Genomic DNA, 54,356 nt, shown 5'->3' with positions numbered 1-54,356 from the left:
CGGTGCCGGGGCGTTTGCGTGTCTGGGCGTTGCTGGAACGCGACTAGGGTAATTATTTCTCAGCCTGTTTTTTATACCGTTGTTTAGACGGGAAGAAGCGTTTTATCCAAGATTGCCAGGTGTCGATCCAATGTGTACACAATGGGCTGGGCATTGGCGACCTCGACCTGGTTGATCCCGGCGTCCGAGATGCGTTCGAGATACTTGGTCAGGGCCCGGAGCGATGAGCCGTGAGCCACGATCAACTGGTTATCGCCGGCCACCAGCCGCGGCGCGATTTCATCCGCCCAGTATGGGATCAGGCGGGCCTCCGCGTCCTTGAGGCTTTCGCCGCGGGGGATGATCGCCGCCGGATAGCGCTGATACGCCCGACTGCGGCGCGCCTGGGCTAACAGGGGCGGGCGGTCCGTAAAGCCGCGCCGCCACTGCGCCACTTGCGCCTGGCCAAATAGCTCGCGCGTCTTATCCTTGTTGAGTCCGCGCAGCGCCCCGTAATGCCGTTCGTTGAGGCGCCAAGACTTGGTGATCGGCACCCACGACTGGCCAATTGCTTCCTGCACCAGGTAGGCAGTCTGAATGGCCCGTTTCAGCACCGAGGTGTGCACGTGGCCAAACGGCAGCCCCAGCGCCGCCAGTGCCGCGCCCGCCGCCTGCGCCTGCGCGACGCCGCGGGCGGTCAGTGGCACATCAGACCACCCCGTGTAGGTATTCGAGAAGTTTGCAACACTTTCACCGTGCCGCAGTAAGACTAATTTAACCATGGCCGCCTCCATATTTTTTGAGTATACCATTTTGAGAAAATCACTCAAAACGCTGGTATATGAGAATCCAATTAGATATACTTATTTGTATCTAATTATCGGAGGGGATAGTATGGCAATTTGGGTCCCGGGGACGATCACCTCGCGTATTCAGCCTGACTTGGCGTTGGCCATCGACCGCGGCGTCGCGCTCGAAATTGGCCAAGAAAGCTTTGAATGGCAGGTCACCAGCAACGATCCGACGCTGCCCACCGATCAGACCAACCTGATCGTCAGCGTCGCCGAAACCGTCGATCCCCTGCTGGTGCCGCACGAGCTCACGCTGACCACGACGGTTCGCACCGGGATGGGCCTTGGCGCCTCGCTGGCGGCGACGATGCTGGGCATCGAACTGGCGGCGGCGCTGGGCGACGAGCCGGTGCCGCTGAGCAAGAAGCTGGCGGTCGCCAACTTTTTTGAGCCCAACCGCGCGGCCATCGAAGCCACCCTTTACGGCGGCTGCCTGGTCTACAACGGGCCGAAAAACGTGTTGAATTTTGGCACCGAGCGCGTTCAAGGGGCCATTTACCTTCCAGACAAGGTCGTCGAGACCCCAGTGCCGCCAGAGCCGGTTAAAAGCAGCAGCTCCGCCCAGGCCGTGATGAACGCCATGATGAGTGCGGATGGCGCCTGGCTAGCCACCCACTTTCCGCTCAAAGAGCAAGTGACCGCGGATTATTTTCCCCACGCGGAAATGGTCTCGCGCGCAGTCCGGGCGGCCGGCGGCTTCACGACCTTCGTGTCGGCAAACGGACCAGCGTTAGTCTGCCTCGCCGAAACTCGCGTCACCGACTTCTTCCCCAAGCTGAAACGGCAGCTCACCGCCGGCAGTGTGGCGCCCTTCCACCTTTCGCGCAAGGGCGTGGCGCAAATCTAACGGCACTTTTCACCCCATTCAAAAAGCCGGGCAGTGCCCGGCTAGCTCGTGCTAGTGGTGGTCGCGGTGGTCATCCACCGCATCGTTGAACTTGTCCGCCACCCCTTCGGTGAAGTCGTCAGTTTTCTTTTCGGCCTTGTGCTTGGCGTCATCGAACTTTTCTTTGGCCTCGCCTTTAAGGCTCTGCGCCTTGCCCTTCGCCTCAAGTTTCTCGTTATCGGTGACCTTGCCGGCAGTTTCCTTGACCTTACCAACGACCTTGTCCTTCATTGCGTCAAAATCAGTCATAGAATCCCTCCTTCTCTTGGTTACTTTAAGCATACCAAGATTGGGTTGCACACGGCCAATCAGACGACTCGCGAAACGGGCCAGGGTCCGCCCCTGCCACTTCCGCGCGCGTAGCAAAAAAAATAGGCCTCAGCCTACTTTTTCTTCGCCGAGCGGTTCGGCTTGCTGTCCAGCTCTTCAGGAGCTGGCGGCTCAACGGCCTGGCCGTCTTTTTTGATGTCTTTATAGTTGACGATGGTGCGCTGTTTCAGATCGTCAACCACTTCTTTGTCCGCCTTGCTGAACGAATCGATCGTCAGCAACGCCGAATTGGCATATAACTTTTCCACGGTGCCCGTGAAACTTAATGGCACCTGCTTACTCTTTTTAACGTCGACCGTTTCGCCGACTGTGATGACTTGGGCCAAAAAAGTTCCCCCTTCTGCCGTGCAACGTTAGCAACGTTACTTATTATAGCATAGTTGGCCCAAGCACGGGGATCAGCTGACTGCCTCTTCCTCGGGTGCGCGCTCTGGTTCACCCGCCTTCAGGATCGTCATGCGTTTCAGGGCGATCACGGTTTGAAAAAGCAGATCGCGTGCGTTCATCCGGTCCTTTGGGCTGAACTCATCGATTGTGACCAAAGCAGCGTTCTCATAGCGCTTGACGACCGTCCCAATAAATTCATGTTCCATATTACCATTTGGCTGACAGCGCACCACTGCCCCTTTTGACACGGTTGTTTTCAATGTAACCGCCTCCATTTCTCTTTGTTAAGGCGAGTATATACTATTTAAAAACTTATCGTCAACATAAACGTAATATTATTTTGTGGTAAAAGTCGTTATGGTTCACTTGGCCGCTCCAAGTACCAAAAAGACTACCCGCGGCGGGTGCCTGCCGGGGTAGTCCTGCACTCATTTCTGCCCGTAAACGATCCGCTGGCCGCTTGCCGTAATGGTTTTGATTGCGGAGAAATCCTGATAGCGGCCGTTGGCGGTCAGCTTGGCCCTTAGCGCCTGCGGAAGCGCTGGACTGGGCGTTGCCGGCTTGGCCTGGACTGGCCCCGGGTGCGACTTTGAGTGCGCCCGACGGACAGGCGCGCCGCTCACGGCATCGGCGGCGTCCGCCCCTGGCCCTTCAAGTACGTTCTTGCAACCGATTCCACTTGGCGGCATACTGAGGCCATAGCATTTTAGGAGGCCCGACATGACTCAAGATAACTGGCTCTGGCTGCTCGCTTTTGGTGGCATCCTTGCCGCCGTGGTAATCATTTCGACCGTCAAGGCCCGCGTCAGCTTGCGTAATCGACTACTGACGTCTTGGGGGCGGCTGCCGGAGCCGACCAGCCGCGACGCTGAGAGCAGCCTCAAGGAGGCGTTCCGCGCTTCGGCGCAGCTGCGGCCCACGACCAGCACGGTGGACGATCTCACCTGGCACGACCTGGACATGATGCAGGTGTTTCGGCTGCTCAATCAGACCGAGTCCAGCGTCGGGGCAGAAGCGCTGTATGCCAAAATGCGCAGCTTCGACCTGGGTCAGCCCAACGTCGACGAGGACCTGATCGCCTTTTTCACCGCCAACCAGGTGGCCCGCATGCAGGTGCGCACCGCCTTTGCGCACTTGGGTAAGGTCGATCACAACCAGTCGCAGCATTACCTGCTGACTACGACAAAGGGGGCGCTGCCGAACGCTTGGCAGTACCGCGTGTTCGGCCTCCTGCCGCTGGCGGGCGTACTCTTGGCCCTAATTGCGCCGCTGGCCGGGGTGCTACTGGCCATCGGCAGCCTGCTGTTCAATGTCATCTACTACGAGGTCAAAAAAGAAGCCCTGACGCTTGAGCTTAACGCCATGCGCTACCTGGTGCAGACCATTACCACTGCCCGGAGCCTAGTCAAAATCGCCACCCCGCGCCAGGCTGCCCTGAAGCAGGCCTACGCCCCGCTAGCCGGCATTGGCCGCCGCGCCTTCACCTTCCGCGCCAAAAGCGGCTCCACCGGCGATGTGATCGCCGACTACATCAGCTTCATGTTCATGCTGCCCTTCATCGCTTACAATGACGTGCTGCGCCGGTTACGCCTGCACAAGCAGGCAGCCATCGCGCTGTGGACGGTGATGGGCGACTTGGAGGTGGCCATTGCCATCGCCAACTTCCGCCTGGCGGTGCCCACCACTTGCTCACCAACGGTTGCCAAAGCCGGGGTCCACGCTGCGGGCTTGATCCATCCCCTGCTGAAACACCCGGTGCCAAACGATTTGGACTGGCCGCAAACCGCCTTGATCACCGGCTCCAACGCGTCGGGTAAATCGACTTACGTCAAAAGCGTGGCCATCAATCTGCTGCTGGCACAAACCGTGGCCACGGCAACTGCCACGCGCTTCGCCTACCAGCCGGGGCACGTCGTCACGGCAATGGCGATCCAAGACGACATCGCCGCCGGAGACTCCTACTTTATCGCCGAGATCAAGGCGATCAAGCGGCTCCTTGACCTCGTGGCCCAGGGCCAGCGCGTCTACGGTTTCATTGACGAGATCCTCAAAGGGACGAACACCGTCGAGCGGATCGCCGCCTCGGCCGCCGTGGTCCACTGGCTGACCGAAACCAACGCCTTGACAATGGTCGCCACCCACGACAGTGAGCTGACCGCAATGCTTGCGGGCCAAGTCATCAACTGGCACTTTCAAGAAACCGTCGATGCCGCCGGTGTCCATTTCGACTACCTGCTGCGGCAGGGGCCAGCGACCTCCCACAACGCGATTGCCCTGCTCAAAGCGATGCAGTACCCGCGCAGCATCACGGCGCAGGCCCAGGCCCTAGCGCGCGACTTTGAAGGCTTGCGGCAGTGGCCTCACGTCTGACCACCAAAAAGCGCCAGGCCCCGGTAACTGCTAACTACCGAGGCGTGACGCCTTTTTGAATCATTGGCGGACCTGCCCGTTGCCGCGGATCTGGTACTTGATCGTCGTCAGGGCGGAAAGGCCCATGGGCCCGCGCGCGTGCAGCTTCTGGGTACTGATCCCGATCTCAGCACCAAAGCCAAACGCCTGCCCATCGGTGAACCGCGTGGACGCATTGACATAGACGCACGCGGCGTCGACTGCGGTTAAGAACTGCTCCCCGGCGGCGTAGTCACCTGTCACGATGGTCTCAGAATGCTTGGTGTTGTGGGCGTTGATGTGGGCGATGGCAGCCGCTTCCGACGCCACGAGCTTGACGGCCATGACCAGGTCGTTGTACTCGGTATCCCAATCTGCGGAGGTGGCGGCCGCCATGCTCGGCACGATCGCCCGGGCCGCCTCATCGCCGCGCAGGGCCACACCGTGTGCGGTCAGGGCCGCGGCCAGCGCCGGCAGGTACGCAGCCGCCACCGCTTGATGGATCAAAAGCTTCTCCGCTGCATTGCAAACGCTTGGCCGCTGGACCTTGGCATTGACGACAATGTCAATGGCCATCTGCAGGTCCGCCGCCTGGTCCACGTAGACATGGCAGTTGCCCGCGCCGGTTTCGATGACCGGCACCGTCGCGGTTCTCACCACCGTTTGGATCAGGCCGGCCCCGCCGCGGGGGATCAACACGTCGATGTAGTCGGTCAGGCGCATCATCTGGTTAGCCAGCGCTCGGCTGGGATCAGCGATCAGCTGCACGGCATCCTGTGGCAAGCCAGCCGCAGCCAGCGCTTCCCGCAGCACGGCCGCCAGGGCCACGTTGGAAGCTCGGGCCTCCTTGCCCCCGCGCAGGATCACGGCGTTGCCACTTTTCAGTGTTAACCCGGCGGCGTCCACGGTGACATTGGGCCGCGCCTCGTAGATCATGCCGACGACGCCTAAGGGCACGCGCTGCTGGACGATGAACAGCCCCGCCTCATTGCGCCATCCCCGATCGGCGGTCGCGGTCGGATCAGGCAGTGCCGCCACCGCCCGCAGCCCAGCTGCCATGTCAGCAATGCGCGCCGCTGAAAGACGCAGGCGATCCGTGAACTTAGTCGGCAGCTGCGCCGCGTTCGCCATGTCTTCGGCGTTGGCGGCCAAAAGGGCTGGCGTGGCCGCCTCCAAGGCCGAAGCCATCTGCTGCAGGGCAGCGTTTTTCTGCTTCGTGGTCAACTGCGCCAGCGTGCGCGCCGCTGCCTGCGCCGCTTGCCCCATTGCGATCAAGTCTGTCATTGCGCTTCCTCCTTGCCAAACCACGTGCCGACATCAGCGCCGGCCACCACCTTCAAAACGATCCGCGGGTCCGCACCAGAACACAGCACCATCTGCTTGCCCGCGGCCATCATCGCGCTCGCGGCTTTAAGCTTGGTCACCATTCCGCCAGTGCCGAAGCGAGACCCCGCACCGGTCGCCCGCGCCTGCGCGAGTTCTGCAGGGGCCGCGACCGTGGGGATCAGCGCGGCGTTTGGGTGCTGCTTGGGGTTGCGATCAAACAGCCCCTCAATATCGGAAAGCACGATGAGCAGGTCTGCTTCGATCGAGGTGGCGACCAATGCAGAAAGCTGGTCGTTGTCGCCAAAGGTCGTCTTGTGGTCCAGCTCATCGGTGGCCACCGAGTCGTTCTCATTGATAATTGGGATCACGCGGCGGGCCAGCAGCGCATCGATCGTGTCGAGCACGTGCCGCCGCGACGCAGGGTAATCAAAGACGTCATGCGTGAGCAGCAGCTGGGCGATGCTCGCCCCGTAATCGGTAAACCGTTCCCCGTAAAGCCGCATCAGACTACTTTGGCCGATCGCTGCCAGCGCCTGCTGCTCGGCGATCGCGGCCGGCCGGCTCGTCAGGTGCTGGGCAGCCAGACCCACCCCGATCGCCCCTGAGGTCACCAACACGACCTCGCTGCCCGCGTTACTCATTGCGGCTAATGCGTAGGCCAGCCGGTCGATGGCCTGCAGGTTGACCCGCCCGCTCTCGTGAATAAGACTACTGGTGCCAATTTTGACCACCACCCGGCGGCAATTCGTTAGCGCGTTGCGCATGTTTCCCCTCCTGAACCAAAAAGCGCCACTTCGCCGAGGCACCCATCTCTGGGCGGTACCATCCTCGTTCGAAGCAGCGCTTCACACTTTGACTAGTTTAGATTTAAAAATCACCGGCTGCGAGTCGGCTTCGCGGGCTTGGTCAGCCTTTCAGTCAAGGGCCAACTTCCTGTGCGCCGCTACTTGCATCGCAGGTATGGCGTCATTATAGCCGGGGGCTCACCGAAAGTCAATCGCCTCATTGCCTGGCTTCACCGCCCGCCGGGAGGTTTAGCTCGTACGCCCAGCATTCAACTACTGGCACCTCGAACGTCCAGCGCACCAGGCCGCGCCGCCCAAATCCCAGCTGGGTCAAAATATGCTGCATGACGAGATTCTCCGTCTGGGTGTCGACCCGCACGGCAGGGTGCGCCCTCGCCGCCTCGGCAATCAAACCGCGCATGAACGGTAGGCTGAGGTGCTGGCCTTGAAAGGTCGCGCCCATCGCCACCCGGTGGATCGTGCTGTAGGGGCCTGAGTCTTGCCAGTGGCCGCCGCTCAGCTGGTCGTACACGGGCTCCGGCGCATCTTCCAAGCTGGCGTAAGCTGCCACCTGATCGCCAACCAGCAGGACGCGCCCAGTGCCCGCGGCGAGATCGGCGCTGATATCACCGCGGGCCGGGTACGCCGCTTGCCACTGCGGAATGCCTTGGCGCTTGAGCCTTGCCTTGGCCGCCCCAATGATCCCCATGATTTTCGCTAGATCGGTCGCCGTCGCCGGCCTCACCCGGATTTTTGCCATGCATAAGTCCCCTTCACAATCGAATTGAACTTATCCTAACATTTTTCCGGCCCAGTTGGGGCAATCTTCTCGGCCTCGGCGATGGGATTGAGCGGCGGCTCCCCAGCCATCCTGGGCTTGACCTCGTGGCTTGCGATCAGCCGCTCGGCGCGGCCTGACATGGCCCAGAGGCTCACTAACCACACCCCCGCCGCTGGCAACATGCTTACGACTACCATCATCGCGCTCACCCGCTTTCAAGTTCGTGTCTTGTCACTTAGCGCACCTTGAGTATCCCGCGTGAACGTATCAAAGCGATGAGCTTTAGGCATCGATTGCGTAAAAGAAAAAGCCTGCAACGTTGCCAGTGTAAAGGCAACGTAACAGGTCTTAGTCAAGCAGTTACTTGGCGCGCACTAGGCTCAGACTCTTCCGCAGCGCCTTGAAGATCCCACCCTCGCTGTATGTCAGCACGTTAGCGGCGTAGATCCGCTCCGCCAGGGCGGTGAAGCCGCCCAGGAACACGATGCTGATGGCGAGGCTGACCAGTGCCAGTGGTAGGCTCGCCTGCCCGATCCCAAAGCGGGCGGGCATGACCATCGGGCTGAGGAAGGGCAGGTAGCTGATGATGCCGATCACCGGACCATTCGCGTTCGCGGTCATCAGCGAGGCGAAATAGCCGATCATGGCAAGCAGCAGCACCGGCTGCAGGGCCTGGCCCGCCTGTTCCTGATTGGCAACCAGCGAGCCGCACATGGCGGCTAAGATCGTGTAGCTCAGGATCCCGACGATGAAAAAGAGCACCGAAAGCGCCACGAACCCCCACCCGATCTGAGAGAAATCAACACTGGCCAGGAGGTCTTTAACCACCGGCAGCGCCCCGCGCAGCAGCCACGCTGCCGCGGCCATGACTGCGTAAAGCGCGACCTGGATGCCCAGCAGCGCGGCAACTCCCATGATCTTACCGTAAAATTGGGTCCGTGGGCGGATCGCCACCAGGATCGATTCTTCGATCCGCGAGCCTTTTTCCGTGGCGATCTCGGCGGCAATGATGCTGCCGTAGCTCATCAAGAACAGGTACATCAAGAAGCCCACCACGGTGGACAGCCCCTGCTTGAGCGCGTCGCTCTTGCCGGCCGTTGCGGTCATTTTGCCGCTGTCCGTGAAGGCCACCGCCTTGGTCGTCACCCGCGGCGTCGCCAGCAGCTGGCCAAGCTGCTTCGCGGATAACCCCAATGACTGCGCGACCGCCATGGTGTTAAGCCCCGCAAGCGATTGGGTAAGCGCGGCGGTGGAAATACTTTGGCCGTCATCGCGCCGGTACAATTTCGCCTGCGCCGTGGTTTTCAGGACCAGCATTCCATCTGCTGTGGCCGCGGCCAGCTGCTTTTGCCCCTTGGCCTCACTGCTGATCGGCACGTACTTTTGCTCGCTGCTGCTTTGCTTTTGCAGCGCCGCCGCCACCGGCTGCGGCGCCACCACCACGACCCGGGCCGGCGCCTGGGTCGACGTCATGTACCAGACGATCCCCCCGATGACCACTCCAGCAAGCAGCGGCATCAGGACCATCAGCCACCAAGAGTAGCCGCGCAGGTTCTTTTTCAGGACTTGGCCCGCGATCAAATTCAGCTTACGCATCAGCTTCACCCACTTTCAGCCGAAAAATTTCGTCCAGATCCGGCGCCTGCTGCGAAAATTCCGGGATGTAGCCCCCTTGGCTGACGGCCTGAAAAATCGCCCGGCCGGCCGCCGGATCACTGAGCCGAAGCGTGTAGTGCTCGCCGCGCCGCACGACGGCGACCACGCCTGGCAGGGCGCGCAGCGCGGCTTCGTCCAAACCGGGCTGCTCGAGGGTAATGCGCGTGCGCCCGTACGCCTCGCGAATAGCGGCAACTGTGCCGGACAGCACGGTGTGCCCATTTTTCAACATCACCAGGTGATCGGACAACGCCTCCACGTTGCTCATGTCATGACTAGAGAAAATAATGGCCGCCCCGCTTTGCTGCAGCGCGTGGATCCCGTCCTCGAGCAAACTGGCATTGACCGGATCCAGGCCGGAAAACGGCTCGTCCAAGATCAACAACCGCGGCTGAAAAATCAGCGTGCAAATCAGCTGCACCTTTTGCTGATTGCCCTTGGACAGATCCTTGACCTTGTCGGTCGGCTTGCCTTTGACCTCAAAGCGGGCCATCCACTCCGGCAGGGCGGCGGCGACTTGCGCCTTGCTCATGCCGTGCAACTGGCCAAAGAATTGAACCTGATCCGCTACCGTCATCTTCGGGTACAGGCCGCGCTCTTCCGGCAGATAGCCAATAATGTCGCGGTCGATCTGGGCGATCGGCTTACCGGCCCACCGCACTTCACCTTGGTCCGGGCGGATAAACCCCAGCACCATGCGGAACGTGGTGGTTTTGCCCGCCCCATTTTGACCGATCAGCCCCATGATCTCCCCGGGTGCGACCGTGAACGATTCATCCGCCACGGCGATCTGGCCGCCGAAGCTTTTCGTAATGCCTGCTAATTCGAGCATCTACGCCCTCCTGACAATCAATTTAAAATCGCTGCGGACAACAAATGCGCAGCCCAAGCCGCGCATTGATTGGCCCCTTAACTGATGGCAATGGCCAGCTTTAGCACGGTCATCGCCTTGTGCCCACTGATCTTGTAATACGCGCTGGCTTCGCGCCAGCTGACGAGATTGGTCCGCCCCTGCTGGGATTCGACGGTCAGTACGACCGCCCCGTGCGTTTCCGTCTTGGGCAAGGGATTTTGGGCCAGCAGTGCCTCGACCTGGGTGGCTAGGGCCTTAGCCGCGGCGAGATCATGGGCGGTCGAGCGCACCGTGACCGAGTACTTGCCATGAAGCCACATCACTGCCGTGGCCCGCTTATCCCTTCGGACGACGGCCTTGATCGCCCCTGCCAGCGTCTGCGGCTGGCTTCCAGCAAGGGATTGATAGCCCATCTTCGCATAGGCCTCATTGGCCGCTGCCGTACTTGTCGGGGTCGCCTTGTGCAGTGCCAGTGGTGCTTCATGCGGCGTTAGCTCCTGCGCACTGGTACTCAGATAAAGGGTGTAGTCGCCGGGATCGCCGGTGATCGCCGTGTTGAGCCCGGCACTGGCACTGAAGGGACTAAACTCGGGAAACTTCGCCCCCGGAACCTGGTCTTCCGTGTAGTCTTTCAAAACGTCCAACCGGCGGCTGATCTGCGCGTCATCATCAGCGCCGAGTGGTTTCACCGCGGCTTCCTTGGTCGTGGCCGCCGTGGCGAACTTGGTCGTGCTCGTTTGGGCGGCTGAAGACTGCCGTTGTCCCTGCCCACAGGCCGCCAGCACAAGGAGCGCCAACGGTAAAATCAGCATTCTCATCCTCATCTTCCCACCCCTCTCTAATCCTAGAATACGCGAAAATGAAAACGATGTCATTAACTATTTTACCCTTTTCGTGATCGTTTCCACGCCGCGTCGGGGCGGCCGAGCAGGGCTTGGCTGGCGCCGCGCCGAGTTGAAGCGGGCAGTGAGTTATGCTACCATGCAGGGCAATGAAGCTCACGAAGCGGAGGATGCACGATGCTCACAGAGGAAATCAAACGAACCGCCGCCCTCGCCCCTGCAGAACTGATCGAGATCATGGCGGCCAGGGTGCGCGTGTTTGTGGTTGAGCAGCACTGCCCCTACCAAGAGATCGACGCCAAAGACGGGGCGGCGCAACACGTCATCCTGCGGCAAGGCGGCAAGCTCGCTGCCTACGCCCGGATCGTGCCCCACGACGACGGCGTTTCGGTAAGTTTTGGCCGCGTGCTGGTGCCCGCGGAGTACCGCGGCCACGGCTACGGCCGGCAGCTGATCCAAGCGGTGCTGGCGCAGCTGGCAACGATCGCACCGCACCAACAGATCAAGATCCAGGCGCAAAACTACCTGCGCGCTTTCTACGCCCAGTTTGGCTTCAGCCCGGTTTCTGCGGTGTACCTTGAAGACGGCATCCCCCACGTCGACATGGTCAAGACGCCAAAAAGGTGAGCAAGACAAATTACCCCTAGTCGCGTTCCACAAAGCAACGCCCAGACACGCAAACGCCCCAGCACCGCGATTCGAAGTACGAATCGTGATGCTGGGACGCTTGCGTTTTGGGCTAAAACCGCTTTGTGTCTCAGCCTCTTTATAGTCCAATCTATTCACAAAAACGTGACCCCGCTGGTCTCATGGTGCCCATCCTGGTATGCAAACACCGCGCCGAGGTGCGCCGGGTCATCCAGCCAGCCGGCCGGCACGCCGCCATGGAAGAACAGACGCTTGGCTTCAAGCTCGCCCTGCAGCGACGTCTGCGTGAAGACGGTCACCCCGGCCAGCTTAGTTTGCAAGGGATAGCCGGTCCGCGGGTCGAGCAAGTGGTGGTACTGCTGTCCGTTTTTGATCAAAAACCGTTCATAGATCCCCGAGGTGACCGCCGCACACGCCGGCACCGCCGTCGTGCCGAGGTCCTCATCGCGCCGCTTGGCCGGATCCTGGACCCCGATCAGCCACTGCCCATCAGCGCGCCGCGGCGACTCCCCGACCAGCAGCAAGTTGCCGCCGAGGTCGATGATGCCGGCAGTGACGCCGTATGCCTGCCACAGGGTCTTGATCTGATCGGCGATGAACCCCTTGGCGATGCCGCCAAGGTCCAGCTCCATCCCTGGGCGCATCAACGCCACGCTGTGGGCCGCTGGGGTCAGCGCCACGGCCGCAGGATCACACAGCGCAAGGCGGGCTTGAATGGCCGCTTCCGCCGGGACGTTGGCCCCAGGAAACCCGATCCGCCACAGCTTGACCAGCGGGCCGATCAGCGCGTTAAACCCATAATGCTCACGGCTGGCCGCGACCGCCGCCGCGATCAGCTGATAAGTCGCCGTTGACACCGGCACGGCCGCGCTGCCCGCGGCGTGGTTGACCGCCATCACTTCGGATACCGGCCGGTTGACCGTCAAGCGGTCTTCTTCGCGCTGGATCAGGGTCGCCGCGGCCTGCAACGGGGCATCGTCCAGCTCGCCGAACACCGTGAGCCGAATGCGGGTCCCCAGCGCGTGGAACGTTCTGACTAGCTTCTTCATCTTAAAGGTCGTAGGTGAACGGGCCGGCCTGCGGATCCGTGCCCGCCGGCTGACTTTCGGAAGCGCCGGTCGAGGCATCGGGCTTCGCTGGGGCGGCTTCTTCCTCAGACGCGCCCGTCGTCGCATCAACCGCCGGCGCTGCGGTTTCTTCCGACGCCCCAGTTGAGGCATCAGGGGCAGCGGCGGGGGCTTCGGTTGCCGACGCGCCAGTGGACGCGTCGGGCTGACCGGTCTGGCCATCCGCCTTGGAGGCACCGGTCGCCGCATCGGACCAGCCGCCCTTTTCGTAGGCCTGCAGGATGGGTTCAACGCTCCCGGTGAACTCGATTGTTCCTAGGTAGTTTCCGTCCTCATCGCGCAGCGCATAGTACTGAATGTAGACGCGGTGCCCGTGCATGGTCAGCGGCCGGGCGACAGAATCGCGCGAGCCGTCCTTAAAGCTGTCGATGATGCCCTTCACGATGGGCCAGACCTTGGCCGGGTGGCAGTCCTGCACGTTTTCCCCAAGTTCATCCGGGCGGCGCACGTGCTCCCGGTTGGGCTTGTTCGAGTACCAACTGAAGTGATCCGCGTGGTCGATCAAGTCGACCTCAAACGGAATAGTGCTGAAGATCTGCTGCACCTCAAGCAGCGACAGGCGCCCCGTCGCCATGTTAATGTATGCACCGTCAAATTCTGGTTTAGCCATGATTTCCTCTCCTTTAGTTGCGTCCACCTCCGCGCTCGCTTATTCTGAAAGGCGGAGGGACACTATGTTACAAACTTTTACGGGCGATAAGCCCCAGCATCTGAAGCTAGTCGAATCGACCCCGGTGAGTGCGACCTCGCGCATCCCCTTTGCCATCGTTCAGTGCCGCAGTGCCTGCGAAATGCGCCTGCCCGCGCGCTCACTCGACCTGCGCGCAGGCGATATCGTCCTGCTGCGCGCCAGCCAAGGGGCCGACTTGCTCCCGCTTGCCGGCACCCCGCTTGACGTCCGCGTGTTTCAGATCGCCATGGCCAAGGATTCCGACTTTGGCCCCAACGAGCAGATCGCCTCGATGCTGGCAACCGCAGAGGACGCCCACATCGTCTTTCGGCGCATCGACCACCGCCTGTGCGATGGCTACTGCGACCAGCTAAAGCGCCTTGAAGAAACAGCGCCCACGGACGCGGTCCTCAACTACGAGAAAAGCACGCTTGCGCACCTGCTTTTGACCGAGCTGTCCCGGGCTAAGTTTAACGCGATGATGATCATCGAGTCGGCTTTCCCGGAGGAGGCCGTGCGGTATGCGCCGCGCACGCACCAGGCGGCGGTGATCCTGAACTACATGACCACCAATCTCGCCAAGGTCACGCTTGCTTCGGCGGCAACACATTTTGGCTACGAGCCAAACTACTTCTCGCGGTTGACTCGCCAGCTCTACCACCGCTCATTCACCGAGCAGCTGCGGTTCATCCGCATGCACCAAGCCCGCAAGCTCCTGGAGTTAACGACCCAAAACGTGGCCGACATCGCCTTGGCGGTCGGCTACAAGAACCCGGCCAACTTTGATCGGCACTTCAAACGCGCTTTCGGCCAATCGCCAACCGCTTACCGCCGCTCAGTCAAACCTCAATGACGGCCTCGCCGCGCGCGAGGCCTTTTTGCTGGCCGCCGTCCAGGCCTATTTTTGCGCTTTGCTGGCCTTGCCCGGCTTCACGTCTGGCGTCTGCTTTGCTTTGGCTTCCTTCAAGAACGCGCGCAGCGGCCGCAGCGCTTGGGCATCATACTGCTTAACAAAACCATCGATCAGCTTCTGATCCTGATAGGCGGGATCAAGGAACATGTGCTGCGTCGTGAATGGCATCTTGCCCGTCATTTTAACGTCGATGACCACCGGCAGGTCCGTGTCCTGGGCAGCCTCTAGGGCCGCTTCAAATTCTGCCTTGCTCCGGACGGTAAAGCCCTTGGCCCCCATGCCTTCTGCGACTTTGGCCCAGTCGGTATCCGGCAGGTCCACCCCAGAAAGCGGCTGGTGGCTGTCATCGCGCTGCTCGGCCTCAATGAAGCCCAGCGTCTGGTTCGAAAAGACGATGTTGACGATGTGCAGCTTGTACTTGTACTGCGTCAGGAGCTCTTCGCACATCATCGCAAACGCCCCATCGCCGGAAAGACTGTAAACATCGCGGTCCGGGAACGAGAGCTTGGCGGAGATCGCCGCTGGCAGGCCCCACCCCATCGTCGCGTACTTGCCGGACGTGCTCCACTTCTGGGTGTGCTTAATATCAACCAGCCGTTCAAAGTAGATGTTGGTGTTCCCCACATCGACGGCAAATACGGCTTTAGGAGAGGCCGCATGATTCAGTGCGTCGTAGATCGGCTCTGGCCGCACTGGCGTCTCGGCTGAATCCTTGAAGGAATCCTGCCAGGCGGTCCAGTTCTTCTTGTTGGCCAGGCAGGCCTCATATAGCGGCGTCGGTTTGCGTTCTTTACCCGCCTTGGCGAGCGCCTTTAACGCCAACTTGGCATCGGCCAAAATGGCGAGGTCATCGTGGTGCCGCTTGCCCAGCTTACTGCTTTCGATATCGATCTGAATGACCTTGGTCTTCGGCGAGAACAGCACGCTGGCAAAAGGCACATCATTGCCGACCCAGAGAATGAGGTCCGTCGCCATCGCAGCTTCCACCCCAGGCTTGGGGGCGACCCGGCCCACTGAGCCCATGTACGCGGGATAATCCTCATCGAGGATGCCCTTGGCCAGGACGGAGGAAATCAGCGGCATTTTGAATTCTTCGGAGACCTTCATCAGCTGCTTGCGCGCATTTTTTGCGCCCAGGCCGAAGTAAATGACTGGGCCCTTGGCGGCTTGGATCATCTTCACCGCTTCGGCGATCTTAGCGGGATCCGGGGCCACGGTATAGGGCTTGATCTGGGTATTGGCGTTAGTCACATAGGTATCCGGGATCTGCGCCCACCCAAAGTCCTTGGGAATGGTGACAACGGCCACGCCGCGCTGCTCATAGGCAGCCTGAATGGCTTCGTCGACCACCTTAGGCAGGCTCTTGGCCGTCATCACAGTGCGGTTAAACACCGCAACGTCCGTGAAGGCCGGCTCTTCGTTCATCGCCTGGAAATAATCAATGTTCATGTTGGTAGACGGCACCTGGGCGACCAGGGCAAGCACCGGCACCCGATCGATCTTGGCATCGTACAAGCCGTTGAGCAGGTGAATGGCACCAGGGCCGGCAGACCCAAAGCACACGCCGATCTTACCGGTGTACTTCGCATCCGCCGAGGCGGCCAGCGCCCCGGCCTCCTCGTGGCGCACCTGAATGAACTTGATCTTATCTTGTTGGTTGTGCAGGGCGTTCATTGTTGAATCAAACGAGCCACCCGGATAACCGTAGATGTGATCGACGCCCCATGACTCAATGACCTTGAGAACTGCATCTGAACCACTAATCGTTGCAACCATTGCTATCCCTCCACGTTGTCTGTATTACCTAATTTAACGATCTGTATTTAATAAAAATATCCAACGTCGTTCCCAATCTAGATGTAAGCGCTGTACATTCTTATTATAGCCCCTTTTGTCGGTTGTAACACACCCATATCTATCCAGATTCTTAGTCGCGTCTGGCGTTGCTGTATTATTGGTCGGCGCGTTCCTGTACCATTGTCAGCCAAGCCATGCGTGCGGCCGCCCGCCGCCGCGCGCCTGCAACCCGATCCACCCCGATTTTAAACTTCCTCTACACCAAAAAGCACTTGTCCCGACTCGGACCAGTGCCTGATTGCGCTCCATTCTTAAGGATTTCTTCTGCCTCCCCCAAGCAGGCCCCTTTTCTGCTAAGATAGAAGGCATCTCGTTAAAAGGAAGCTGGCGGATGCGCCACAAAGGGATACTCACCGCGCTCACCGTCATGATCGCCGGGTTCGCCATTTACAGCCAGGCCAGTCCCCTGCCTAGCGCCACGCGCCGCGCCGCTCAGGACGCCGTGCAGGCGGGTGTCACCTGGGCAACCGCAACTGGCGCCCGCCTGGCGGACGCCGCAACCAAGCGTCTCGGGCTGGCTAACCGCACCCCGGCCAGCCAAGCCGCCACTGCCACCCCGCCAAGCGCGCCGGCCCAAACCGGCGCAACGCCCATCGAGGCAGCGGTCAAGGGCATCAAACTGAGCAGCCGCTACACCTACAGCTTTGAACCCGGCACCCCGGCCCGCGTGCGCACCGCCTTTACGCAGGCCGCGACGATTTACAACCGCGCCGGCGTTGTCACCCTCACGCCCGGCGCCTCATCGACCTTCGGCAACCACATCACGTTTGGGACCTACACCAAACCGATCCCCGACGATCAACCGACCGTCGAGCTTGGCGAAGGCGGGCCTGCCGTGATCTACAGCAAGCTTTCACGCACCGGCGTCAACCACGCCAAGGCGGAGTTCAACGCTGCCTATCAGGGCGCCGTGAAGGTCTCAGTCGCCCTGCATGAGATTGGCCACGCGCTGGGGCTGGGCCACAGCGGCAGGCGCACCTCGGTCATGTACCCTATGGACGAGGGCCGCACTGGCCTGGCCCCCGCAGACCTGACCACACTGAGAACCATCTACCCGAACAACTGAGCGGCTCACCCGAGCGGCGATCAGCCCGCAGGCGCCTTTGCATCACGATTCAGGCCATGAATCGCGACGCAGGGGCGTTTTTGTGGCGCGTTGGGGTCAAGTACGCAATCAAAAAAGGGTCAGCCAGTTGATGGCCGAACCCTTAACTACGATCCGAATCGCCCTGGGCATACTCGTCCAGGTCGCCGGCTTTGTCCCGCATGCTTGGCAGGCCGATCAATTCAGACCAGGCCGCCAGGTGGCCGTGCAGACTGCCACTCAGCTTGACCGGCTTCGGCCGCGTCAGACTGGCGGCCGCCTTGGCGTCCACCTCGCGGGCAAACACCCGTGAGTAGTCGCCAAGCACGCTGCCCAGTTGCTGCACGTAACCCCAATTTTGAATCAGCTCGGCAGGGTTCATTTTGCTCAGGACAAACAGGCTGAGCGCCGCGTACTTGCGCACCGCCACCGGCGCCAGCCCTGGCTTTGCTTCAGCGACCTGCAGGTACAGCGCACCCAGCTGATGAATGGCCAACAAGTCCGCCCGCTGGAACTTGTCGTACACCGCACTGCCGGGATTAAGCCGGTAGCAGTACACCGGCTCGTCAACGAAATTGATGCGTGTGATCCGCGGCATTAGCTGCCCGATCAGGTAAGCATCCTCCATCAGGTTAAAGGCGGCCACCGGCAGCGCGGGGGTGAACAGCCCGGCGCGAAACAGCTTGTTCCACAAGTAGCCGCGCAGGTCCTTGTCCTCCAGCCACAGGCGGTACCGCTCATCCCCGGTCGCACTGAAACTTTTCGCGGCAAACGGTTTGGTGAACCGCGACTTCGTGGCACTCAGGTAGGTGTAGTAGTTGACCACCGCCATGTCAGCGCCGCCAATGGCCGCAGCCAAGGTGGCCAGCCAGGTGGGCAGGACCAGGTCATCGCTGTCCATAAAGGTGATGTAGCGGCCGTGTGCCTGCGTCAACCCCACCGCGCGCGCGGCGGCCTGCCCCCCATTGGGGACCCGGGTCACTTTGATGCGCGGATCCCGGCGCGCATACGCGGCCAAAATCACCGGGCTGGTGTCGACTGAGCCGTCGTCAATCAACAGGGCCTCGAAATTGCGGTAATCCTGCGCCAGCAGGCTGTCCAAGGCTGCCGCCAAATATTTTTCTGCGTTATAAACGGGCATGATCACCGAGATCAACGGTTGCGTCATCGTGCTACCTCCGCGTGTATTTTACCATATCCCATCCAGATCTCGCAGGCTGTCAAATTCCCCTTCCGCCGCAAGCCTCGGCAGCAACGCTAGCCACCAAAAAAGCGGCACTCTCGTGAGCACCGCTTCGTTGTATTTCGTTTGTAATGAACGAAAGATTAACGCTTTGAGAACTGGCTCGCCTTGCGGGCTTTCTTCAAACCGTACTTCTTACGTTCCTTCATCCGTGGGTCACGGGTGAGCATGCCGGCACGCTTGAGGGGCCCGCGGAAATCCGGGTCAACACTCAGCAGTGCCCGTGCGATGCCATGACGAGTGGCGCCGGCTTGGCCGGTGAACCCGCCGCCGTTGACGTTAACCAGAACATCGTATGAACCGGTCGTTTCGGTGATACCGAAAGGCTGGGTCAAGTCGAGGATCAGGTTTTCGTACGGAAGGTAATCGTGAACGTCTTTGCCGTTCATTGTGATCTTACCGGTGCCAGGAACCAAGCGGACCCGGGCAACGGAATTCTTGCGGCGACCTGTGCCGCTATATGCTACTTCTGCCACAGTTGTGTCCTCCTTAAATTAGGTTCTTGATGTCGAGTACTTCAGGGTTCTGTGCGGCGTGAGGGTGATCCTCACCGGCATAGACGTGAAGCTTCAGGAATTGCTGGTGGCCAAGTGTATTCTTGGTCGGCAGCATCTTCTTGACAGCGTATTCGACAAGGCGAGCCGGGTTGTCCCTAAGAAGGTCCCCTGCGACTTCATGCTTCAAGCCACCTGGATGCTGTGAATGGTGGTAGTAGATCTTGTCGCTAGCCTTCCGACCGGTCAGCTTAAGCTTACCTGCATTGATCACGATCACGTTGTCGCCAACGTCAACGCTCGGGGTGTAGGTCGGCTTGTTCTTGCCACGCAGGATGGTTGCGACAGCCGAGGCCAAACGGCCAAGGCTAATATCAGTGGCGTCAATAACGACCCACTTGTGTTCGATTTCACCTGGCTTAGCCAAATATGTTGTACGCACGATTTGTTTCCTCCAATATTCTGTGCTGTTTGACACCTTATAAGTTTCCGGGGCTTATGTGGGGCAAACAATACCAGCGACTACTTTATCAAAATTCCGGCGAAAAGTCAACGCGCGATTAACCGCACCGACCCCACTCTTTATCAATCCAGCCGGCGCGCTGAATTGCGCGCACGACCCGTTTGCGGACTGACTAATGCTTGCGGCTCTCGCACTGGCCTAGTCAGTAATAGACCTCCTTGAGGTACAGGCCTGACGCCGGTGCCGTGCCGCGGGCCTGCTGGCGGTCCTTGACCTCATACAGGCGCAAAAAGTCGTGCACATCGCGGCGGCCATTGCCGATCTCCAGCAGGGTCGCCACGATAATGCGCACCATGTTGTACAAAAAGCCGTTGCCGTAAAACTCGAAGATCAGCTCGTTGTTGGCGGCGTCATCTTGCACCGTTGCTTCGTAGATCGTCCGCACCTTATCCTCGATCACCCCACCGCTGGCAGCAAAACTCGTGAAGTCGTGGGTTCCCACGACGTCTTGAAGCGCTAGGCGGATCCGGGCCACGTCCAACTGGTACGGGTAGTGGCCTGTGTACAGCCGCTTGAAGGGATCGGTGAACCGCCCGCGGGCGACGCGGTACCGGTACCGCTTGCCCTTGGCCGAGTAGCGCGCGTGAAAAGTGGCGGGGACGATTTCGGCATTCAGGATCTCAATGTCCAGCGGCATCAGCGAGTTCATTGCCAGCATCATCGACCGGGCCGGCAGGGTCCCTGGGTAATCAAACGACACGACCTGCCCCAAGGCGTGCACCCCAGAATCGGTGCGGCCGGACCCGTCAACGTGAATCGCCGGCACCTTGGCCATTTTTCCTAACGCCTTTTGCAAGACGCCCTGAACGGTGCGCTGGTGCGGCTGGATCTGGTAGCCGGCAAAGTTAGTGCCGTCATATGCGAGCGTGAGTTTGAAATGCGTCACGATTGTCTCTCCTAAAAAGCCTCGCAATCGGCGCGAGACCCCGTCTATGCTTTCAAGAAAATCAGGGCAATAGTCAAGCCGGCCATGATCATGCCGGCAACGATGTCCTTTCGGTGGTACTGGAGCACGCGGTACTTCGTGCGGCCGTCCCCGCCTTGATAGCCGCGGGCATCCATTGCGGTGGCTAAATCCTCGGCAATGCCGAAGCTGTCGACAAACAGCGGGATGAGCAGCGGCACCACGGCTTTCATCTGTTGGAACAGGTTGCCCGAGCCAAAATCAACGCCGCGGGCACGCTGGGCATTCATGATCTTGGTGGTTTGATCCATTAACGTCGGCACGAAGCGCAACGCGATCTGCAGGACCAAGGCCAGCTCGGTAACTGGCACGTGCAGCACCCGCAGCGGCTTGAGGAGCGATTCCACCGCGTCGGCTAGGGACAACGGCTGCGTTGTCAGCGTCAGCAGCGTGGACACGAAGATGATCAACACAAAGCGCATGAAGATGAACGCCCCGTTGGTCAGCCCGTACTGCGTGATCGCGAGCCACCCCCACGACCAGTAGGTAGCACCGCCTTTGGTGAAGAACACCTGCAGCATCACAGTAAAGAGGATCAGCCAGATCATCGGCCGCACGCCGCGCAGGAAAAACCCCAACTTGATTTTGGACGCCGCCACCATCACCATCGTCGCCATGAACATCAACAGGTACGTCTGCCAGTTATTGGCCAGGAAAATGATGCCGATGTAGTAGAAGCTGGCCATCAGCTTGGTGCGCGGATCTAGCTTGTGCACCCAGGAATCACCTGGGAGGTAGCGCCCCAGTAGCAATTTAGTCATGGGCAGGGCCTCCGATCTGCGGCAGCAGCTGGTCGGCCAACTGCGCGGTCGTTAACGGCAGCGGGTCAAAGCGAAAGCCCTGCGCGGTCAGTCGCCGCGCCATTGCCGCCGTTTTCGGCAGGCCCAACTGGTGGTCGGCAAGCCAGTCCGCGTCCTGGAAGATCTCCCGCGGGGTGCCTTCCTTGACCAACCGCCCCTGATCCATGACCAGGACGTGATCGGCGTAATCGGCGACATCGTCCATCTGGTGGGTCACGAGCACAATGGTCAGCCCTTGCTCCTGATGCAGCCGGTTGAACATGGTCATCATCTCGGCGCGCCCCGCCGGATCAAGACCGGCAGTGGGCTCGTCGAGCACGAGCACCGACGGCTTCATCGCGAGCACCCCGGCGATCGCGACGCGGCGCATCTGGCCGCCTGAAAGGTCAAAGGGTGACTGCTCAAGCACCTCTGGGGGCAGCCCAACCAGCGCGACCATTGCCGCCGCCTGTTTCTCTGCCTCTTCTGCCGGGACCCCAAAGTTGGTCGGGCCAAACGCAATATCCTTGGCCACGGTCTGCTCAAAGAGCTGGTTTTCCGCAAACTGGAACACCATCCCGACCTCGCGGCGAATGGGCTTCAGGTTTTTGTTGTTGGTTTCATTGGTGATGACCCGATCGCCAATCGTCACCGTGCCGGCAGTCGGCTTTAGCAGCGCGTTAAGGTGCTGAAGCAGCGTGCTTTTCCCTGAGCCAGTGTGGCCAATGATGGCGGTGTAGGAGCCGTCTTTGATGGTCGTCGTGACGTCTTTCAAGCCGTCACCGGCAAACGGCGTTCCCGCCTGGTAGGTGAAGCTCACATGGTCGAATGTAATGTCCACAGGTACTTCACCAGCCCTTCCTGATCAAGATAGCCATCCGGCATTTTGGCCCCACGGCGGCGCAAGGCCGCCTTCAGCCGCTCCGGGTAAGGCACGTCGAGGCCCAGAGACAGCAGTTCCTCACCGTGGGTAAAAAGGGCCGCCGGGGTCCCCTGCTCCACGATCTCGCCGTCATTCAAAAGCACGACCCGGTCGGCCGAAGCCGCCTCGTCAACGTCGTGGGTGATCGAGACCACCGTCATCGCCGAACGCGCCTGCAGCTGCTCGATCAGGGCCAGCACTTCACTGCGACCGGCCGGATCGAGCATGGACGTAGCCTCATCAAGGATAATAATGTCCGGCCGCTGCGCGATGATCCCGGCGATCGCCACGCGCTGCTTCTGCCCGCCGGAAAGGCGCGCCGGCTCGCGAGTGGCAAATTCAAGCATGTTGACCTGCACCAAGGCATCGTGCACCCGCGTCAGCATTTCTGGCCGCGGCACGGCCCGGTTCTCCAGCCCAAAAGCGACATCGTCCTGCACCGTCGCCCCGACAAACTGATTGTCTGGGTTTTGGAAAACAATGCCGACCTTCTCCCGGATCTTCCAGACGTTGGCCTCGTTCAGCGGCATGCCCGCAACCGTCACCCGGCCAGATTCAGGGGCCAGCAGGCCATTAATGTTCTTGGCTAGGGTGCTTTTACCCGAGCCGTTATGGCCAATGATCGCGACCCACTCGCCCTGCGCGATCGTCAAACTGACGTCGTGCAGCGCGGGCCGCTTGGCGTCAGGATAGCGGTAATTCAAATTTTCGATCTCGATGGCTGCTGTCACGAAGCGTCCTCCCACTCTGGCGCATTCCACGCCCTGGTAGGCCCCAACTCGGCCCACATAACTATGACATGATACCATATTTTCCCGCACCAGGCCCGGCTTGGCAAGGCGGCGCACCAAGGCGGACCGCCCTTCACGCCAGGGCGGACCATGCATCGCCCGTTCAGCGGCGGCCGCCATGTCTCCACTCGGCGGACCTGGCGACGCGGCCCCCAAATTTTGGGTACAAAAAAATCATTTGAGATGGAGACACCGGTTGCCCGGTGCTCTCAAGCTAGACTCGGCGAGGTCCGAAGACCTCAGGGCAAAGCCCCTACCAAGATGGCAGCCAACATCGTAACGCTCCATCGATCAAATGATCAAAGTGAACCGGCCGCAGGGGTCGGTTCGGTTTTAGATTTTTTGAACTGGGAAAGCCGAAGCTTAGACCAGTTCGATGACGACCATCTGTGCTGCGTCGCCGCGGCGTTGGTTGGTCTTCAGAATGCGGGTGTAACCGCCATTGCGTTCTGCATAGCGTGGCGCAACATCAGCAAACAGCTTTTGCAGCGCGGACTGAACAACAACAGTGTCGCCGTCTTCCTTGACGTCAGCGATCGTGTTCCGCAGGTATGCTGCAGCCTGACGACGGGCGTGCAGGTCGCCGCGCTTGCCGAGCGTGATCATCTTGTCAACGGTGGAACGAATTTCCTTGGCGCGGGCTTCGGTCGTCGTGATGCGTTCCTTGACGATCAAGTCGGTGGTCAAGTCGCGCAGCAGCGCTTTACGCTGGGAGCTGGTGCGCCCTAATTTCCGGTAGCTCATGGATTGGCCTCCTTTTAAGTATTAGTCTTCCTTACGCAGGCTTAAGCCGAGATCAGACAGCTTGTTTTTGACTTCTTCAAGCGACTTACGGCCCAGGTTGCGGACCTTCATCATGTCAGCTTCGGTCTTATTGGTCAGCTCTTGAACCGTGTTGATACCAGCACGCTTCAAGCAGTTGTAGGAACGAACAGATAAGTCGAGCTCTTCGATGGTCATCTCAAGCATCTTTTCCTTGTGGGTTTCTTCCTTTTCGACCATGATCTCCGCGTTCTTCGCCGAATCGGTCAGGTTAACGAAGATGTCCAGGTGCTCGGTGAGGATCTTAGCGGCTAAGCTGATCGCTTCGCGTGGTGAGATCGAACCGTTCGTCCAGACGTCAAGTGTCAACTTGTCGAAGTCGTTACGCCGGCCGACACGTGTGCTTTCAACCTGATAGTTGACCCGACTGATCGGGGTAAAAATCGAGTCGATCGGCAGCACGCCAATCGGCATGTTTTCGGTCTTGTTCTGATCCGCTGGCACGTAGCCGCGACCGGTGCGAACGGTCATGCGAACGTGGAAGTGGCCCCCTTCGGCAACAGTGCAGATGTACTGTTCGGGGTTCAATACCTCAACATCAGCATCAGTGACGATGTCGGCGGCGGTCACCGTGGCCGGGCCGTCAACATCGATCTCGACGGTCTTATCCTCATCCGAATGCATCTTCAAAGCGAGCTTCTTGATGTTCAGGATGATCTGGGTCACGTCTTCCAGTACGCCATCGATCGTGCTGAACTCATGCAGCACACCATCGATTTGGATATTGGAAACCGCTGCACCTGGCAAGGACGACAACAGGATCCGCCGCAGGGAATTCCCGAGGGTGGTCCCGTAGCCGCGTTCGAGTGGTTCGACCACAAACTTGCCGTAGTTGGTGCTTTCGTCAACCTTGGTGATGTTCGGCTTTTCAAATTCGATCATCTAGTTTGTACCCCTTTCAAAACGAGAAGTGAACGTTGCCCAAACTTGAAATGGTGGGGTAACAATTACACACGACGACGCTTTGGAGGACGAGAACCGTTATGCGGCACTGGGGTCACGTCGCGGATCGCGGTCACTTCAAGACCTGTTGCTTGAAGGGAACGGATCGCAGCTTCACGGCCGGAACCAGGGCCCTTAACAGCAACTTCAACGGACTTCATGCCGTGCTCCATCGATTCCTTCGCAGCGGCTTCAGCAGCCATCTGTGCAGCAAACGGAGTGGACTTACGGGAACCCTTAAAGCCCAGGGCACCGGCGGAAGACCAGGCGATCGCGTTACCACGCGGGTCGGTGATCATGACCAGCGTGTTGTTGAACGTGGAGTGGATGTGCGCAACGCCGGTCTCAATGTTCTTGCGAACACGGCGCTTGCGAGTGGTTTTTCTAACTGCCATCGAATTCTAACCTCCTTTATTTATTTCTTCTTGCCGGCAATGGTAACTTTCTTACCCTTGCGAGTGCGTGCGTTATTCTTGGTGTTCTGACCGCGAACGGGCAGACCACGGCGGTGACGCATGCCACGATACGAACCAATTTCCTGAAGCCGCTTGATGTTCAGGTTAACTTCACGGCGCAGGTCGCCTTCAACTTTAACGTTGTCGACGGCTGCACGGATCTTGTCTTCCTGGTCAGGGGTCAGGTCTTCTTCGCGAACGTTCTCTGGAACGCCGGCTTCCTTCAGGATCTTCTGGGCGGTCGTGTTGCCGATCCCATAAATATAGGTCAGCGCGATGACGATTTGCTTGCCGCGGGGCAAGTCAACACCTGCGATACGAGCCATATGATGACACCTCCTAGTTTAGTTTATGAACCTTGGCGCTGTTTGTGCTTCGGGTTAGCAGAGCAGATGATCATGACGCGGCCATGCCGGCGGATAACCTTGCAGTGCTCGCACATCTTTTTAACAGATGGACGTACTTTCATGATGTATAGCCTCCTCTTGGAAAACGCAGCCGAACTGCGATTTGGTCTGGCAATTTAGGTGCAGCGGTTGGCCACACACTTACTTGAAACGGTAGGTGATCCGGCCCTTGGTCAGATCGTAAGGAGACAATTCGACTGTCACCTTGTCACCTGGCAGGATACGGATGTAGTGCATCCGAATTTTGCCAGAGACGTGGGCCAGGATGGTCGCCCCGTTTTCAAGTTCGACTTTGAACATCGCGTTCGGTAAAGTATCGACCACGGTGCCCTGGATCTCGATCACATCGTCTTTTGCCACGAAATAAATTCCTCCTAATTGTCTGGATCACACGCGAAAACGCGGTGAGGGCAAGCCCTCAGCGCATACCGCGACATTGTAACATAATTCGACCCGTTTGAAAACAGTCAGGTCGTGGCGACGCGTTAGTTGAGTTGTTTCAAGACCGCTTGGACGTCAGCGAAGACCAAGTCAATGTCCTGATCACCGTTGACGGTAAAGAGCAGATCCCGCTTCTGATAGAAATCGATCAGCGGCGTGTTCTCCTCGATGTTGACTTTCAGGCGATTTTTCACCGTTTCCGGCTTGTCATCCTCGCGCTGGAAGAACTCGTGACCGCCACAACGGTCGCAAGTCCCAGCCACCTTAGTCGGATGATAGAGCTTATGGTACGTCGCGCCGCAGGTCTTGCAGATGTACCGCCCGGACAGGCGATCGATCAGCACCTCAGGCTTAACGTCAATATTGATGACGGCATCGAGGGGCTTATTCAGCTCCTTAGTGATGGTCTCAAGCGCTTCGGCCTGAGCCAGCGTCCGCGGAAACCCATCAAGCATGAAACCCTGATCGGTATCCTTTTGCTGCAAACGCTCCTTCACCATGCCCTCAACGACACTGTCGGGAACCAGCTGTCCTTGATCAATGTAGCTTTTGGCCTGCTTCCCCATGGCGGTACCGTTCGCCATCGCTTCGCGGAACATGTCGCCTGTGCTGATGTGGGCAATCGGGTACGCATCCTCGATGCGCTCCGCTTGGGTCCCCTTACCGGCACCAGGCAGTCCCATTAAAATGAGATTCATGTCGATCCTCCTAATTCTTCACGAGATCATCGCGGATAAACCCGATGTACTCGCGCTTCATCAGCAACCCATCAAGCTGGCGAACCAGTTCGATCGCCGTCATCACGACGATCAGAAGACTCGTTCCGCCCAGCCCAATGCTTTGAGGCAAGCCCCAAAGGTTGGCGGCCAGCTGCGGCAGCAGTGCGACAAAGCCAAGGAACAACGCCCCGACCGTCGACAGCCGCATCAGCAAGCTGGACAGATACTTCTCAGTTTCCTTGCCAGGCCACACACCAGGAATGTATGACCCCTGCTTGGTCAAATTCTCCTGCACTTTTTCCGGGTTGACCTGGACAAAAGCATAGAAGAACGTGAACAGGACGATCAGGATCGTGTAAATGACGACCCCTGGTGTCGTCTGCATGTTGAAGATGTTCGTCATGGTTTCATACCAGCCGGCACCTTGGAACCGTTTGGCGAAGGCCATCAGGATCGTCTGCGGCGTGATAATGAACGAACTGGCGAAGATGACTGGGATCACCCCGGCCACGTTGACCTTCAGCGGCAGGTAGCTTTCACTACCAGAAGCAGCGACCCGGCGCGTGTACTGAATCGGGATCTTCCGGTTGGCCTGTTGGACCCAGGTCACGAAGGTCACGACCAGCAGCACGACGACGACTAGGGCGACCATGAACAGGATGCCCTGCCAGCGATCAGCAGGATCGTTGTTCGTGATGTTATCACGCCACAGAGAAGCGACCCCACTAGGGAGGCGGGCAATGATGCCGGCGAAGATGATCATCGACACCCCATTACCGATCCCTTTGTCTGTGATTTGCTCGCCCATCCAAGTCAGGAGCATGGTGCCCCCAGTCAGGATGATCCCGATGACGACGTACGTCTGGATCGTTGGGTTCTTAACTAAACCCAGTGCGGAGAGTTGCTGGAAGCCCGCTGTGATCCCGACCGCCTGGAAGAAGCCCAGGAAGATGGTCAGGTACCGGGTCACTTGGTTCAGCTTGCGCCGGCCAACTTCCCCTTGCTTGCCCCATTCAACAAACTTCGGCACGATGTCCGTCTGCAGCAGTTGAACGACGATTTGCGCCGTGATGTACGGTGAGACCCCCATTGAGAAGATCGAGTAGTTGGCTAACCCGCCACCGGAAACGGTGTCGAGCAAGGAGATCAAGCCGGTCGATCCGACCTGCGTCAAGGCCTTAGCATTAACGCCAGGCACTGCGATCTGCGCCCCTAGTCGATAAACCAGCAAAACGCCCAAGGTGAAGAGGATCTTGTTACGGATGTCCTTGACCTTAAATGCGTTAACGAGGGTTTTCAGCATTAGATCACCTCAAGCGAACCGCCTGCTGCTTCGACTGCGCCTTTGGCAGCTTCGGAAGCCTTGTTAACTTTAACGGTCAGCTTCTTATCCAGCTTGCCGTTACCCAACAACTTGATACCGTCTTTTTCGTTCTTGATCAAGCCGGTCTCAACTAGCAGGGCTGGGGTTACTTCGGTCCCTTCATCGAAGCGGTTAAGCTCTTCGACGTTCAGGATTGCAAAGTCTTTGCGGTTGATGTTCTTGAAGCCGCGCTTCGGCATGCGCCGGAACAGTGGCATCTGGCCACCTTCGAACCCAAGCCGCGTCTTGCCGCCCTGGCGAGCCAGTTGACCCTTGGTCCCTTTACCAGCAGTCTTACCAGTACCGCTGGAAGTCCCGCGGCCAACGCGCTTGCGTGCTTGGCGTGCACCGTCATTCGGTTTTAATTCGTGTAACTTCATTCGTGTGGCACCTCCTTTTTGCGTAATGGATTAGTCCTTGACTTCTTCAACAGAAACCAAGTGGGAAATCTGAAAAACCGCACCGCGTGTTGCGTCGTTGTCAGGCTTGACGACTGAGCTGTTGACACGGCCCAGACCCAATTCCTTAACAATCTTGCGTTGCTTAGGCAACCGGTGAGCAGCACTGCGGGTCAATGTAATTTTTAATTGCGCCATGATGTGCCCTCCTAGTTTTGTTCTTGCAAGTGCGATACGGATACGCCGCGGAGTTCAGCCACTTCCTGAACAGTCTTAAGCTGCGTAAGAGCGTCCATCGTCGCGCGGATCATGTTGATCGGCGTGTTCCGGCCAAGCGACTTGCTGGTGACATCGATGATGCCGGCCAGTTCCATCACGGCACGGACCGCACCGCCGGCGGCAACCCCGGACCCTTCAACGGCTGGCTTAAGCAAAACTTCACCAGCGCCGAAGTGACCGATCGCTTCGTGAGGGATCGTCGTGCCAACGATTGGCACTTCGATCAGGTTCTTCTTGGCGTCTTCGACCGCTTTGCGGATCGCTTCTGGCACTTCCTGGGCCTTACCGGTCCCGAAGCCGACGTGACCGTGCTTGTCGCCGACGATCGCGATGGATGCAAAACGCAGCCGACGACCACCTTTGACAACTTTAGTGACACGGTTGATCGACACGACGCGATCTTCCAGGTCTAGTTGGTTTGGATCAATATATGATGCCATGGATTGGTTTTCCTCCTTCTTTGTTAGAATTCAAGGCCGTTTTCGCGAGCCGCTTCTGCAAGCGCCTGCACGCGACCATGATAGAGGTAACCACCACGGTCAAAGACCACTACTTTATGACCAGCAGCAACGGCGCGCTTGGCAACCAATTCGCCAACCTGCTTTGCCTGCTCGGTCTTGTTTGCGTCATCAGATACTTCTTTGTCGAGAGTGGAGGCACTTGCTAGCGTCACACCCGCTACGTCATCAATTAATTGCGCGTAGATGTTTTTATTTGAACGGAAAATGTTCAAGCGTGGGCGCTCGCTCGTACCAGAAATCTTACCCCGGACGCGTGCGTGACGCCGTTGCCGGGTCTTGTTTTTATCTGGCTTGGAAATCACAATGTTCACTCCTTTGATTAGCTGCTTGAGGCGGTGATGAACTAGGTCGGCTGAGTTTCAGCCGCCCAGTGACGCAGCCCCAGGCGCATGACACGGGCGAAGAGAACCTTCACCCCGAAATTAACCGGCAGACTACTTACCAGTCTTACCTTCCTTACGCCGAACGTATTCGTCAACGTAACGGATCCCCTTGCCTTTGTAAGGCTCTGGGGAACGGACCGCACGGATCTCGGCGGCCCACTGACCAACGACCTGCTTGGAGATCCCGGAAACGGTGATCTCGGTGTTGCTAGGCACGTCGAATTCGATTCCCTTCGGCGGGGTCATTTCAACGGGGTGAGAATAGCCGACGTTCAAAATAAGCTTGTCGCCCTGCTTTTGAGCACGGTAGCCGACCCCGACCAGCTTCATGTTTTTCTTGAAGCCCTCGGTAACACCGACGATCATGTTGTTCAGGTTGGCACGCGTTGTCCCGTGGACAGCCTTGAACGAATCGTCGGGACGGTCGAACTTGATCTCGTTGCCGTCTTGCGTCATGGAAATTTCTGGGGCAAAGTGGCGAGTCATCTCACCCTTCGGGCCCTTTACGGTGATGTTTTCGCCGTCGACGGTGACAGTAACGCCAGCCGGCACGGTGATTGCTTTATAACCAATACGACTCACTTGGAGGCACCTCCTTTTTAAAGTTTTATCTTACCAAACGTAGGCGAGTACTTCGCCGCCAACGTTCTTCGCGCGCGCTTCCTTGTCGGTGATCACACCTTCAGGAGTGGACAGGATGGCGATGCCAAGGCCGTTCAAGACCTTCGGCACAGCGTCAGCCTTCACGTAGGAGCGCAGGCCAGGCTTAGAGATGCGCTTCAAGCCGGAAATAACGCGTTCATTGTTCTTCCCGTACTTCAGGAACAAGCGAATGACGCCTTGCTTATCATCCTCGATCACTTCGTAATCACGGATGAAGCCTTCTTGCTTGAGGATCTCGGAAATGTTGATTTTCATCTTAGATGCAGGTACGACCAGGGATTCGTGACGCACCATGTTGGCGTTGCGAATACGGGTCAAGTAATCTGCGATTGGATCGGTCAAGACCATTGATTTAACCTCCTTTGACTGGGTTTCGGTTTACCAGCTAGCTTTGCGCATACCAGGAATTTGACCGGCATGAGCTAATTCACGAAGGCAAATCCGGCAGAGTTTGAACTTACGATAAACAGAATGCGGACGACCACAACGTTGGCAGCGTGTGTATTCTTGCACTGCGAACTTTGCAGGCCGGTTGTTCTTCACGATCATCGACTTCTTAGCCAAGTGTGACCCTCCTTTATTTAGCGAAAGGCATGCCGAGCTGCTTCAGCAGTTCGAGGCCTTCCTCGTCAGTATTTGCAGTGGTAACGATAACGACGTCCAAGCCGCGAACGCGGTTGACCTGATCGTAATCAATTTCTGGGAAGATCAGTTGTTCCTTCAAGCCCAGGGTGTAGTTGCCCCGGCCGTCGAAGGACTTAGGAGAGATCCCGTGGAAGTCACGCACACGTGGCAGGGAGACGTTGATCAGCTTGTCCAAGAAGTCGTACATACGCTCGCCACGCAGGGTGACCTTGGCGCCAATCGACATGCCTTCACGCAGGCGGAAGTTCGCGATACTCTTCTTGGCCTTGGTGATCAGCGGCTGTTGACCGGAGATCTGAGCCAATTCAGCAACGGCTTCGTCCATGAGCTTGGCGTTCTGTGTGGCATCGCCGACCCCCATGTTCAAAACGATCTTCTCAACGTGCGGGGTCTGCATCGTGCTCTTGTAGTTGAACTTCTCTACCAGTGCCGGTGCGATCTCTTTGTTAAAGCGTTCTTGTAAACGATTTGCCATCTGGGATTAGTCCTCCTTCCCATCAGTTTTTACAGGCGCAGCAGCGGTCAGTTCTTTGCCAGATTTCTTGGCGATCCGAACCTTCTTGCCGTCCTTAATTTCAGCACCAACGCGGGTTGGCTTGTTGCTTTCTGGATCCAGCAGCATCACGTTTGAAACGGCGATGGCTGCTTCCTTATCCACGATCCCGCCTTGCGGGTTCGCGTTGTTAGGCTTTTGGTGTTTCTTGATCATGTTAACGCCTTCGACGATGACCTTGTCTGCCTTAAGCAGGACCTTGGTTACCGTACCTTCTTTGCCGGCGTCTTTACCACGCATGACCCGAACTTTATCACCAGTCTTGATTTTCATGTCGCACCTCCTATTTGGTCAGAATGATTAAAGGACTTCAGGCGCTAAGGAAACGATCTTCATGAAATCGCCGTCACGCAGTTCGCGTGCGACTGGTCCAAAGATACGAGTCCCCCGTGGGCTCTTGTCCGCGTTAATGATGACCGCGGCGTTTTCGTCGAACTTGATGTAGGAACCATCAGTGCGGCGGGCACCCGACTTGGTGCGCACGATGACGGCCTTGACCACATCGTGGGCTTTGACAACGCCACCTGGTGTAGCCTGTTTTACGGTTGCCACAACGATGTCACCAATGTTCCCAGTCTTGCGGTAAGAACCGCCAAGCACTTTGATCACCAGCAACTCGCGGGCACCAGAGTTGTCAGCGACTTTAAGACGACTTTCTTGTTGAATCACGGGTTGGTCCTCCTTTCAAACGTATTTAAATTAAATACGAACTGCCTTTTCGACCACGTTCAATAAACGGAAACGCTTGTTGCGAGACATCGGACGAGTTTCCATGATCTGAACCAGATCGCCGACTTTTGCGACATTTTCTTCATCGTGTGCATAGTACTTCTTTGAGTACTTGACACGCTTGCCGTATACCGGGTGCGTCTTCGTCGTGTTGACTTGGACGGTGATCGTCTTGTCCATTTTGTCAGAAACAACACGGCCTTGATAAACTTTACGAGAATTACGTTCTGCCAAGGTGATAGTCTCCTTTCCGTTTATTTATTCAGTGATTGCTGACGCAGGACAGTCTTGATCCGCGCAATGTTCTTGCGTACCTGCTTCAGCCGAGCAGTGTTCTCCAGTTGACCAGTCGCCTGCTGAAAACGCAGGTTGAACAGCTCTTCTTTGTACTGCTTTTCTTTTGCGAGCATTTCCTCAGTGGTTAATGCAGCGATTTCTTTAGCCTTCATTAGATTGCTCAGCTCCTTCCGAACGAGAAATGATCTTGGTACGGACAGGAAGCTTGTTGGAAGCGAGGCGCAAGGCTTCTTTGGCAACGGCTTCTGGCACGCCGCCAACTTCGAACATCACTTTTTCGCGCTTAACGACTGCGACCCAGCCGGATGGCGCGCCTTTCCCGTTACCCATACGAACCCCAACACCCTTGGAGGTGTAAGACTTCTGAGGGAAGATCTTGATCCAAACTTTCCCGCCACGCTTCATGTAACGGGTCATTGCGACACGAGCCGCTTCGATCTGTCGGTTAGAGATCCAGTGGGATTCCAACGACTGCAGACCATAATCACCAAAGTCGACATTGCGGCCGCCCTTAGCTGCGCCACGCATCTTGCCGCGGAATTCGCGACGGTGCTTCACACGCTTAGGTACTAACATGGGTTATTTGCCTCCCTTCGCAGGTTGCCGGTTTGGCTTGTCCGGCAAAATTTCGCCGCGGTAGATCCAGGTCTTGATCCCGATCTGACCGTAAGTCGTGCGGGCTTCTTCCCAGGCGTAGTCAATGTCTGCGCGCAGGGTGTGCAGCGGCACGGTGCCGTCAGCGTAGTGCTCGCGACGGGCAATGTCCGCCCCGTTCAAACGACCAGCAGCCTGCGTCTTGATGCCCTTGGCACCGGCACGCATGGTGCGCTGCATCGCCTGCTTCATCGCCCGGCGGAACGCAACCCGCTGCTCAAGCTGAGCGGCGATGCTTTCGCCAACCAGCTTGGCATCAAGATCAGGTTTCTTGATTTCGACGATGTTGATGTGAACCTTGCGGCCTGTCAGGTCATTCAGCTGCTTGCGCAGTGCCTCGACCTGAGCGCCACCCTTGCCGATAACCATACCCGGCTTAGCGGTGTGAATCGAAATGTTCACGCGGTTTGCGGCACGTTCGATCTCGATGGTCGAAACAGAGGCGTCCGCAAGCTTTTCATTGATGAATTTCCGAATCTTGATGTCTTCGTGAAGGTAGCTGGCAAAGTCTTTCTCAGCGTACCACTTGGATTCCCAATCGCGAATAACGCCAACACGGAAACCGATTGGATTAATTTTCTGACCCACGCTTAACCCTCCTTTGTGGCTTTCTCAGCGACGGTCACGGTAATGTGACTCGTCCGCTTGTTGATCGGTGATGCAGAACCCTTGGCGCGCGGCCGGAACCGCTTCAGGGTTGGGCCTTCGTTAACGAAAGCTTCCTTAACGTAAAGGTTTTGCGCATCGAGGTCAAAGTTGTGTTCTGCGTTCGCGATGGCGGACTTCAGAACCTTGGAAATAATTGGAGAGCCCGCGCGCGGCGTGAAGTCCAAAATAGCGATTGCTTCCGCGACGTCGCGGCCGCGGATCAGATCGATCACCAGGCGCGCCTTGCGAGCCGCGATTCGAACTGTGTTAGCCGTCGCCGTAGCAGACGTGATTTCTTCAGCCATGAATCATGTGCTCCTTTCTTAGCGTGCTGCTGTTTTCTTATCGTCCTTAGCGTGACCACGGAAGGTCCGTGTCGGAACGAATTCACCCAGCTTGTGACCGACCATATCTTCAGAAACGTAAACTGGGACGTGTTTGCGACCATCGTAAACCGCGATGGTGTACCCGATGAAACTCGGGAAAATGGTAGAACGACGAGACCAGGTCTTGATGACCGTCTTCTTATCGTTATCCTTCTGCGCATCGATCTTCTTCATAAGATGTGCATCGGCGAACGGTCCTTTTTTAAGACTGCGACCCATTGTGTGACCTCCTTTATTCGGTGTAATTCAAAGTAAAAATTACTTGTTCTTGCGGTGACGTACGATGAACTTCTCGGACTTCGCCTTGTGATCACGCGTCTTCTTACCCAAGGTCTTCTTGCCCCATGGGGAGAGTGGTGATGGCCGGCCGATTGGTGCTTTACCTTCACCACCACCATGAGGGTGATCGTTAGGGTTCATAACTGACCCACGGACGGTCGAGCGGAAGCCCAACCAGCGCTTGCGGCCAGCTTTACCAATGCTGATCAGTTCGTGCTGTTCGTTGCCGACAGCACCGATCGTGGCGCGGTTAACGGCCAGGATCATCCGTACTTCACCGGAGGCCAGGCGAACGGTGACGTACTTGCCGTCGTCGTTCTTACCAAGCAACTGAGCAGAGGCGCCGGCGGAGCGGGCCAATTGGCCGCCCTTGCCAGGCTTAAGCTCGATGTTGTGGATCGTGGTCCCATCAGGGATGTTCTTCAGCGGCATTGTGTTGCCGGGCTTGATGTCGACCGTATCACCAGAAACGATCTTATCGCCAACGTTCAGGCCCTTCGGTGCGAGGATGTAGGACTTGACCCCATCTTCGTAGTGAAGCAGTGCAATGTTAGCCGTCCGGTTCGGATCGTATTCGATCGCCTTAACGGTCGCGACCACGTCGTCCTTATTCCGCTTGAAGTCGATCGTGCGGTAGAACTGCTTGTGACCGCCGCCACGGTGACGCACGGTGATGTGGCCCTGAGCGTTCCGGCCCGCGGTGTGGCTCTGACTTTCGAGCAGCGTCTTTTCCGGCTTGGTCTTGGTGATTTCAGCGAAATCTGAACCAGACATGTTCCGCCGGCCGTTTGACGTTGGTTTGTATTTAATGATGCCCACGCTTGTTTCCTCCTATCTATCGATTTTTAGTCTTCAAAAATCTTGATTTCTTTTGAATCGGCGGTCAGGGTAACGATGGCCTTCCGACGCTTGCGGGTGTAGCCCACAAAGTTACCTTGGCGCTTCTTTTTACCGCGTACGTTCGCGATGTTGACCTTTGCAACGTGTACGTCGAAGATCTCTTCAACGGCACGGCGCACAGCAGTCTTCTCGGCATCGCGGGCAACTTCGAAGGTGTACTTCTTGTTGTCCATGTCAGCCATCGTCTGCTCGGTCACGATCGGGCGCAGGATGATGTCGCGTGCTTCAGCCATTATGCCAGCACCTCCTCAATCTTTTGCAGTGCAGATTGGGTCAGGATCAGCTTGTTGTAATCCACAACATCCAATACGTTGATCCCGTCTGCAGCGATCGTCTTGACGTTTGGCAGGTTGCTTGCTGCGCGAACAGCATTCTCATTGCCGGCCTCAAGAACGACCAGTGCCTTTTCATTGACCTTCAGCGCTGCCAGCGCAGCGACGAAGTTCTTGGTCTTAGGCTGGTCGAAGGCCAGGCCGTCAACCACGATCAGGTCCTGATCAGCAAGTTTCTGTGCAAGCACAGACTTGATTGCCAAGCGGGCAACCTTCTTGTTGATCCGGTAGCTGTATGACCGCGGGGTCGGTCCGAAGACGATCCCACCGCCACGCCACTGTGGGCTACGGATCGAGCCCTGACGAGCACGGCCGGTCCCCTTCTGGCGCCACGGCTTCTTGCCGCCGCCAGAAACGGCGGACCGGTTCTTAACGGCGTGAGTACCTTGACGAAGGGAAGCGCGTTGCATCAGCACTGCGTCAAACACGGCGTTTTCGTTCGGTTCGATAGCCCAGATTGCATCGTTCAGATCAACGGTGCCGTTTTCTGTGCCGTCTTGCTTGAATAAAGTAACGTTTGCCATTAGTTATGTCCTCCCTTCGCTTTATTTAGCCGCTGCTTTAACAGCGGACCGGATGGTAACGAACGACTTGTTAGCACCTGGAACGTTACCCTTGATCAGGATGACGTTGTGCTCCAGGTCGGTCGAAACAACGGTCAGGTTCTGCATGGTACGGGTGTGATTACCCATCCGCCCTGGCAGCTTCTTACCCTTGAACACCTTGTTGATGATGGCGCCAAGAGAACCTGGACGACGGTGGTAACGAGAGCCATGGGCCATTGGGCCGCGGCTCTGGCCGTCCTTCTTAATGTTACCCTGAAAACCGTGCCCTTTGGAGATGCCGGTGACGTCCACGATGTCGCCAGCTGCAAATTCATCGGCCTTAACTTCCTTGCCGACTTCGTAATCGCTAAGCGCTACATCACGGATTTCCTTAATGAAGCGCTTAGGGGTCGTGTCCGCTTTCTTCGCGTGACCGACGCTTGGCTTGTTGCTAAGTACTTCACGCTTGTCACCGTAGCCCAGCTGAACTGCTTCGTAGCCGTCTGATTCAACGGTCTTAACTTGCAGGACAACGTTAGGCGTTACATCGATGACGGTAACGGGAACAAGTTCGCCGTTTTCCGTGAACACTTGCGTCATGCCAATTTTCTTACCTAAGATTCCTTTACGTGCCATGGGTACACCTCCTAGTTCTATAAGATTATAGTTTGATTTCAATGTCGACGCCGCTTGGCAGGTCGAGCTTCATCAGTGCGTCCACAGTCTTCGGGGTCGGGTTAACGATATCGATCAGGCGCTTGTGTGTGCGCATTTCGAACTGTTCCCGAGAATCCTTGTACTTGTGGGGTGAACGCAGCACCGTGTAAATCGTGCGTTCGGTCGGCAGCGGGATCGGGCCCGAGATGGAAGCACCTGTGCGCTTCGCGGTCTCGACGATCTTATCTGCTGATTGATCAAGAATCCGGTGTTCGTAAGCCTTAAGCCGGATCCGAATCTTTTGTTTTGCCATTGTGTAACCTCCTTCGTCTATTATCATTAGTAGACTAGCTCCGTGAAAATTTCCGTCGCGCCCCCGTGGCAAAGCGGCCGGGCGTGTCGCAACCTCTCACATCCACGCTATCCTGACTCAAACCATTGAGTCAAAAGTGCAGAGTTTGCCCCCGAGGACAAACAGCACTCTTGATAGTATACAAAAAAGCCCCGCGCGTGGCAAGGCTTTTCTTGGCTTTTCTCAAAGTTTTTCACGAGCAAAAGTTTGTTTTGGCGGCCTTTCCTCGCGCTTTATCGTGCTCAACTGGCCGTTTCTTTCATTCCGCCCGCCGTGTCTTGACACAGGCCTGCCAGGTCCTTACAGTGAACCTAAACAACCATAGGAGGTTGATCATGCCAAAAGCACTGCTAATTATCGATTACACGAATGACTTTGTCGCGGCCGAAGGGGCCCTGACCGCTGGGGGACCGGCCCAAGCCATCGCCCCGCGGCTGGTCGCCCTTGCTGAACAGTTTCGTGCGGCCGGTGAGTTTGTCTACCTGCCCACCGACGTCCACATCCCAGGTGATCCCTACCACCCTGAGACCAAACTGTTCCCGCCTCACAACGTGCGCGGCACCTGGGGCCGAGAGCTTTACGGTCCGCTTGCGCCTTGGTACCAGCAGCATCAACAAGAACAGAACGTGACCCTGTTCGACAAAACCCGCTACTCCAGCTTTGCCGGCACCCCGCTTGACCTTTGGTTGCGGGAGCGGCGCGTTGATGAAGTGCACTTGGTCGGGGTCTGCACCGATATCTGTGTGCTTCACACCGCTGTTGATGCCTACAACCTGAATTACCCTTTGGTCGTGCACCAAGATGCCGTTGCGACCTTCACCCCAGGGGGCCAAGAGTGGGCGCTTAATCACTTTAAAACCGTCCTGAACGCTGTACTAGCATAACCTTACTAAATCAAAACCGGTCGCCCGCATTCCCGCAGGCGACCGGTTTTTTCTGCCAAAAATCTCGGGGCTGCCGCACCGGACGCTACCCGCTCAGCGAGCCGATGCCCCCAGGCAAGACGGCCCAGGCTTTGGCACCATCAGAAAAAAGAGCCACGCCTAAGCGTGACTCCCAAGCGGCAGGCAATTAAGCCTCGCCACCGTTTTTCTTGATGATCTCAGCCTGGATCGACTTCGGCACAGCCGTGTAGTGATCGAAGGTCATGGTAAAGGTCCCACGGCCCTGGGTCGCAGAACGCAGCGTGGTCGCATAGCCAAACATTTCGGCCAACGGTACCATCGCGTTGACAAGCTGCGCGTTCCCGCGCTGCTCCATCCCTTCAACACTGCCGCGGCGAGCGTTGATCTGGCCCATGATGTCCCCAAGGTATTCTTCAGGGGCAACGACCTCAACGTGCATGATCGGTTCCAGAATGACCGCGCCTGCATCCTTCACGGCGTTGCGAAGGGCCAAGCTGGCCGCAACCTTGAAGGCCGCTTCAGAGGAATCGACTTCATGGTAAGACCCATCATAGAGCTTCGCCTTGACGTCGATCAGTGGGTAACCTGCCAGGACACCATTCTTCATGGCATCCTTCAAGCCAGCTTCAACCGCTGGGATGTACTCACGAGGCACAACCCCACCGACGATGGCGTCTTCAAACTCGAAGCCTTTGCCTTCTTCGTTCGGGGTGAATTCTACCCAGACATCACCGTACTGACCTTTACCACCAGACTGACGAACGAAACGCCCTTCAGCGGAGGCAGTCTTGGTGAAGGTTTCACGGTACGCAACCTGTGGTTCACCGATCTTAGCGGCAACCTTGAATTCGCGCTTCATCCGGTCAACCATGATGTCCAAGTGCAGTTCGCCCATGCCGGCGATCAGCGTTTCGCCAGTTTCTGGGTTGGTCTCAGCCTTAAAGGTCGGGTCCTCTTCAGAAAGCTTCTGCAAGGCGACATCCAGCTTGTCCTGGTCTTCCTTGGAGTCTGGCTCGATGGAAACCTGAATAACTGGTTCTGGCACTTCAAGGGACTCAAGGATCAGCGGGTGATCAACAGCGGTCAGAGAATCACCAGTGGTGGTGTTCTTCAAGCCGATCGCAGCCGCAATATCACCAGAGAACACTTCAGGGATCTCTTCACGGTGGTTTGAGTGCATCTGCAGCAGACGCCCAACACGCTCACGGTTGTTCTTCGATGCGTTCAGCACGTAAGAGCCTGCTTCTAGGGTCCCGCTGTACACCCGGATGTAGGTCAGACGACCAACAAACGGATCAGTGGCGATCTTGAAGGCCAAAGCCGCGAAGTCCTTATCGTCGCCGGCACGCAGTTCAACGGCTTCGCCCGTATCTGGGTCCTTCGCGTTGTACGGCTTAACATCCAGTGGGGATGGCAGGTAGTCAACGACCGCATCAAGCAGCATCTGAACACCCTTGTTCTTAAAGGCGGAGCCAGCCAGCACTGGGAAGAATTCCAGGTTGATGGTTGCCTTACGGATCGCCGCTTTGATCTCGTCGTTTGAGATCTCTTCGCCTTCCAGGTACTTGTCCATGATGCCGTCATCGACGTCGGCAACCGCTTCGATCAAGTCGGCACGGGCTTGTTCAGCCTCTTCCTTCATGTCGGCAGGAATATCAACGACATCCCATTCGGTCCCGAGTTCATCTTCGTCGTAGAGGTCAGCCTTCATTTCGATCAAATCAATGATCCCTTTGAAGTTGTCCTCAGCCCCGATTGGCAGCTGAACGGCATGGGCATTCGCACCCAGGCGATCGTGCAGGGTCTGGACAGAGTACTTGAAGTCAGCACCGATCTTATCCATCTTGTTGACGAAAACGATCCGGGGCACGCTGTAAGTTGAAGCCTGACGCCAGACGTTTTCAGTCTGCGGTTCAACCCCGGACTGACCGTCGAGAACGGTGATCGCGCCATCAAGGACACGCAGGGAACGTTCAACTTCCATTGTGAAGTCAACGTGTCCTGGGGTGTCGATGATGTTGATCCGGTTGTCCTTCCAGAACGCAGTCGTCGCCGCACTGGTGATCGTGATCCCACGTTCCTGTTCCTGGGCCATCCAGTCCATCTGCGAAGCCCCATCATGGGTTTCGCCGATCTTATGGATCTTCCCGGTGTAGTACAGAATACGTTCGGTCGTGGTCGTCTTACCGGCGTCGATGTGGGCCATGATCCCGATGTTGCGGGTCCGGTCCAGCGGAAATTCACGCTTGTTGGCCATGTGAAAAGTTAACTCCTCTCAATATTGGTAAATGTCTAATTTCATAAAAACGCTGGATATAAGAAGTGGCTACTATAGCCCAACGGATATAATAGCCAACCTTCTTACCAACGATAGTGAGCGAACGCGCGGTTGGCGTCAGCCATTTTGTGCGTGTCTTCACGCTTCTTCACAGCAGCACCGGTGTTGTTCGCGGCGTCCATGATTTCGCGTGCCAGACGTTCGTCCATGGTGTGCTCACCGCGAGCGCGGGAGTACTGAACGATCCAGCGCAGGCCCAAGGTCGTGCGCCGGTCCGGACGAACTTCGATTGGGACCTGGTAGTTAGACCCACCGATCCGGCGAGCCTTAACTTCAAGGACCGGCATAACGTTCTTCATTGCTTCTTCGAAGACGTCAACGGGTTCGTTGCCGGTTTCCTTCTTGATGATGTCGAAGGCGTCGTACAGGATCGTTTGCGCCTTGCCGCGCTTCCCATCGACCATCAAGTGATTGATCAAGCGAGTGACCAGCTTAGAGTTGTAAACTGGATCAGGTAAAACATCGCGTTTTGTAACATTGCCTTTACGTGGCATGCTGATTGCCTCCTCTTCCTAAATACCGCACAAAGCGGATAGTGACTACTTCTTCGGACGCTTTGTACCGTACTTGGAACGGCCCTGCATACGGCCATCAACGCCGGCGGTATCGAGAGTCCCACGGATAATGTGGTAACGGACACCAGGCAAGTCCTTAACACGGCCGCCGCGGATCAGGACAACCGAGTGTTCCTGCAAGTTGTGGCCGATCCCTGGGATGTAGGCCGTGACCTCAATGAGGTTTGACAGGCGAACACGAGCATACTTACGCAAAGCGGAGTTTGGCTTCTTTGGCGTCATGGTGCCGACACGAGTAGCCACCCCACGCTTTTGCGGTGCTGGCGTGTTAGTCAGCGACTTCTTCTTACTGTTGTAACCGAAGTTCAGGGCTGGAGAGTCCGACTTCGTTACCTTACTTTTACGACCTTGGCGTACCAATTGGTTAATTGTTGGCATTCTAAGGTTCCTCCTTCCTGATTCCGACAGATATAGTTTTTCAAGTCCACACATCCAGGCGGTTCTTTTTTGAGAATAAAAAATGGCCGGCCCGGCGGCGAAGTGGTATTTCACCAGCTCGACGTCCGGGCAAACCCGAATTGACTGGAAAAAAGCACCTTTGATAGTGTACTATCTCAGCGCGCCGCATGTCAAGGAGAACTCCAGGCGTTTGCGGAATATTTTCTTTGAGGTGAGCGCATGCTGCAACTCTACTACCTAGCCGCCGCGACCGGTTTACTGGTGAGGCTTCAGCCGCCGCGCAGGCAGCTATTTCTGCAAATTAGTCTGCTTCTGATCGGTCTCTTCAGCTTTACCCAGTGGCTGCAAGCCGCGGCTTTCCTTGGCTTAGTCTACTTCGGCCAGTGGGATCTGCGCCTGCGGGCGGTGCCCGCTCGCCGCTTCGACGTCTGGTGCGTTGGCGTCGCGCTACTCACGCCGCATCCCGCATGGCTGATCGGGGCAGCCTGGCTGCTGGGACTGGGCGTACTCGCCAAGCTCAGTGAGGGGATGGGCAGCGCCGATGTGTTCGCCATCAGTGTCGTCACCCTCGGCCTGCCAATGCAAGCCGGCCTCATCTGGGTGCTGCTGGCCTGCCTTAGCGGCTTGGTGCACTATCGGCTGCACGCCGGCCCCATCCCCCTGCTGTTCCACCTTGAGCTGGCCTACGTGGTCGTCCAGATCATGCGCTGGTGAAGGCTCGCCACACTAAAAGCGCGCCACCACCCTTTGCTGATCAGCAAAGGGCAGTGGCGCGCTCATTCGTTCATGTTAGTCGTCGGTCTTAGGCGAGTCAGCCTTGGCCGCATCTTCAGCCTTCATCTTCGCCTCAAGGTCAGAGATCGAGTAGACGCTGTTGGAAACAGTGCCCACGGTCTTTGGCTCCATGTGACGATAGGTCGCCATCCCGGTACCAGCCGGAATGATCTTCCCAATGATGACATTTTCCTTCAGCCCGATCAGCGGATCATTCTTACCGCGGATCGACGCATCGGTCAGGACACGCGTGGTTTCCTGGAAGGAAGCCGCAGACAGGAAGGAGTTCGTCTCAAGAGACGCCTTCGTGATCCCGAGCAGGACCGGCCGCCCGGTAGCAGGAATGCCGCCAGAGACCAAGGTCTCCTGGTTGCGATCCTTAAAGTCGGCAATATCAAGCAGCGTCCCTGGCAGAATGTCGGTGTCGCCTGGATCCATGACGCGGATCTTACGAAGCATCTGGCGGACCATCACTTCGATATGCTTATCGCCGATTTCAACCCCCTGCATCCGGTAAACCTTCTGGACTTCAGCCAGCAGGTAGTTTTCCGTTGTCAGAACGTCTTGAACCTTGATCAGTTCCTTCGGGTCGATCGAGCCACCGGTCAGTCGGCCACCACGATCAACGTGATCACCTTCTGCAACGGCAACAGACGACGCGTAAGGCACGCTGTAAGTCCGGGTGTCGGTTTGCCCTTCAACGGTGATCTCACGGGTGTGTTCAGCCGGATTTTCATCAATTGCTGAAACGGTCCCGTCAACTTCACTGATCACGGCAAGCCCCTTCGGGTTGCGCGCTTCGAAGATTTCCTGAACACGAGGCAACCCTTGCGTGATATCTTCGCCACCGGCAACACCGCCGGTATGGAAGTTACGCATGGTCAGCTGCGTACCAGGTTCCCCAATTGACTGCGCGGCAACGGTCCCGACGGCTTCGCCGACTTCGACCTGCTCGCCCGTCGCAAGGTTGCGGCCGTAGCACTTCTGGCAGACCCCATGGCGCGTATTGCAGGTAAAGATCGAGCGGATCGTCACCTGCTGAATGCCGGCGTCGACAATCGCTTGCGCCTTGTCTTCATCGATCATCTCGTTCTTCTTGACGATCACATCACCGGTATCAGGGTTCTTAACCGACTTCGCCGCGTAACGGCCGACCAAGCGATCGTACAGCGGCTCGATCATTTCGTTGCCTTCCTTGATGGCGGAAACGACAAGGCCACGATCGGTGCCACAGTCTTCCTCACGAACAATGACGTCCTGCGCAACGTCGACCAGCCGCCGGGTCAAGTAACCCGAATCAGCGGTCTTCAGCGCGGTGTCAGTCATCCCTTTACGGGCCCCGTGAGTCGACATGAACATTTCCATAACGGACAGGCCCTCACGGAAGTTCGAAAGAACAGGCACTTCCATCATCCCACCGTTAGGCGCAGCCATCAGGCCACGCATCCCGGCAAGCTGGGTGAAGTTCGAAATGTTACCACGCGCCCCGGAATCACTCATCATGGAGATTGGGTTGTTCGGGTCAAAGGCATCGATCAGCTTCTGCTGGATCTCATCCTTCGCGTCGTTCCAAATCTGGATCACGCGGTCATGGCGTTCCTGATCGGTGATCAGCCCCCGCCGGAACTGCTTGGAAACCGTTGCGACCTTCTTGTGGGCCGCATCAACGATTTCCGGCTTTTCGGCCAGCTCTGGCACGTCGGCGACCCCGACGGTCAGGCCTGAGCTGGTTGCCTGGGTGTAGCCAAGCGTCTTCATGTCGTCAAGCAAGTCAGAGGTGCGCTGGACCTTGTAGGTCTTGAACACTTCGGCAATGATGTCGGACAGGAAGCTCTTCTTGAACGGAACGGTGATCGGGTTGTCGCGCAAGTACGCATGAATGTCTTCACCAGGCTTCAGGAAGCACTTGTCCGGCACCCCGTTAACGATGTTGTCTTGCGTTGCCAGGTTCAGGTACGGGAAGTCCTCCGGCATGATCTGGTTGAAGATCACCCGGCCAACGGAGGTCACCATGATCTGGTGACGCTGCTCGTCAGTGAAAGGCTTCTTTGGCAGGGACGAAACGGCCAGGCCGATGCGGCTGTGCAGGTGCACATCGCCATTTTGCAAGGCCATCAGCACTTCGTTGGTGTCCTTGAAGATCATGCCCTCGCCTTCGCGGCCCTTTTGCTCCATCGTCAGGTAGTAGTTACCCAGAACGATATCCTGAGACGGGGTCACGATTGGCTTGCCATCACGTGGTGCCAGGATGTGGTGGGCGGCCAGCATCAGCAGGCGCGCCTCGGCCTGCGCTTCATCGGAAAGCGGCACGTGGACCGCCATCTGGTCCCCATCAAAGTCCGCGTTGTAAGCTTCGCAGACCAGTGGGTGCAGGCGGATCGACTTACCGTCAACCAGGACGGGCTCAAAGGCCTGAATCCCTAACCGGTGCAGCGTTGGTGCCCGGTTTAGAAGGACCGGCCGCTCCTTGATCACGTCTTCGAGGACATCCCAGATGTCGTCGTCTTCGCGATCGATCTTGCGGCGTGCGTTCTTGATGTTAGAAGCCAAGTTGCGAGCAACCAGCTCGTGCATCACGAATGGCTTGAACAGCTCCAGGGCCATCTGCCGCGGCAACCCACACTGATAAAACTTCAGCGTCGGCATAACGTCGATAACAGAACGGCCGGAGTAGTCGACACGCTTACCAAGCAGGTTCTGGCGGAAGCGGCCCTGCTTACCCTTAAGCATGTGGCTCAGGGACTTCAGTGGCCGATTGCCTGGGCCGGTGACCGGCCGGCCGCGCCGCCCGTTATCGATCAAGGCGTCGACGGCTTCTTGCAGCATCCGCTTTTCGTTCTGCACGATGATGCTCGGCGCATTCAAATCGAGCAGGCGCTTAAGGCGGTTGTTACGGTTGATCACCCGGCGGTACAGGTCATTCAGGTCAGACGTGGCAAAACGCCCGCCTTCCAGCTGAACCATTGGCCGCAAATCTGGTGGGATGACCGGGATCGTGTCCATGACCATCCAGGCCGGATCGTTACCAGACTCCAAGAAGGCATCCAGAATATCCAACCGGCGGATCGCACGGGTCCGCTTTTGGCCTTGCGCGGACTTCAAGTCTTCCTTCAGTTCAGCGACTTCCTTAGGGAGGTCAACCTTCTGCAGAAGTTCCTTGACCGCTTCGGCACCCATCTTGGCATCAAACTTATTGCCGTACTCGTCGCGCTTGTCGCGGTAATCGCGTTCAGACAGCAGCTGCTTTTTCTCGAGCGGCGTGTCGCCAGGATCGATCACTACGTAAGAAGCGAAGTAGATCACTTCTTCCAGGGCGCGGGGGGACATGTCCAAAACCAGACCCATCCGACTCGGGATACCCTTGAAGTACCAAATATGGGAAACAGGTGCGGCAAGCTCAATGTGACCCATGCGCTCACGCCGAACCTTGGAACGCGTTACTTCGACCCCGCACCGGTCACAAACGATTCCCTTATAACGGATCCGCTTGTACTTCCCGCAGGCACATTCCCAGTCTTTGGTCGGCCCGAAGATGCGTTCATCAAACAGCCCATCCCGCTCTGGCTTAAGGGTCCGGTAGTTGATCGTTTCGGGCTTTTTAACTTCCCCGTAGGACCAGCTGCGAATCTTGTCAGGCGAGGCTAAGCCGATTTGCATACTTTCAAACTTGTTGACATCAATCAAAGGGCTAACCTCCTATTTCTTGGTTTCGTCCGAAGTCGGCTTATCGGTTGCTGCTGCCGCAGCGTCCTTTGCCTTCTTCTCCTCTTGCTCCTGGGCAAATTTAGCCAAAGCGTCGACGGATACAACATCGTCGTCGTCATCGTCCATATCGCGCAGTTCGATTTCATTCTTGTCCTGATCCAGCACCTTCATGTCCAGACCCAGGGCCTGCAGCTCTTTGACCAGCACACGGAACGACTCTGGCACACCAGGCTGCGGGATCTGCTCGCCCTTGACGATGGCTTCGTAGGTCTTCACCCGGCCAACCACGTCATCTGACTTGTAGGTCAGGATCTCTTGCAGGGTGTAAGCCGCCCCGTAAGCTTCCAAGGCCCAGACTTCCATTTCCCCGAAGCGCTGGCCACCAAACTGAGCTTTACCACCCAGCGGCTGCTGCGTAACCAAGGAGTAAGGTCCAATGGAACGGGCATGGATCTTATCATCGACCATGTGGGCCAGCTTCAGGTAGTACATGACGCCGACCGAGATCCGGTTCTCAAATGGCTCACCAGTGCGGCCGTCGTAAAGGACGGATTTACCGTCCGAAGCCATGCCGGCTTCCTTAACGGTTGCCCACAGATCATCATCGTTCGCCCCGTCAAAGACTGGACTGGCGATGTGGATCCCTAAGTTGCGGGCCGCCATCCCCAAGTGAAGTTCGAGTACCTGCCCGATGTTCATACGGGAAGGCACACCCATTGGCGACAGCAGAATGTCAACCGGCGTCCCATCTGGCAAGAATGGCATATCTTCTTCCGGCACAACGACCGAAACGGTCCCCTTGTTCCCGTGGCGACCAGACATCTTGTCACCAACCTGGATCTTCCGCTTCTGCGTAATGTAGACGCGGACCATCATGTTAACACCAGGAGACAGCTCGTCGCCCGCCTCGCGGGTGAAGATCCGAACGTCCTGGATAATGCCGCCGCCGCCATGAGGGACCCGCAGTGAGGTGTCGCGCACTTCACGCGCTTTTTCCCCGAAAATAGCGTGGAGCAGCCGCTCTTCAGCGGACAGCTCGGTCACACCCTTTGGTGTCACTTTGCCGACCAAGATATCGCCATCGCGAACTTCTGCCCCGATGCGGACAACCCCGAACTCGTCGAGGTCCTTCAGCGCGTCTTCACCGACGTTCGGAATTTCCCGCGTGATTTCTTCAGGCCCGAGCTTGGTGTCGCGCGCTTCAGATTCGTACTCCTCAATATGAATCGAGGTGTAGGCGTCGTCTTTGACCAGCTTCTCGGACAGCACGATCGCGTCTTCGTAGTTGTACATGTTCCAAGTCATGAAGGCGATGATCGGGTTTTGCCCCAAAGCCAGTTCGCCGTTTTCCATCGCTGGGCCGTCGGCGATGATCTCGTCTTCGTCGACCTTGTCGCCCAAGCGCACGATTGGCCGCTGGTTGTAGTTCTTACCGGCGTTCGAGCGCTGGAATTTCATGAGCTTGTAGGTGTCTTGGGCACCGTCTTCACGGCGCACCTTGATCACCTTAGCGTCCACGTACTCAACGGTGCCGGCGTGCTCAGCGAGCACGGCGATCCCGGAGTCATGAGCAGCCTTGTATTCCATCCCCGTCCCGATCAGTGGGGCATGAGGATTGATCAAAGGCACCGCCTGACGCTGCATGTTGGCCCCCATCAGCGCACGGTTGGAGTCGTCATTTTCCAAGAACGGAATGCAGGCAGTCGCAACGGCAACAACTTGCTTAGGCGAAACGTCCATGTAGTCGATGTGGTCAGGAGTGGTTTCAATGTTGACATCCTTGGAACGAGCCAGGATCGCGTCTTCGGCAAAAGAGCCGTCGTCGTTCAGCTTGGCGTTCGCCTGGGCAACAACATAGTTATCTTCTTCGTCGGCGGTAAGGTAGTCGATCTTGTTGGTGACCTTGTGGGTGTCCCACGAAACACGCCGGTACGGGCTTTCGATGAAGCCGTACTTGTTGACCACCGCGTAGGAAGCCAGACTGTTGATCAGCCCGATGTTCGGGCCTTCTGGCGTCTCAATTGGGCACATCCGGCCGTAATGGGTGTAGTGCACGTCACGGACTTCATAACCCGCACGATCACGGGTCAAGCCACCAGGCCCAAGGGCGGAGAGCCGGCGCTTATGCGTTAACTCGCCAAGCGGGTTGGTCTGGTCCATGAACTGGGACAGCTGAGAACTGCCGAAGAATTCCTTGACCGATGCCACCACCGGCCGAATGTTGATCAGCTGCTGGGGTGTTACCGTGGCGGAATCCTGGATCGACATCCGCTCGCGCACGACCCGTTCCATCCGGGAAAGCCCGATCCGGAACTGGTTTTGCAGCAGCTCGCCGACTGAACGAATACGACGGTTGCCCAAGTGATCGATATCATCGGTCGAGCCGAGCCCTTCCTGAAGGTTCAGGAAGTAGTTCATGGACGCGATGATATCAGCCGGCATCAAGTGCTTGGCTTTCGGGTCAATGTGCCCGTTGCCGATCAGCTTGATTTCCTTCTCTGGGTTGACCTTGGAGTAGACCTTAATGACCTGCACCGTCATCGGATCGGTCACCACGCCCTGGTCGGACGGTTGGTAAGTGACGGTCTTGAAATCGTCGCGGTCGAGGTACCCGCCCAGCGTGTCCATCACGTGACGGTCGATCTTCTCGCCCTTTTGCGCAATGACTTCACCGGTATCCGGGTCAGCCAGTGTCTCTGCCAGGGTCTGGCCAAGCAGGCGGGTCTTGAGGCTCAGCTTCTTGTTGACCTTGTAGCGGCCAACAAAAGCCATGTCGTAGCGCTTTGGATCAAAGAAGCGCGCGTAAAGCAAAGAACGTGAAGAATCTGCGGTCTTCGGCTCGCCTGGACGTAGCCGTTCGTAGATGTCCTTCAACGATTCATCGGTGCGCGAGTCATCGGTGTTCTTGTGAACGTCCTTCTCCATGGTCAGCATCAACGAATCGTTGTCACCAAAAATATCAAGAATGTCCTGGTCGGCGCCAAAACCGAGCGCACGGACGAGCTCGGTCAGCGGGATCTTCCGGGTCCGGTCGATCCGCACGTAAGCCAGGTCCTTGGCGTCAGTCTCGTATTCAAGCCAGGCCCCACGGTTTGGGATCACCGTTGTGCCATAGGTCACACGCGAGTTCTTATCGGTTTCGCTGTTGTAGTAAACGCCAGGTGAGCGCACCAACTGTGAAACGATGACTCGCTCTGCCCCATTAATAATGAAGGTGCCCTGCTTCGTCATCAGTGGGAAATCGCCAAAGAACACGTCCTGGCTCTTGATCTCACCAGTTTCGTGGTTAGTCAAGCGCAAGGTCACGTGCAGCGGCGCCGAGTAGTTGGCATCGTGCTGGCGCGCCTCGTCAACGGTATATTTAGGCTCCAACAACTGATAATCAACGTATTCCAAGGACAGCTTCCCTTGGAAATCCTCGATTGGCATAATGTCATCGAACATTTCCTTCAGGCCTTCGTCAAGGAACCACTGATAGGAGTTGGTTTGGATCTCAATCAAGTTAGGCAGATCGAGAACTTCTTTAATGCGGGAATAGGAACGGCGAGTGCGGTGTTTGCCGTAATTCACTAAGTGTCCTGCCAAATTATTCACCCCTCATTGGATTTTTCGGCCATCCTGATTGTAAATTAAACGTAACGATTGTTAAATTTAAAATACAGTCGGTGGTTAACGGACGTTTTGAGCAAAAAAAAACGAAAAGCAGAGCGTGCCAAGCACTGACCTACTTTTACGTTTTATATGTCGCAGCGGACAATAGATCGCCGCAACTGATGTCCTAGCCGAAATGCAATTGCACTAATGATACATCGACTAAGATCAGATGTCAATTAATTGGGGAAAGTCCCGGCCGATCAAGCATGGACGGGCTCCTTTGGGGACTGCTCAGGCTGGTGTCCGCGTTTAACGTGGAAGGTCAGCTTCCCCTTAGTGGCCCCGATCGTGATCGTATCACCCGCGCCGGCCTGGCCGGTCAGCAGCAGCTCAGACAGCTGGTCTTCGACGTCGCGCTGCAGTGCCCGGCGGATCGGCCGCGCCCCGTATTCAGGATCAAAGCCCGCCTTGGCGACCGCATTGATCCCGGCCGGGGTGATCTTGACCTTGATGTCCTGCTCGCTGAGCCGGTGCAGGACCTGCTTGGCCATGATCTTCACGATTTCGTGCAATTCTGGCTTAGTCAGGCTGTGGAAGACCACGGTCTCGTCGATCCGGTTAAGGAACTCCGGCCGAAACGCTTTCTTCAGTTCCTCCAGCATCCGCGACTGCATCGAACGGAAATCCTGCGTCGGCGCCTCCTTGCCGAACCCGACTGCCTTGTCATCGCGCAGGGAGGTGGCCCCGATGTTGGAAGTCATGATCAAGATCGTATTGCGAAAATCCACGCGCCGGCCCTTGGAGTCGGTTAGAAAGCCATCGTCCAGGACCTGCAGCAAAATGTTGAACACGTCCGGGTGGGCCTTTTCAACTTCGTCCAGCAGGACCACGGAGTACGGCTTGTTGCGCACCTTCTCGGTCAGCTGACCGCCTTCGTCGTAACCGACGTAGCCCGGTGCCGCCCCGATCAGGCGACTGGTGCTGTACTTTTCCATGTACTCTGACATGTCGACGCGGATCATTGCGTCCTCTGAGCCGAACATTGCCTCAGCCAGTGCCTTGGCCAGCTCGGTCTTACCGACCCCGGTCGGCCCGAGGAACATGAATGAGCCGATCGGGCGCGTTGGATCCTTGAGCCCACTACGGGCCCGGCGAATGGCCCGCGCAACGGCGGAAACCGCCTCGTCCTGGCCAACGACCCGCTCGTGCAAGACCTTCTCCAGGTTAACGAGCCGTTCTGATTCTTTCTTTTGCAGCTGCGTCACTGGTACGCCAGTCCATTGGGAAACGACCTCAGCGACGTCTTCCGGACCGACCTTGACGTCGGTCCGCACCCCGTTAGCATCCACTGGCTCCGGCGCGGCGTCCAGTTTGGTCCGCAGTTTTTGCTCCTTCTCCCGAATCGTTGCCGCCGTTTCGAAGTCTTGGTGCATGATCGCATCGTCCTTCGCCTGGACTGTTTCCTTCAGCTGTTTTTGCAGCTTATCGGCCTTGGTTGGCCGATCGGACTCGTCTAAGCGCACCTTCGCAGCACTTTCATCGATCAGATCGATCGCTTTGTCAGGCAAAAAGCGGCTCGAAATGTAACGGCTGGACAGCGTCACCGCTTCGTGCAGCGCCGCGTCGGTGATCGTCACCCCATGGTGCGCCTCATAGCGCGGCCGCAGTCCCTTCAGGATCTGTTCAGCTTCCGCCTCTGTGGGTTCTTCAACCGTGATGGTAGCAAACCGCCGCTCAAGGGCCGCGTCTTTTTCAATGTACTTTTGGTACTCGTCCAGGGTCGTCGCCCCAATCAGCTGGAGCTCACCGCGGGCAAGCGATGGCTTCAGAATGTTACTGGCATCGATCGCCCCCTCGGCGCCGCCAGCGCCGATCAGCGTGTGCAGCTCATCGACAAACAAGATGACGTTGCCGTCTTGGTAGATCTCGTCGATCACTTTCTTCAGCCGGTCTTCAAACTCCCCGCGGTACTTGGTGCCAGCCACCAGAGAGCCCATGTCAAGCGCCATCAACCGTTTGTTTTTCATGTCATCCGGGACTTCGCCCGCAACGATTTTCTCAGCAAAACCTTCAGCGATCGCCGTTTTACCGACCCCAGGCTCGCCGATCAGGACCGGATTGTTCTTCGTCCGCCGGGCAAGGATCTGGATCAACCGGCGCACTTCTTTATCACGGCCAACGACCGGATCCATGCGATTCTCTCGGGCCAACTGCGTCAGGTCACGCGCCAGCCCGTCCAGGGTTGGGGTTCCTTGACTCGCCGGCCGACCGCCGCGCTGGGGGCCGGCTGCACTGCGATGCTTGGCGGCCGCGTCAGAGATGCCCATTTTCTTCAGGACGAGCTGGCGTGTTTTCACTAAGCTGAGATCAAGATCCTGAATGATCCGGGCGGCAAGAATGTCATCCTCACGAAGTAGCCCCAGCAGGATATGTTCCGTGCCGATTTTAAGGGCGCCCAGGCGCTTCGCCTCGTCACCCGCGAAGCTCAAGATTTCCTTGCCCTTCGGTGAGTACGGTAAGTAGGCGTCCTTGCTCAGGCCACCGTCATCCACGGTCCCGTAGCCGGTAAACCGCTCAATTTCATCATGAATGTCTTGTTCGGAAATGCCGAGCTGACGCAAAGTCTTGCCGGCAATTCCTTCCTGTTCCATTACGAGCGCCATCAGCAAGTGCTCCGTGCCCACCGCGTGATGGTGGAAGTACTTGGCTTGTTCCTGTGCAATCAATAAAACATTCTTTGCACTTGGGGTAAATAAGTTGTCCATAAGCACGCTCCTTTATAAACACTATTATCAGCTGGTATCAGCACCAGCCGAAAATAATTAAGTTCTATCTTTCATACCGCAAACTGTCGAGAAAAGCAAGTAGCAGTCGTGAACGCAGTGTCTCTTCCGCTTCCCGGTCCCCCACGTTTAGCGTATGGGAACTGAGTACTGCAAGCATCATGTTGCCGGCCTGACGATTGATCAAACCCGCGTCATAGAGCTGCTGGATCAGGGCTTCACCGTCTCGCTCGCGAAGCGCATCGGGAATATTCTGCGCCATCAGCGAAATCAGATCCTGATCATCACGCAGGTGGACTTTCAGGATCCGGATGTACCCCCCGCCGCCACGCTTACTCTCCACAAGATAGCCCCGCTGCGGGGTAAAACGGGTTTTGATCACATAGTTGATCTGCGAGGGAACGCAGTTAAATTGCTGGGCGATCTCAGCGCGGCTGATCTCGACTTTCCGCGAAGAATCAAGCATCGCCTTCAGGTAATGTTCGATCACGTCGGAGATATTCTGTCCTTGCATTTACTTCACCTTTTTGACTTTGACTAATCTTGACCTTAATTATACTGGTAATTCTGTAAATTACCAGCCTTGTTCGTGGCGACAGGTTCCACTGGGCATGCACAGTCATTTTCAGACACAAAAAAACTGATGTCAGGCGACATCAGTTATCGATCGGGAAAACAAGATTCGAACTTGCGACCCCTACGTCCCGAACGTAGTGCTCTACCAAGCTGAGCTATTTCCCGATGAAGCGGAAGACGGGATTCGAACCCGCGACCTCCACCATGGCAAGGTGGCGTTCTACCACTGAACTACTTCCGCATTACAGTCCGGTCAAGCCGGAGATGCACCCAGTAGGAGTCGAACCTACAACCTTCTGATTCGTAGTCAGACACTCTATCCAATTGCGCTATGGGTGCGTTATCTATGCCGAGAGTCGGGTTCGAACCGACACGGTAATCACTTACCGCAGGATTTTAAGTCCTGTGCGTCTACCAGTTTCGCCATCCCGGCGGCTCGTGAAAGCGGAAGACGGGATTCGAACCCGCGACCTCCACCATGGCAAGGTGGCGTTCTACCACTGAACTACTTCCGCAGACTGGTATGATGCCGACTAGAGGGTTCGAACCTCCGACCCCCTGTTTACAAGACAGGTGCTCTGCCAGCTGAGCTAAGTCGGCATGATGCGGGTGAAGGGACTCGAACCCCCACGGTGATAACCACTAGAACCTAAATCTAGCGCGTCTGCCAGTTCCGCCACACCCGCAGAGATGGAACTAATGGAAATGAGCCGTGACAGGCTCGAACTGTCGACCCTCTGATTAAAAGTCAGATGCTCTACCGACTGAGCTAACGGCTCAATGGAGGATACAGGGCTCGAACCTGTGACCCTCTGCTTGTAAGGCAGACGCTCTCCCAACTGAGCTAATCCTCCATGATATAAAGCGCGGCAGCTTCCTACCCTCGCAGGCAGTCACCCACCAACTACTCTCGGCGTAGAGAAGCTTAACTTCTGTGTTCGGCATGGGAACAGGTGTATCCTTCTCGCTATCGCCACCGCACTTATTTAATTGAAAGCTTTGCGCTCTCAAAACTGGCTATCATTGTTTTAAATGCTTCGAACGCGTATTTGCTCACTAGTCGTGCTCCGCTTTGGCAACAGCCAAGTGTCTAGCTACGCTTGCGTCTTCACCGGCTGCGCCGGCAAAGCCCCAAGCTAGGCTAGCCATTGGCCTAAGTTCGCCAAAGCTGCGCACTGTACTTGGTTAAGTCCTCGACCGATTAGTACTGGTCCGCTCCATGCATCGCTGCACTTCCACTTCCAGCCTATCTACCTGA

Annotated in this window: 64 protein-coding genes, 9 tRNA genes and 1 rRNA gene; 7 read left to right on the top strand and 67 right to left on the bottom strand. The window is 57.3% G+C overall.

Annotation, left to right across the window (positions count from 1 at the left end):
• Positions 1-83 precede the first annotated feature (83 nt).
• Positions 84-761 (bottom strand): 2,3-bisphosphoglycerate-dependent phosphoglycerate mutase, encoded by a 678-nt coding sequence (locus EKM85_RS02355; RefSeq protein ID WP_125584665.1) that lies wholly within the window; start codon positions 759-761, stop codon positions 84-86.
• 112 nt (positions 762-873) lie between these two features.
• On the opposite strand from EKM85_RS02355, the gene EKM85_RS02350 reads away from it, so the two are divergent.
• Positions 874-1,677: a homoserine kinase gene (locus EKM85_RS02350; RefSeq protein WP_125584664.1), complete on the top strand. Its 804-nt coding sequence runs from the start codon at positions 874-876 to the stop codon at positions 1,675-1,677.
• Between the two features lie 51 nt (positions 1,678-1,728).
• Here the strand turns inward: EKM85_RS02350 and EKM85_RS02345 are convergent, their stop codons facing one another.
• The 3 genes from EKM85_RS02345 to EKM85_RS02335 form a co-directional block, all read right to left on the bottom strand.
• Positions 1,729-1,965: a CsbD family protein gene (locus EKM85_RS02345; protein WP_125584663.1), complete on the bottom strand. Its 237-nt coding sequence runs from the start codon at positions 1,963-1,965 to the stop codon at positions 1,729-1,731.
• Positions 1,966-2,099: 134 nt separating this feature from the next.
• Positions 2,100-2,372, bottom strand: a complete 273-nt coding sequence (locus EKM85_RS02340; protein WP_125584662.1) for a DUF2187 domain-containing protein — start codon at positions 2,370-2,372, stop codon at positions 2,100-2,102.
• Between the two features lie 72 nt (positions 2,373-2,444).
• A complete protein-coding gene (locus EKM85_RS02335; protein WP_225418920.1) occupies positions 2,445-2,693 on the bottom strand; it encodes a hypothetical protein in 249 nt (82 codons plus the stop codon).
• Positions 2,694-3,153: 460 nt separating this feature from the next.
• Between EKM85_RS02335 and EKM85_RS02330 the strand changes: the two genes are divergently transcribed.
• Positions 3,154-4,803 (top strand): MutS-related protein, encoded by a 1,650-nt coding sequence (locus EKM85_RS02330; RefSeq protein ID WP_125584660.1) that lies wholly within the window; start codon positions 3,154-3,156, stop codon positions 4,801-4,803.
• 60 nt (positions 4,804-4,863) lie between these two features.
• Here EKM85_RS02330 and EKM85_RS02325 read toward each other — a convergent pair whose 3' ends face one another.
• From EKM85_RS02325 to EKM85_RS02295, 7 genes are all read right to left on the bottom strand, one after another.
• On the bottom strand, positions 4,864-6,105 hold the full coding sequence (locus EKM85_RS02325; protein ID WP_125584659.1) for a glutamate-5-semialdehyde dehydrogenase: 1,242 nt from the start codon (positions 6,103-6,105) through the stop codon (positions 4,864-4,866).
• Entirely contained in the window at positions 6,102-6,911 is an 810-nt protein-coding gene (gene proB / locus EKM85_RS02320; RefSeq protein ID WP_125584658.1) for a glutamate 5-kinase, read from the bottom strand. The genes EKM85_RS02325 and proB overlap by 4 nt, the downstream gene beginning before the upstream one ends.
• A gap of 238 nt (positions 6,912-7,149) precedes the next feature.
• On the bottom strand, positions 7,150-7,692 hold the full coding sequence (locus EKM85_RS02315) for an acetyltransferase (RefSeq protein ID WP_125584657.1): 543 nt from the start codon (positions 7,690-7,692) through the stop codon (positions 7,150-7,152).
• A gap of 35 nt (positions 7,693-7,727) precedes the next feature.
• A complete protein-coding gene (locus tag EKM85_RS02310) occupies positions 7,728-7,913 on the bottom strand; it encodes a hypothetical protein (RefSeq protein ID WP_125584656.1) in 186 nt (61 codons plus the stop codon).
• A 160-nt stretch (positions 7,914-8,073) separates the two neighbouring features.
• On the bottom strand, positions 8,074-9,309 hold the full coding sequence (locus tag EKM85_RS02305) for an ABC transporter permease (RefSeq protein ID WP_125584655.1): 1,236 nt from the start codon (positions 9,307-9,309) through the stop codon (positions 8,074-8,076).
• On the bottom strand, positions 9,302-10,201 hold the full coding sequence (locus tag EKM85_RS02300) for an ABC transporter ATP-binding protein (RefSeq protein WP_125584654.1): 900 nt from the start codon (positions 10,199-10,201) through the stop codon (positions 9,302-9,304). Before EKM85_RS02300 ends, EKM85_RS02305 begins: the two co-directional genes overlap by 8 nt.
• 77 nt (positions 10,202-10,278) lie before the next feature.
• Positions 10,279-11,034 (bottom strand): hypothetical protein, encoded by a 756-nt coding sequence (locus EKM85_RS02295; RefSeq protein ID WP_125584653.1) that lies wholly within the window; start codon positions 11,032-11,034, stop codon positions 10,279-10,281.
• A 207-nt stretch (positions 11,035-11,241) separates the two neighbouring features.
• Here EKM85_RS02295 and EKM85_RS02290 point away from each other — a divergent pair, with 207 nt between their 5' ends.
• Positions 11,242-11,691, top strand: coding sequence for a GNAT family N-acetyltransferase (locus EKM85_RS02290; protein ID WP_125584652.1), 450 nt, complete (start codon positions 11,242-11,244; stop codon positions 11,689-11,691).
• Between the two features lie 155 nt (positions 11,692-11,846).
• On the opposite strand, the gene EKM85_RS02285 is transcribed toward EKM85_RS02290, so the two are convergent.
• Together EKM85_RS02285 and EKM85_RS02280 are read right to left on the bottom strand one after the other, a co-directional pair.
• Positions 11,847-12,761, bottom strand: a complete 915-nt coding sequence (locus EKM85_RS02285; protein ID WP_125584651.1) for an FAD:protein FMN transferase — start codon at positions 12,759-12,761, stop codon at positions 11,847-11,849.
• 1 nt (position 12,762) lies between these two features.
• Positions 12,763-13,449: a PAS domain-containing protein gene (locus EKM85_RS02280; RefSeq protein ID WP_125584650.1), complete on the bottom strand. Its 687-nt coding sequence runs from the start codon at positions 13,447-13,449 to the stop codon at positions 12,763-12,765.
• 64 nt (positions 13,450-13,513) lie between these two features.
• Here EKM85_RS02280 and EKM85_RS02275 point away from each other — a divergent pair, with 64 nt between their 5' ends.
• Positions 13,514-14,362: a helix-turn-helix transcriptional regulator gene (locus EKM85_RS02275; RefSeq protein WP_125584649.1), complete on the top strand. Its 849-nt coding sequence runs from the start codon at positions 13,514-13,516 to the stop codon at positions 14,360-14,362.
• Between the two features lie 45 nt (positions 14,363-14,407).
• Here the strand turns inward: EKM85_RS02275 and spxB are convergent, their stop codons facing one another.
• Positions 14,408-16,198, bottom strand: a complete 1,791-nt coding sequence (gene spxB / locus EKM85_RS02270) for a pyruvate oxidase (RefSeq protein ID WP_125584648.1) — start codon at positions 16,196-16,198, stop codon at positions 14,408-14,410.
• 412 nt (positions 16,199-16,610) lie between these two features.
• Here spxB and EKM85_RS02265 point away from each other — a divergent pair, with 412 nt between their 5' ends.
• Complete coding sequence (locus tag EKM85_RS02265) at positions 16,611-17,345, top strand: matrixin family metalloprotease (RefSeq protein WP_125584647.1); 735 nt, start codon at positions 16,611-16,613, stop codon at positions 17,343-17,345.
• Positions 17,346-17,487: 142 nt separating this feature from the next.
• On the opposite strand, the gene EKM85_RS02260 is transcribed toward EKM85_RS02265, so the two are convergent.
• From EKM85_RS02260 to rpsJ, 36 genes are all read right to left on the bottom strand, one after another.
• Entirely contained in the window at positions 17,488-18,531 is a 1,044-nt protein-coding gene (locus tag EKM85_RS02260; RefSeq protein ID WP_125584646.1) for a glycosyltransferase family 2 protein, read from the bottom strand.
• A gap of 158 nt (positions 18,532-18,689) precedes the next feature.
• Positions 18,690-19,082 (bottom strand): 30S ribosomal protein S9, encoded by a 393-nt coding sequence (rpsI, locus tag EKM85_RS02255; protein ID WP_125584645.1) that lies wholly within the window; start codon positions 19,080-19,082, stop codon positions 18,690-18,692.
• Positions 19,083-19,095: 13 nt separating this feature from the next.
• Positions 19,096-19,542, bottom strand: coding sequence for a 50S ribosomal protein L13 (gene rplM / locus EKM85_RS02250; protein ID WP_125584644.1), 447 nt, complete (start codon positions 19,540-19,542; stop codon positions 19,096-19,098).
• A 223-nt stretch (positions 19,543-19,765) separates the two neighbouring features.
• Positions 19,766-20,509, bottom strand: coding sequence for a tRNA pseudouridine(38-40) synthase TruA (gene truA, locus EKM85_RS02245; RefSeq protein ID WP_125584643.1), 744 nt, complete (start codon positions 20,507-20,509; stop codon positions 19,766-19,768).
• 44 nt (positions 20,510-20,553) lie between these two features.
• Positions 20,554-21,348, bottom strand: a complete 795-nt coding sequence (locus tag EKM85_RS02240) for an energy-coupling factor transporter transmembrane component T family protein (RefSeq protein ID WP_125584642.1) — start codon at positions 21,346-21,348, stop codon at positions 20,554-20,556.
• Positions 21,341-22,207, bottom strand: a complete 867-nt coding sequence (locus tag EKM85_RS02235) for an energy-coupling factor ABC transporter ATP-binding protein (protein ID WP_125584641.1) — start codon at positions 22,205-22,207, stop codon at positions 21,341-21,343. The genes EKM85_RS02240 and EKM85_RS02235 overlap by 8 nt, the downstream gene beginning before the upstream one ends.
• Positions 22,183-23,019, bottom strand: coding sequence for an energy-coupling factor ABC transporter ATP-binding protein (locus EKM85_RS02230; protein WP_225418919.1), 837 nt, complete (start codon positions 23,017-23,019; stop codon positions 22,183-22,185). Before EKM85_RS02230 ends, EKM85_RS02235 begins: the two co-directional genes overlap by 25 nt.
• Before the next feature lie 423 nt (positions 23,020-23,442).
• Positions 23,443-23,823: a 50S ribosomal protein L17 gene (gene rplQ, locus EKM85_RS02225; protein ID WP_125584639.1), complete on the bottom strand. Its 381-nt coding sequence runs from the start codon at positions 23,821-23,823 to the stop codon at positions 23,443-23,445.
• 21 nt (positions 23,824-23,844) lie between these two features.
• On the bottom strand, positions 23,845-24,783 hold the full coding sequence (locus tag EKM85_RS02220) for a DNA-directed RNA polymerase subunit alpha (RefSeq protein WP_125584638.1): 939 nt from the start codon (positions 24,781-24,783) through the stop codon (positions 23,845-23,847).
• Between the two features lie 65 nt (positions 24,784-24,848).
• Complete coding sequence (rpsK, locus tag EKM85_RS02215; protein WP_125584637.1) at positions 24,849-25,238, bottom strand: 30S ribosomal protein S11; 390 nt, start codon at positions 25,236-25,238, stop codon at positions 24,849-24,851.
• Between the two features lie 20 nt (positions 25,239-25,258).
• Complete coding sequence (gene rpsM / locus EKM85_RS02210) at positions 25,259-25,624, bottom strand: 30S ribosomal protein S13 (RefSeq protein WP_125584636.1); 366 nt, start codon at positions 25,622-25,624, stop codon at positions 25,259-25,261.
• 23 nt (positions 25,625-25,647) lie between these two features.
• Positions 25,648-25,767, bottom strand: a complete 120-nt coding sequence (gene rpmJ, locus EKM85_RS02205; RefSeq protein WP_125584635.1) for a 50S ribosomal protein L36 — start codon at positions 25,765-25,767, stop codon at positions 25,648-25,650.
• Between the two features lie 79 nt (positions 25,768-25,846).
• Complete coding sequence (gene infA, locus EKM85_RS02200; RefSeq protein WP_054663875.1) at positions 25,847-26,065, bottom strand: translation initiation factor IF-1; 219 nt, start codon at positions 26,063-26,065, stop codon at positions 25,847-25,849.
• Positions 26,066-26,190: 125 nt separating this feature from the next.
• A complete protein-coding gene (locus EKM85_RS02195) occupies positions 26,191-26,844 on the bottom strand; it encodes an adenylate kinase (protein ID WP_125584634.1) in 654 nt (217 codons plus the stop codon).
• Positions 26,845-26,854: 10 nt separating this feature from the next.
• Complete coding sequence (gene secY, locus EKM85_RS02190) at positions 26,855-28,168, bottom strand: preprotein translocase subunit SecY (RefSeq protein ID WP_125584633.1); 1,314 nt, start codon at positions 28,166-28,168, stop codon at positions 26,855-26,857.
• Positions 28,168-28,608 (bottom strand): 50S ribosomal protein L15, encoded by a 441-nt coding sequence (gene rplO, locus EKM85_RS02185; protein WP_125584632.1) that lies wholly within the window; start codon positions 28,606-28,608, stop codon positions 28,168-28,170. Before rplO ends, secY begins: the two co-directional genes overlap by 1 nt.
• A 30-nt stretch (positions 28,609-28,638) precedes the next feature.
• Positions 28,639-28,824 carry a 50S ribosomal protein L30 gene (rpmD, locus tag EKM85_RS02180; RefSeq protein WP_125584631.1) on the bottom strand — a complete coding sequence of 62 codons (186 nt, stop codon included), beginning with the start codon at positions 28,822-28,824 and terminating at the stop codon, positions 28,639-28,641.
• 11 nt (positions 28,825-28,835) lie between these two features.
• Positions 28,836-29,345 carry a 30S ribosomal protein S5 gene (gene rpsE / locus EKM85_RS02175; RefSeq protein ID WP_125584630.1) on the bottom strand — a complete coding sequence of 170 codons (510 nt, stop codon included), beginning with the start codon at positions 29,343-29,345 and terminating at the stop codon, positions 28,836-28,838.
• Positions 29,346-29,368: 23 nt separating this feature from the next.
• Positions 29,369-29,728 (bottom strand): 50S ribosomal protein L18, encoded by a 360-nt coding sequence (gene rplR, locus EKM85_RS02170; RefSeq protein ID WP_125584629.1) that lies wholly within the window; start codon positions 29,726-29,728, stop codon positions 29,369-29,371.
• Between the two features lie 132 nt (positions 29,729-29,860).
• Positions 29,861-30,391 (bottom strand): 50S ribosomal protein L6, encoded by a 531-nt coding sequence (gene rplF / locus EKM85_RS02165; RefSeq protein ID WP_125584628.1) that lies wholly within the window; start codon positions 30,389-30,391, stop codon positions 29,861-29,863.
• Between the two features lie 30 nt (positions 30,392-30,421).
• On the bottom strand, positions 30,422-30,820 hold the full coding sequence (gene rpsH / locus EKM85_RS02160) for a 30S ribosomal protein S8 (RefSeq protein ID WP_054663852.1): 399 nt from the start codon (positions 30,818-30,820) through the stop codon (positions 30,422-30,424).
• Between the two features lie 30 nt (positions 30,821-30,850).
• Entirely contained in the window at positions 30,851-31,036 is a 186-nt protein-coding gene (locus EKM85_RS02155; RefSeq protein WP_054717680.1) for a type Z 30S ribosomal protein S14, read from the bottom strand.
• Between the two features lie 13 nt (positions 31,037-31,049).
• The gene (gene rplE / locus EKM85_RS02150; protein WP_125584627.1) at positions 31,050-31,592 is read right to left on the bottom strand and encodes a 50S ribosomal protein L5; all 543 of its coding nucleotides are present in this window, start codon (positions 31,590-31,592) and stop codon (positions 31,050-31,052) included.
• Positions 31,593-31,598: 6 nt separating this feature from the next.
• Positions 31,599-31,943: a 50S ribosomal protein L24 gene (gene rplX / locus EKM85_RS02145; protein WP_125584626.1), complete on the bottom strand. Its 345-nt coding sequence runs from the start codon at positions 31,941-31,943 to the stop codon at positions 31,599-31,601.
• 27 nt (positions 31,944-31,970) lie between these two features.
• Entirely contained in the window at positions 31,971-32,339 is a 369-nt protein-coding gene (gene rplN, locus EKM85_RS02140; protein ID WP_125584625.1) for a 50S ribosomal protein L14, read from the bottom strand.
• 30 nt (positions 32,340-32,369) lie between these two features.
• Positions 32,370-32,633: a 30S ribosomal protein S17 gene (gene rpsQ / locus EKM85_RS02135; protein ID WP_054663840.1), complete on the bottom strand. Its 264-nt coding sequence runs from the start codon at positions 32,631-32,633 to the stop codon at positions 32,370-32,372.
• Positions 32,634-32,653: 20 nt separating this feature from the next.
• Positions 32,654-32,848, bottom strand: a complete 195-nt coding sequence (rpmC, locus tag EKM85_RS02130) for a 50S ribosomal protein L29 (RefSeq protein ID WP_125584624.1) — start codon at positions 32,846-32,848, stop codon at positions 32,654-32,656.
• Entirely contained in the window at positions 32,838-33,272 is a 435-nt protein-coding gene (gene rplP, locus EKM85_RS02125) for a 50S ribosomal protein L16 (RefSeq protein ID WP_125584623.1), read from the bottom strand. The genes rpmC and rplP overlap by 11 nt, the downstream gene beginning before the upstream one ends.
• Before the next feature lie 3 nt (positions 33,273-33,275).
• Positions 33,276-33,938 (bottom strand): 30S ribosomal protein S3, encoded by a 663-nt coding sequence (gene rpsC, locus EKM85_RS02120; protein WP_125584622.1) that lies wholly within the window; start codon positions 33,936-33,938, stop codon positions 33,276-33,278.
• Positions 33,939-33,940: 2 nt separating this feature from the next.
• Complete coding sequence (rplV, locus tag EKM85_RS02115) at positions 33,941-34,303, bottom strand: 50S ribosomal protein L22 (RefSeq protein WP_054663830.1); 363 nt, start codon at positions 34,301-34,303, stop codon at positions 33,941-33,943.
• An 18-nt stretch (positions 34,304-34,321) separates the two neighbouring features.
• Entirely contained in the window at positions 34,322-34,603 is a 282-nt protein-coding gene (rpsS, locus tag EKM85_RS02110; protein ID WP_125584621.1) for a 30S ribosomal protein S19, read from the bottom strand.
• A 39-nt stretch (positions 34,604-34,642) separates the two neighbouring features.
• The gene (rplB, locus tag EKM85_RS02105; protein ID WP_125584620.1) at positions 34,643-35,482 is read right to left on the bottom strand and encodes a 50S ribosomal protein L2; all 840 of its coding nucleotides are present in this window, start codon (positions 35,480-35,482) and stop codon (positions 34,643-34,645) included.
• A gap of 26 nt (positions 35,483-35,508) precedes the next feature.
• Positions 35,509-35,796 (bottom strand): 50S ribosomal protein L23, encoded by a 288-nt coding sequence (gene rplW / locus EKM85_RS02100; protein WP_125584619.1) that lies wholly within the window; start codon positions 35,794-35,796, stop codon positions 35,509-35,511.
• Positions 35,796-36,419 (bottom strand): 50S ribosomal protein L4, encoded by a 624-nt coding sequence (rplD, locus tag EKM85_RS02095; protein WP_125584618.1) that lies wholly within the window; start codon positions 36,417-36,419, stop codon positions 35,796-35,798. Before rplD ends, rplW begins: the two co-directional genes overlap by 1 nt.
• A 21-nt stretch (positions 36,420-36,440) precedes the next feature.
• Complete coding sequence (rplC, locus tag EKM85_RS02090) at positions 36,441-37,076, bottom strand: 50S ribosomal protein L3 (protein ID WP_125584617.1); 636 nt, start codon at positions 37,074-37,076, stop codon at positions 36,441-36,443.
• A 25-nt stretch (positions 37,077-37,101) separates the two neighbouring features.
• Entirely contained in the window at positions 37,102-37,410 is a 309-nt protein-coding gene (gene rpsJ / locus EKM85_RS02085; RefSeq protein ID WP_054663821.1) for a 30S ribosomal protein S10, read from the bottom strand.
• A 374-nt stretch (positions 37,411-37,784) separates the two neighbouring features.
• Between rpsJ and EKM85_RS02080 the strand changes: the two genes are divergently transcribed.
• Complete coding sequence (locus EKM85_RS02080) at positions 37,785-38,333, top strand: cysteine hydrolase family protein (protein ID WP_125584616.1); 549 nt, start codon at positions 37,785-37,787, stop codon at positions 38,331-38,333.
• Positions 38,334-38,520: 187 nt separating this feature from the next.
• Here EKM85_RS02080 and fusA read toward each other — a convergent pair whose 3' ends face one another.
• The 3 genes from fusA to rpsL all read right to left on the bottom strand — a co-directional run bounded on the left by fusA (position 38,521) and on the right by rpsL (position 41,645).
• Positions 38,521-40,611, bottom strand: coding sequence for an elongation factor G (gene fusA / locus EKM85_RS02075; protein WP_125584615.1), 2,091 nt, complete (start codon positions 40,609-40,611; stop codon positions 38,521-38,523).
• A 104-nt stretch (positions 40,612-40,715) separates the two neighbouring features.
• Positions 40,716-41,186, bottom strand: a complete 471-nt coding sequence (rpsG, locus tag EKM85_RS02070) for a 30S ribosomal protein S7 (RefSeq protein ID WP_054663812.1) — start codon at positions 41,184-41,186, stop codon at positions 40,716-40,718.
• A gap of 45 nt (positions 41,187-41,231) precedes the next feature.
• Complete coding sequence (rpsL, locus tag EKM85_RS02065) at positions 41,232-41,645, bottom strand: 30S ribosomal protein S12 (protein WP_125584614.1); 414 nt, start codon at positions 41,643-41,645, stop codon at positions 41,232-41,234.
• 240 nt (positions 41,646-41,885) lie between these two features.
• Here rpsL and EKM85_RS02060 point away from each other — a divergent pair, with 240 nt between their 5' ends.
• Positions 41,886-42,380 carry a hypothetical protein gene (locus tag EKM85_RS02060; protein WP_125584613.1) on the top strand — a complete coding sequence of 165 codons (495 nt, stop codon included), beginning with the start codon at positions 41,886-41,888 and terminating at the stop codon, positions 42,378-42,380.
• 75 nt (positions 42,381-42,455) lie between these two features.
• Here the strand turns inward: EKM85_RS02060 and rpoC are convergent, their stop codons facing one another.
• The 14 genes from rpoC to rrf form a co-directional block, all read right to left on the bottom strand.
• Complete coding sequence (gene rpoC, locus EKM85_RS02055) at positions 42,456-46,124, bottom strand: DNA-directed RNA polymerase subunit beta' (protein ID WP_125584612.1); 3,669 nt, start codon at positions 46,122-46,124, stop codon at positions 42,456-42,458.
• Between the two features lie 12 nt (positions 46,125-46,136).
• Positions 46,137-49,730: a DNA-directed RNA polymerase subunit beta gene (gene rpoB / locus EKM85_RS02050; RefSeq protein ID WP_125584611.1), complete on the bottom strand. Its 3,594-nt coding sequence runs from the start codon at positions 49,728-49,730 to the stop codon at positions 46,137-46,139.
• Between the two features lie 269 nt (positions 49,731-49,999).
• Complete coding sequence (locus EKM85_RS02045; RefSeq protein WP_125584610.1) at positions 50,000-52,504, bottom strand: ATP-dependent Clp protease ATP-binding subunit; 2,505 nt, start codon at positions 52,502-52,504, stop codon at positions 50,000-50,002.
• Between the two features lie 64 nt (positions 52,505-52,568).
• The gene (locus EKM85_RS02040) at positions 52,569-53,036 is read right to left on the bottom strand and encodes a CtsR family transcriptional regulator (RefSeq protein WP_125584609.1); all 468 of its coding nucleotides are present in this window, start codon (positions 53,034-53,036) and stop codon (positions 52,569-52,571) included.
• 153 nt (positions 53,037-53,189) lie between these two features.
• Positions 53,190-53,263: transfer RNA gene (locus EKM85_RS02035), tRNA-Pro, on the bottom strand.
• A gap of 4 nt (positions 53,264-53,267) precedes the next feature.
• Positions 53,268-53,339, bottom strand: a tRNA-Gly gene (locus tag EKM85_RS02030).
• A 24-nt stretch (positions 53,340-53,363) separates the two neighbouring features.
• Positions 53,364-53,437, bottom strand: a tRNA-Arg gene (locus tag EKM85_RS02025).
• An 8-nt stretch (positions 53,438-53,445) separates the two neighbouring features.
• Positions 53,446-53,531: transfer RNA gene (locus tag EKM85_RS02020), tRNA-Leu, on the bottom strand.
• Between the two features lie 10 nt (positions 53,532-53,541).
• Positions 53,542-53,613 (bottom strand) — tRNA-Gly (locus EKM85_RS02015).
• A 12-nt stretch (positions 53,614-53,625) separates the two neighbouring features.
• A tRNA-Thr gene (locus EKM85_RS02010) sits at positions 53,626-53,698 on the bottom strand.
• 4 nt (positions 53,699-53,702) lie between these two features.
• A tRNA-Leu gene (locus tag EKM85_RS02005) sits at positions 53,703-53,784 on the bottom strand.
• A gap of 20 nt (positions 53,785-53,804) precedes the next feature.
• Positions 53,805-53,877: transfer RNA gene (locus tag EKM85_RS02000), tRNA-Lys, on the bottom strand.
• 2 nt (positions 53,878-53,879) lie between these two features.
• Positions 53,880-53,952: transfer RNA gene (locus EKM85_RS01995), tRNA-Val, on the bottom strand.
• 10 nt (positions 53,953-53,962) lie between these two features.
• Positions 53,963-54,079, bottom strand: a 5S ribosomal RNA gene (gene rrf / locus EKM85_RS01990).
• Positions 54,080-54,356: the final 277 nt, after the last annotated feature.

This window comes from Lacticaseibacillus jixianensis (assembly GCF_003946485.1).
GTDB classification, from domain to species: domain Bacteria; phylum Bacillota; class Bacilli; order Lactobacillales; family Lactobacillaceae; genus Lacticaseibacillus; species Lacticaseibacillus jixianensis.
This window is presented reverse-complemented; position numbering and strand designations above follow the sequence as displayed.

Excerpts from the sequence above, each read along its gene's own strand:
- EKM85_RS02355 (WP_125584665.1), bottom strand. The coding sequence starts at position 761 with ATGGTTAAATTAGTCTTACTGCGGCACGGTGAAAGTGTTGCAAACTTC.
- EKM85_RS02350 (WP_125584664.1), top strand. The coding sequence starts at position 874 with ATGGCAATTTGGGTCCCGGGGACGATCACCTCGCGTATTCAGCCTGAC.
- EKM85_RS02345 (WP_125584663.1), bottom strand. The coding sequence starts at position 1,965 with ATGACTGATTTTGACGCAATGAAGGACAAGGTCGTTGGTAAGGTCAAG.
- EKM85_RS02330 (WP_125584660.1), top strand. The coding sequence starts at position 3,154 with ATGACTCAAGATAACTGGCTCTGGCTGCTCGCTTTTGGTGGCATCCTT.
- EKM85_RS02325 (WP_125584659.1), bottom strand. The coding sequence starts at position 6,105 with ATGACAGACTTGATCGCAATGGGGCAAGCGGCGCAGGCAGCGGCGCGC.
- proB (WP_125584658.1), bottom strand. The coding sequence starts at position 6,911 with ATGCGCAACGCGCTAACGAATTGCCGCCGGGTGGTGGTCAAAATTGGC.
- EKM85_RS02315 (WP_125584657.1), bottom strand. The coding sequence starts at position 7,692 with ATGGCAAAAATCCGGGTGAGGCCGGCGACGGCGACCGATCTAGCGAAA.
- EKM85_RS02310 (WP_125584656.1), bottom strand. The coding sequence starts at position 7,913 with ATGATGGTAGTCGTAAGCATGTTGCCAGCGGCGGGGGTGTGGTTAGTG.
- EKM85_RS02305 (WP_125584655.1), bottom strand. The coding sequence starts at position 9,309 with ATGCGTAAGCTGAATTTGATCGCGGGCCAAGTCCTGAAAAAGAACCTG.
- EKM85_RS02300 (WP_125584654.1), bottom strand. The coding sequence starts at position 10,201 with ATGCTCGAATTAGCAGGCATTACGAAAAGCTTCGGCGGCCAGATCGCC.
- EKM85_RS02295 (WP_125584653.1), bottom strand. The coding sequence starts at position 11,034 with ATGCTGATTTTACCGTTGGCGCTCCTTGTGCTGGCGGCCTGTGGGCAG.
- EKM85_RS02290 (WP_125584652.1), top strand. The coding sequence starts at position 11,242 with ATGCTCACAGAGGAAATCAAACGAACCGCCGCCCTCGCCCCTGCAGAA.
- EKM85_RS02285 (WP_125584651.1), bottom strand. The coding sequence starts at position 12,761 with ATGAAGAAGCTAGTCAGAACGTTCCACGCGCTGGGGACCCGCATTCGG.
- EKM85_RS02280 (WP_125584650.1), bottom strand. The coding sequence starts at position 13,449 with ATGGCTAAACCAGAATTTGACGGTGCATACATTAACATGGCGACGGGG.
- EKM85_RS02275 (WP_125584649.1), top strand. The coding sequence starts at position 13,514 with ATGTTACAAACTTTTACGGGCGATAAGCCCCAGCATCTGAAGCTAGTC.
- spxB (WP_125584648.1), bottom strand. The coding sequence starts at position 16,198 with ATGGTTGCAACGATTAGTGGTTCAGATGCAGTTCTCAAGGTCATTGAG.
- EKM85_RS02265 (WP_125584647.1), top strand. The coding sequence starts at position 16,611 with ATGCGCCACAAAGGGATACTCACCGCGCTCACCGTCATGATCGCCGGG.
- EKM85_RS02260 (WP_125584646.1), bottom strand. The coding sequence starts at position 18,531 with ATGACGCAACCGTTGATCTCGGTGATCATGCCCGTTTATAACGCAGAA.
- EKM85_RS02240 (WP_125584642.1), bottom strand. The coding sequence starts at position 21,348 with ATGACTAAATTGCTACTGGGGCGCTACCTCCCAGGTGATTCCTGGGTG.
- rplQ (WP_125584639.1), bottom strand. The coding sequence starts at position 23,823 with ATGAGCTACCGGAAATTAGGGCGCACCAGCTCCCAGCGTAAAGCGCTG.
- EKM85_RS02220 (WP_125584638.1), bottom strand. The coding sequence starts at position 24,783 with ATGATCGAATTTGAAAAGCCGAACATCACCAAGGTTGACGAAAGCACC.
- rpsK (WP_125584637.1), bottom strand. The coding sequence starts at position 25,238 with ATGGCAGTTAGAAAAACCACTCGCAAGCGCCGTGTTCGCAAGAACATT.
- rpsM (WP_125584636.1), bottom strand. The coding sequence starts at position 25,624 with ATGGCTCGTATCGCAGGTGTTGACTTGCCCCGCGGCAAGCAAATCGTC.
- rpmJ (WP_125584635.1), bottom strand. The coding sequence starts at position 25,767 with ATGAAAGTACGTCCATCTGTTAAAAAGATGTGCGAGCACTGCAAGGTT.
- EKM85_RS02195 (WP_125584634.1), bottom strand. The coding sequence starts at position 26,844 with ATGAATCTCATTTTAATGGGACTGCCTGGTGCCGGTAAGGGGACCCAA.
- secY (WP_125584633.1), bottom strand. The coding sequence starts at position 28,168 with ATGCTGAAAACCCTCGTTAACGCATTTAAGGTCAAGGACATCCGTAAC.
- rplO (WP_125584632.1), bottom strand. The coding sequence starts at position 28,608 with ATGAAGTTACACGAATTAAAACCGAATGACGGTGCACGCCAAGCACGC.
- rpmD (WP_125584631.1), bottom strand. The coding sequence starts at position 28,824 with ATGGCGCAATTAAAAATTACATTGACCCGCAGTGCTGCTCACCGGTTG.
- rpsE (WP_125584630.1), bottom strand. The coding sequence starts at position 29,345 with ATGGCATCATATATTGATCCAAACCAACTAGACCTGGAAGATCGCGTC.
- rpsH (WP_054663852.1), bottom strand. The coding sequence starts at position 30,820 with ATGGTCTTGACCGATCCAATCGCAGATTACTTGACCCGTATTCGCAAC.
- rplE (WP_125584627.1), bottom strand. The coding sequence starts at position 31,592 with ATGGCAAATCGTTTACAAGAACGCTTTAACAAAGAGATCGCACCGGCA.
- rplX (WP_125584626.1), bottom strand. The coding sequence starts at position 31,943 with ATGAAAATCAAGACTGGTGATAAAGTTCGGGTCATGCGTGGTAAAGAC.
- rpmC (WP_125584624.1), bottom strand. The coding sequence starts at position 32,848 with ATGAAGGCTAAAGAAATCGCTGCATTAACCACTGAGGAAATGCTCGCA.
- rplP (WP_125584623.1), bottom strand. The coding sequence starts at position 33,272 with ATGTTAGTACCTAAGCGTGTGAAGCACCGTCGCGAATTCCGCGGCAAG.
- rplV (WP_054663830.1), bottom strand. The coding sequence starts at position 34,303 with ATGGCTGAAGAAATCACGTCTGCTACGGCGACGGCTAACACAGTTCGA.
- rpsS (WP_125584621.1), bottom strand. The coding sequence starts at position 34,603 with ATGGGTCGCAGTCTTAAAAAAGGACCGTTCGCCGATGCACATCTTATG.
- rplW (WP_125584619.1), bottom strand. The coding sequence starts at position 35,796 with ATGGCTGAAGCACGCGACATCATCCTGCGCCCGATCGTGACCGAGCAG.
- rplD (WP_125584618.1), bottom strand. The coding sequence starts at position 36,419 with ATGGCAAACGTTACTTTATTCAAGCAAGACGGCACAGAAAACGGCACC.
- rplC (WP_125584617.1), bottom strand. The coding sequence starts at position 37,076 with ATGGCACGTAAAGGAATCTTAGGTAAGAAAATTGGCATGACGCAAGTG.
- rpsJ (WP_054663821.1), bottom strand. The coding sequence starts at position 37,410 with ATGGCAAAACAAAAGATTCGGATCCGGCTTAAGGCTTACGAACACCGG.
- EKM85_RS02080 (WP_125584616.1), top strand. The coding sequence starts at position 37,785 with ATGCCAAAAGCACTGCTAATTATCGATTACACGAATGACTTTGTCGCG.
- fusA (WP_125584615.1), bottom strand. The coding sequence starts at position 40,611 with ATGGCCAACAAGCGTGAATTTCCGCTGGACCGGACCCGCAACATCGGG.
- rpsG (WP_054663812.1), bottom strand. The coding sequence starts at position 41,186 with ATGCCACGTAAAGGCAATGTTACAAAACGCGATGTTTTACCTGATCCA.
- rpsL (WP_125584614.1), bottom strand. The coding sequence starts at position 41,645 with ATGCCAACAATTAACCAATTGGTACGCCAAGGTCGTAAAAGTAAGGTA.
- EKM85_RS02060 (WP_125584613.1), top strand. The coding sequence starts at position 41,886 with ATGCTGCAACTCTACTACCTAGCCGCCGCGACCGGTTTACTGGTGAGG.
- EKM85_RS02045 (WP_125584610.1), bottom strand. The coding sequence starts at position 52,504 with ATGGACAACTTATTTACCCCAAGTGCAAAGAATGTTTTATTGATTGCA.
- EKM85_RS02040 (WP_125584609.1), bottom strand. The coding sequence starts at position 53,036 with ATGCAAGGACAGAATATCTCCGACGTGATCGAACATTACCTGAAGGCG.